The sequence below is a fragment of the Methylobacterium sp. J-026 genome, from assembly GCF_022829585.1.
Classification (GTDB): Bacteria; Pseudomonadota; Alphaproteobacteria; order Rhizobiales; family Beijerinckiaceae; genus Methylobacterium.
This window is the reverse complement of record NZ_JAKSYC010000343.1, coordinates 1-56950: the sequence shown is the minus strand read 5'-3', so window position 1 is coordinate 56950 and position 56950 is coordinate 1. Positions and strand designations below refer to the sequence as shown.

General features: G+C 68.9%; 53 protein-coding genes (1 of these 53 cut by a window edge). 30 read left to right on the top strand and 23 right to left on the bottom strand.

Translation table 11 applies throughout. The features are described from left to right. Positions 1-1479, top strand: partial view of a UxaA family hydrolase gene (locus tag MKK69_RS29790; RefSeq protein WP_243973773.1) — the 3' portion only. 45 nt of this gene lie to the left of the window's left edge; only the last 1479 of its 1524 coding nucleotides appear in the window; the start codon falls outside the window, past its left edge; its stop codon occupies positions 1477-1479. A gap of 78 nt (positions 1480-1557) precedes the next feature. Here the strand turns inward: MKK69_RS29790 and MKK69_RS31295 are convergent, their stop codons facing one another. The 3 genes from MKK69_RS31295 to epmA are packed head-to-tail and all read right to left on the bottom strand — an operon-like array spanning position 1558 to position 4280. After that, positions 1558-2175, bottom strand: coding sequence for a glutathione S-transferase family protein (locus MKK69_RS31295; RefSeq protein WP_243973772.1), 618 nt, complete (start codon positions 2173-2175; stop codon positions 1558-1560). Between the two features lie 9 nt (positions 2176-2184). Continuing rightward, positions 2185-3228, bottom strand: coding sequence for a lysine-2,3-aminomutase-like protein (locus MKK69_RS29780; RefSeq protein ID WP_243973771.1), 1044 nt, complete (start codon positions 3226-3228; stop codon positions 2185-2187). After that, a complete protein-coding gene (gene epmA / locus MKK69_RS29775) occupies positions 3225-4280 on the bottom strand; it encodes an EF-P lysine aminoacylase EpmA (RefSeq protein ID WP_243973823.1) in 1056 nt (351 codons plus the stop codon). The genes MKK69_RS29780 and epmA overlap by 4 nt, the downstream gene beginning before the upstream one ends. Before the next feature lie 215 nt (positions 4281-4495). Here epmA and efp point away from each other — a divergent pair, with 215 nt between their 5' ends. Further along, on the top strand, positions 4496-5062 hold the full coding sequence (efp, locus tag MKK69_RS29770) for an elongation factor P (RefSeq protein ID WP_243973770.1): 567 nt from the start codon (positions 4496-4498) through the stop codon (positions 5060-5062). Between the two features lie 23 nt (positions 5063-5085). On the opposite strand, the gene MKK69_RS29765 is transcribed toward efp, so the two are convergent. Beyond that, positions 5086-6096 (bottom strand): DUF1624 domain-containing protein, encoded by a 1011-nt coding sequence (locus MKK69_RS29765; protein WP_243973769.1) that lies wholly within the window; start codon positions 6094-6096, stop codon positions 5086-5088. A gap of 350 nt (positions 6097-6446) precedes the next feature. Here MKK69_RS29765 and MKK69_RS29760 point away from each other — a divergent pair, with 350 nt between their 5' ends. The 8 genes from MKK69_RS29760 to MKK69_RS29725 all read left to right on the top strand — a co-directional run bounded on the left by MKK69_RS29760 (position 6447) and on the right by MKK69_RS29725 (position 12161). Then, positions 6447-7052 (top strand): cold-shock protein, encoded by a 606-nt coding sequence (locus tag MKK69_RS29760; protein WP_409564916.1) that lies wholly within the window; start codon positions 6447-6449, stop codon positions 7050-7052. A gap of 181 nt (positions 7053-7233) precedes the next feature. Next, positions 7234-7728, top strand: a complete 495-nt coding sequence (locus MKK69_RS29755) for a DUF192 domain-containing protein (protein ID WP_409564915.1) — start codon at positions 7234-7236, stop codon at positions 7726-7728. Positions 7729-7847: 119 nt separating this feature from the next. Then, a complete protein-coding gene (locus MKK69_RS29750; RefSeq protein ID WP_243973768.1) occupies positions 7848-8252 on the top strand; it encodes a hypothetical protein in 405 nt (134 codons plus the stop codon). Positions 8253-8421: 169 nt separating this feature from the next. Beyond that, positions 8422-9306 (top strand): dienelactone hydrolase family protein, encoded by an 885-nt coding sequence (locus MKK69_RS29745; RefSeq protein ID WP_243973767.1) that lies wholly within the window; start codon positions 8422-8424, stop codon positions 9304-9306. 310 nt (positions 9307-9616) lie between these two features. After that, complete coding sequence (locus tag MKK69_RS29740; protein ID WP_243973766.1) at positions 9617-10072, top strand: response regulator; 456 nt, start codon at positions 9617-9619, stop codon at positions 10070-10072. Between the two features lie 77 nt (positions 10073-10149). Continuing rightward, a complete protein-coding gene (locus MKK69_RS29735; RefSeq protein ID WP_243973765.1) occupies positions 10150-10356 on the top strand; it encodes a hypothetical protein in 207 nt (68 codons plus the stop codon). Positions 10357-10675: 319 nt separating this feature from the next. After that, positions 10676-11887 (top strand): chlorophyllase/cutinase-like alpha/beta fold protein, encoded by a 1212-nt coding sequence (locus tag MKK69_RS29730; protein WP_243973764.1) that lies wholly within the window; start codon positions 10676-10678, stop codon positions 11885-11887. Between the two features lie 73 nt (positions 11888-11960). Next, positions 11961-12161, top strand: coding sequence for a hypothetical protein (locus tag MKK69_RS29725; protein WP_243973763.1), 201 nt, complete (start codon positions 11961-11963; stop codon positions 12159-12161). 184 nt (positions 12162-12345) lie between these two features. Here the strand turns inward: MKK69_RS29725 and MKK69_RS29720 are convergent, their stop codons facing one another. From MKK69_RS29720 to MKK69_RS29690, 7 genes are read right to left on the bottom strand one after another with little or no spacing between them, the layout of a single operon-like run. Beyond that, positions 12346-13302, bottom strand: a complete 957-nt coding sequence (locus MKK69_RS29720) for a YncE family protein (protein WP_243973762.1) — start codon at positions 13300-13302, stop codon at positions 12346-12348. Continuing rightward, positions 13299-13832, bottom strand: a complete 534-nt coding sequence (locus MKK69_RS29715) for an SRPBCC family protein (protein WP_243973761.1) — start codon at positions 13830-13832, stop codon at positions 13299-13301. Before MKK69_RS29715 ends, MKK69_RS29720 begins: the two co-directional genes overlap by 4 nt. A gap of 21 nt (positions 13833-13853) precedes the next feature. Then, positions 13854-14444, bottom strand: coding sequence for a DUF447 domain-containing protein (locus MKK69_RS29710; protein ID WP_243973760.1), 591 nt, complete (start codon positions 14442-14444; stop codon positions 13854-13856). Positions 14445-14448: 4 nt separating this feature from the next. Next, positions 14449-16011 (bottom strand): DUF6513 domain-containing protein, encoded by a 1563-nt coding sequence (locus MKK69_RS29705; protein WP_243973759.1) that lies wholly within the window; start codon positions 16009-16011, stop codon positions 14449-14451. Beyond that, positions 16008-16583, bottom strand: coding sequence for a uridylate kinase (locus MKK69_RS29700; protein WP_243973758.1), 576 nt, complete (start codon positions 16581-16583; stop codon positions 16008-16010). Before MKK69_RS29700 ends, MKK69_RS29705 begins: the two co-directional genes overlap by 4 nt. Continuing rightward, positions 16580-17281 (bottom strand): (5-formylfuran-3-yl)methyl phosphate synthase, encoded by a 702-nt coding sequence (locus tag MKK69_RS29695; RefSeq protein WP_243973757.1) that lies wholly within the window; start codon positions 17279-17281, stop codon positions 16580-16582. Before MKK69_RS29695 ends, MKK69_RS29700 begins: the two co-directional genes overlap by 4 nt. A 27-nt stretch (positions 17282-17308) precedes the next feature. Further along, positions 17309-17836 carry a DUF3280 domain-containing protein gene (locus MKK69_RS29690; RefSeq protein WP_243973756.1) on the bottom strand — a complete coding sequence of 176 codons (528 nt, stop codon included), beginning with the start codon at positions 17834-17836 and terminating at the stop codon, positions 17309-17311. Positions 17837-18167: 331 nt separating this feature from the next. On the opposite strand from MKK69_RS29690, the gene MKK69_RS29685 reads away from it, so the two are divergent. From MKK69_RS29685 to MKK69_RS29635, 11 genes are all read left to right on the top strand, one after another. Next, positions 18168-19403, top strand: coding sequence for an ABC transporter substrate-binding protein (locus MKK69_RS29685; RefSeq protein WP_243973755.1), 1236 nt, complete (start codon positions 18168-18170; stop codon positions 19401-19403). Between the two features lie 131 nt (positions 19404-19534). Beyond that, positions 19535-19861, top strand: coding sequence for a hypothetical protein (locus MKK69_RS29680; RefSeq protein ID WP_243973754.1), 327 nt, complete (start codon positions 19535-19537; stop codon positions 19859-19861). Then, the gene (locus MKK69_RS29675) at positions 19861-20319 is read left to right on the top strand and encodes a hypothetical protein (protein ID WP_243973753.1); all 459 of its coding nucleotides are present in this window, start codon (positions 19861-19863) and stop codon (positions 20317-20319) included. Before MKK69_RS29680 ends, MKK69_RS29675 begins: the two co-directional genes overlap by 1 nt. Before the next feature lie 130 nt (positions 20320-20449). Continuing rightward, positions 20450-21433 (top strand): YVTN family beta-propeller repeat protein, encoded by a 984-nt coding sequence (locus MKK69_RS29670; RefSeq protein ID WP_243973752.1) that lies wholly within the window; start codon positions 20450-20452, stop codon positions 21431-21433. A gap of 73 nt (positions 21434-21506) precedes the next feature. Then, positions 21507-21932 carry a hypothetical protein gene (locus tag MKK69_RS29665; protein ID WP_409564918.1) on the top strand — a complete coding sequence of 142 codons (426 nt, stop codon included), beginning with the start codon at positions 21507-21509 and terminating at the stop codon, positions 21930-21932. Further along, complete coding sequence (locus tag MKK69_RS29660; protein ID WP_243973750.1) at positions 21932-22174, top strand: hypothetical protein; 243 nt, start codon at positions 21932-21934, stop codon at positions 22172-22174. The genes MKK69_RS29665 and MKK69_RS29660 overlap by 1 nt, the downstream gene beginning before the upstream one ends. Next, positions 22171-22914, top strand: a complete 744-nt coding sequence (locus MKK69_RS29655; RefSeq protein ID WP_243973749.1) for an ABC transporter ATP-binding protein — start codon at positions 22171-22173, stop codon at positions 22912-22914. Before MKK69_RS29660 ends, MKK69_RS29655 begins: the two co-directional genes overlap by 4 nt. A gap of 61 nt (positions 22915-22975) precedes the next feature. Further along, on the top strand, positions 22976-23851 hold the full coding sequence (locus MKK69_RS29650; protein WP_243973820.1) for an ABC transporter permease: 876 nt from the start codon (positions 22976-22978) through the stop codon (positions 23849-23851). A 13-nt stretch (positions 23852-23864) separates the two neighbouring features. Beyond that, complete coding sequence (locus MKK69_RS29645; protein ID WP_243973748.1) at positions 23865-24494, top strand: hypothetical protein; 630 nt, start codon at positions 23865-23867, stop codon at positions 24492-24494. A gap of 256 nt (positions 24495-24750) precedes the next feature. Further along, positions 24751-27321, top strand: coding sequence for a TonB-dependent receptor (locus tag MKK69_RS29640; protein ID WP_243973747.1), 2571 nt, complete (start codon positions 24751-24753; stop codon positions 27319-27321). Between the two features lie 296 nt (positions 27322-27617). Further along, a complete protein-coding gene (locus MKK69_RS29635; RefSeq protein WP_243973746.1) occupies positions 27618-27971 on the top strand; it encodes a hypothetical protein in 354 nt (117 codons plus the stop codon). 44 nt (positions 27972-28015) lie between these two features. On the opposite strand, the gene MKK69_RS29630 is transcribed toward MKK69_RS29635, so the two are convergent. The 4 genes from MKK69_RS29630 to MKK69_RS29615 all read right to left on the bottom strand — a co-directional run bounded on the left by MKK69_RS29630 (position 28016) and on the right by MKK69_RS29615 (position 33006). After that, positions 28016-29536 carry an undecaprenyl-phosphate glucose phosphotransferase gene (locus MKK69_RS29630; RefSeq protein WP_243973745.1) on the bottom strand — a complete coding sequence of 507 codons (1521 nt, stop codon included), beginning with the start codon at positions 29534-29536 and terminating at the stop codon, positions 28016-28018. A 180-nt stretch (positions 29537-29716) separates the two neighbouring features. Further along, entirely contained in the window at positions 29717-30916 is a 1200-nt protein-coding gene (locus MKK69_RS29625) for a glycosyltransferase family 4 protein (protein ID WP_243973744.1), read from the bottom strand. A 131-nt stretch (positions 30917-31047) separates the two neighbouring features. Next, complete coding sequence (trhA, locus tag MKK69_RS29620) at positions 31048-31731, bottom strand: PAQR family membrane homeostasis protein TrhA (protein WP_243973743.1); 684 nt, start codon at positions 31729-31731, stop codon at positions 31048-31050. Positions 31732-31881: 150 nt separating this feature from the next. Further along, complete coding sequence (locus tag MKK69_RS29615; protein WP_243973742.1) at positions 31882-33006, bottom strand: COX15/CtaA family protein; 1125 nt, start codon at positions 33004-33006, stop codon at positions 31882-31884. Positions 33007-33174: 168 nt separating this feature from the next. On the opposite strand from MKK69_RS29615, the gene MKK69_RS29610 reads away from it, so the two are divergent. Then, the gene (locus MKK69_RS29610) at positions 33175-33381 is read left to right on the top strand and encodes a DUF2842 domain-containing protein (RefSeq protein ID WP_243973741.1); all 207 of its coding nucleotides are present in this window, start codon (positions 33175-33177) and stop codon (positions 33379-33381) included. Between the two features lie 84 nt (positions 33382-33465). Next, positions 33466-33804, top strand: a complete 339-nt coding sequence (locus tag MKK69_RS29605; RefSeq protein WP_279598700.1) for a hypothetical protein — start codon at positions 33466-33468, stop codon at positions 33802-33804. A 79-nt stretch (positions 33805-33883) separates the two neighbouring features. Here MKK69_RS29605 and MKK69_RS29600 read toward each other — a convergent pair whose 3' ends face one another. Continuing rightward, on the bottom strand, positions 33884-34945 hold the full coding sequence (locus tag MKK69_RS29600) for a polysaccharide deacetylase family protein (protein ID WP_243973739.1): 1062 nt from the start codon (positions 34943-34945) through the stop codon (positions 33884-33886). A 248-nt stretch (positions 34946-35193) separates the two neighbouring features. On the opposite strand from MKK69_RS29600, the gene MKK69_RS29595 reads away from it, so the two are divergent. After that, on the top strand, positions 35194-36378 hold the full coding sequence (locus MKK69_RS29595; RefSeq protein ID WP_409564913.1) for a GNAT family N-acetyltransferase: 1185 nt from the start codon (positions 35194-35196) through the stop codon (positions 36376-36378). 91 nt (positions 36379-36469) lie between these two features. On the opposite strand, the gene MKK69_RS29590 is transcribed toward MKK69_RS29595, so the two are convergent. Continuing rightward, a complete protein-coding gene (locus MKK69_RS29590) occupies positions 36470-38677 on the bottom strand; it encodes a GumC family protein (RefSeq protein ID WP_243973737.1) in 2208 nt (735 codons plus the stop codon). 187 nt (positions 38678-38864) lie between these two features. Here MKK69_RS29590 and MKK69_RS29585 point away from each other — a divergent pair, with 187 nt between their 5' ends. Beyond that, positions 38865-39443, top strand: coding sequence for a polysaccharide biosynthesis/export family protein (locus MKK69_RS29585; RefSeq protein WP_243973819.1), 579 nt, complete (start codon positions 38865-38867; stop codon positions 39441-39443). Between the two features lie 12 nt (positions 39444-39455). Here MKK69_RS29585 and MKK69_RS29580 read toward each other — a convergent pair whose 3' ends face one another. Both MKK69_RS29580 and MKK69_RS29575 read right to left on the bottom strand, forming a co-directional pair. Then, entirely contained in the window at positions 39456-40190 is a 735-nt protein-coding gene (locus MKK69_RS29580) for a hypothetical protein (RefSeq protein WP_243973736.1), read from the bottom strand. 274 nt (positions 40191-40464) lie between these two features. Further along, entirely contained in the window at positions 40465-40713 is a 249-nt protein-coding gene (locus tag MKK69_RS29575; protein ID WP_243973735.1) for a hypothetical protein, read from the bottom strand. A gap of 269 nt (positions 40714-40982) precedes the next feature. On the opposite strand from MKK69_RS29575, the gene MKK69_RS29570 reads away from it, so the two are divergent. After that, on the top strand, positions 40983-41198 hold the full coding sequence (locus MKK69_RS29570; protein ID WP_243973734.1) for a hypothetical protein: 216 nt from the start codon (positions 40983-40985) through the stop codon (positions 41196-41198). Positions 41199-41208: 10 nt separating this feature from the next. On the opposite strand, the gene MKK69_RS29565 is transcribed toward MKK69_RS29570, so the two are convergent. Both MKK69_RS29565 and MKK69_RS29560 read right to left on the bottom strand, forming a co-directional pair. Then, entirely contained in the window at positions 41209-42261 is a 1053-nt protein-coding gene (locus MKK69_RS29565; protein ID WP_243973733.1) for a hypothetical protein, read from the bottom strand. Positions 42262-42289: 28 nt separating this feature from the next. Then, positions 42290-45304 carry a penicillin-binding protein 1A gene (locus tag MKK69_RS29560; protein WP_243973732.1) on the bottom strand — a complete coding sequence of 1005 codons (3015 nt, stop codon included), beginning with the start codon at positions 45302-45304 and terminating at the stop codon, positions 42290-42292. 341 nt (positions 45305-45645) lie between these two features. Here MKK69_RS29560 and MKK69_RS29555 point away from each other — a divergent pair, with 341 nt between their 5' ends. The 3 genes from MKK69_RS29555 (at position 45646) to gyrB (ending at position 49881) form a co-directional block, all read left to right on the top strand. Beyond that, entirely contained in the window at positions 45646-46290 is a 645-nt protein-coding gene (locus MKK69_RS29555; protein WP_243973731.1) for an MBL fold metallo-hydrolase, read from the top strand. Between the two features lie 4 nt (positions 46291-46294). Further along, positions 46295-47257: an aldo/keto reductase gene (locus MKK69_RS29550; RefSeq protein ID WP_243973730.1), complete on the top strand. Its 963-nt coding sequence runs from the start codon at positions 46295-46297 to the stop codon at positions 47255-47257. A gap of 179 nt (positions 47258-47436) precedes the next feature. Then, positions 47437-49881 carry a DNA topoisomerase (ATP-hydrolyzing) subunit B gene (gene gyrB / locus MKK69_RS29545; RefSeq protein WP_243973729.1) on the top strand — a complete coding sequence of 815 codons (2445 nt, stop codon included), beginning with the start codon at positions 47437-47439 and terminating at the stop codon, positions 49879-49881. 97 nt (positions 49882-49978) lie between these two features. Here the strand turns inward: gyrB and MKK69_RS29540 are convergent, their stop codons facing one another. Further along, positions 49979-52855, bottom strand: coding sequence for a hybrid sensor histidine kinase/response regulator (locus MKK69_RS29540; protein ID WP_243973728.1), 2877 nt, complete (start codon positions 52853-52855; stop codon positions 49979-49981). Between the two features lie 405 nt (positions 52856-53260). Continuing rightward, positions 53261-54805: an alpha/beta hydrolase gene (locus MKK69_RS29535; RefSeq protein ID WP_243973727.1), complete on the bottom strand. Its 1545-nt coding sequence runs from the start codon at positions 54803-54805 to the stop codon at positions 53261-53263. A gap of 417 nt (positions 54806-55222) precedes the next feature. Between MKK69_RS29535 and MKK69_RS29530 the strand changes: the two genes are divergently transcribed. After that, positions 55223-56113, top strand: coding sequence for a B12-binding domain-containing protein (locus MKK69_RS29530; protein WP_243973726.1), 891 nt, complete (start codon positions 55223-55225; stop codon positions 56111-56113). Positions 56114-56950: the final 837 nt, after the last annotated feature.

Sequence of the window (56950 nt, the reverse complement as noted above, 5' to 3'; positions counted from 1 at the left end):
GTCGTCGCCCGGGCCGCGATCGAGCCCGGCACGCCGGTCGCGGACGGCGTGACCGCGGCCGAGCGGATCCCGGCGGGCCACAAGGTGGCGGTGCGCCCGCATCGCAGCGGCGCGCCGGTGCTCAAGTACGGCCAGATCATCGGCTTCGCGAAGGCCGACATCGCCGCCGGACAGCATGTCCACGTCCACAATCTCGGCATGGGCGCATTCGCCCGCGACTACGCGTTCGGGGTCGATGTCCGACCGACGCAGAGCATCACGCCGCAAGCGACTTTCCAGGGCATCCGCCGGCCCGACGGGCGCGTGGCGACCCGCAATTACGTCGGCATCCTGACCTCGGTGAATTGCAGCGCCCACGTGGCGGATCTCATCGCCGACGCGTTCCGGCGGCACCCGATCCTCGGCCTCGACCCGCTCGCCGCCTATCCGAACGTCGACGGCGTCGTGGCGCTGACCCACAAGACCGGTTGCGGCATGGCGATGGGCGAGCCGCTGCGACTCCTGCGCCGGACGCTCGCGGGCTATGCCCGGCACGTCAACTTCTCGCACATCGTGATGATCGGGCTCGGCTGCGAGGTGAACCAGATCGGCGCCTTCCTGGACGAGCAGGGGCTCGGCGATCGGATCCGCAGCATGAACATCCAGGCGCTGGGCGGCACCCGCAGGACCGTCGAGGCCGGAATCGACTTCGTGAAGGGCATCCTGGCCGAGGCCGACGTGGTCCGCCGCGAACCGGTGCCGGCGGGCGAGCTGATCGTCGCCCTGCAATGCGGCGGTTCGGACGGCTATTCGGGGGTCTCGGCCAATCCCGCGCTCGGGATCGCCAGCGACCTCGTGGTCCGGAACGGCGGCACGGTGATCCTCTCGGAGACCACCGAGACCTATGGGGCGGAGCACCTGTTCACCCGCCGTGCCGTGAGCCCAGAGATCGGCCAGAAGCTCGTCGACCTGATGCGCTGGTGGGAGGACTATACCCGCAAAGAGGGATCGGAGATCGACGCCAACCCGTCGCCCGGCAACAAGGCCGGGGGCCTCACGACGATCCTGGAGAAATCCCTGGGCGCCATGGCCAAGGCCGGGAGCACCAACCTCGTCGACGTCCTGCGCTACGCCGACCCCGTGACCGCCAAGGGCTTCGTGTTCATGGACACACCCGGCTACGACCCGGTCTCGGCGACCGGGCAGGTGGCGGGCGGCGCGAATCTCGTCTGCTTCACAACCGGCCGCGGCAGCGTGTTCGGCTGCAAGCCGGCCCCCTCCATCAAGATCGCCACGAACTCGGCCATGTATCGCCGGCTGGAGGAGGACATGGACGTGAATTGCGGCACGATCCTCGACGGGGCGGAGAGCGTCGAGCAGGCCGGGCGCCGGATCTTCGAACAGATCCTGCGCGTCGCGGGGGGCGAGCGGACCAAGAGCGAGCAGTTCGATTTCGGGTCCTCGGAATTCGCGCCCTGGCAGATCGGCGCCACGGTGTGATCCTGTTCAGGGGCCGCACAGGCGCCTGTCCGAGCACCAGCGCCACCTGTCAGGGCCGAGACCTGGGCCGCCAAGCCCTCAGGCGATGGGCTCGCCGAGTGCCCGGGCCGCCGCCGGCCGCGCGGCGAGGCGCGCGTACCATCGCCGCAGCGCCGGGCGCTCGACGCGGTCGGTGGGGAGGTTCAGCCAGCGATGCGCCGCGCAGCCGAGGGCAATATCGGTGATGCCGAACCGGTCCCCGACCACGTAGTCGCGTTCCGCGAGATGCGCGTCGAGGATCGCCGCCATGGCCTCGGTCTTGGCGACCGAAGCCGCGATGACGCTGCGGTCGGGCGCCGACGACCGATAGAGTTGCCAGAAGGCGTCGCGCATGGCGGGCGTGAAGCTGGTGGCCTGCCAATCGAGCCACTGCTCGACGTGGGCGCGGGCGCGGGGATCATCCGGCAGCGCGAGGCCCGGGTTGATCGCCGCGAGATAGCGGAGGATCGCGTTCGACTCCCAGAGGACGAAGCCGTCCTCCTCCAGCGTCGGGACCAGGCCGTTCGGGTTCAGGGCGCGGTACGCGGGATCGGCGACGATTCCGTAGGCGCCGCCGGCCGCGATTTGCTCGTAGGCCAGTCCGGCCTCGTCGAGCCCCCAGACCGCCTTCTGGACGTTCACCGAGGTGAGCCGTCCCCAGAGCCTGCGCTGCGTCACGCGTCTTCCTCATGCCTCGGGCGGATAGGGATGCTCGCGCCCGTCCGGATCGGTCACCCGCTGCCCGTCGGCGGTGTCGCGCAGATAGCTGGGCCCGACCGGCACCTTGCCGTAGCCGCCGGGAATGTCGAGCACGTAGGTGGGCTGTGCGAGCCCCGAGAGCCGCCCGCGCAGGGTCCGCATCAGGGTCTGTCCCTCCGCGAGACCGGTGCGGAGGTGGGCTGTGCCCGGGGCGAGATCGCCGTGGTGCAGGTAGTAGGGCTTGATCCGGTTCTCGACGAAGGTCCGCATCAGGGCCTCCAGCGTCGCCGCATCGTCGTTGATGCCGCGCAGGAGCACGGACTGGCTCACCATCGGGATGCCGGCATCGATCAGACGGGCGCAGGCGGCACGGGCGCCCGGCGTGAACTCACGCGGGTGGTTGGCGTGCAGGGCGACGAAGACCGCGCCTCCGAACGTCCGCAGGGCGCGCACGAGCGGATCCGTCACGCTGTCGGGCCGGACCACGGGGACGCGGGTGTGGATCCGCAGCACGCGCACGTGGTCGATGGCCGACAGCCGCCCCGCGATGATTCCGAGGCGTCTTGCCGAGAGCGCGAACGGGTCGCCGCCGGTGAGCACCACCTCCCAGATCCGCGGATCGCCGGCGATGTAGGCCATGGCGGCCTCCAGCTCGTCCTCGCCCAGCGTCCCGAGGCCATTCGGCCCGACCATTTCCCGGCGGAAGCAGAAGCGGCAATAGACGGGGCAGACGTGCAGCGGCTTGAGCAGCACGCGGTCGGGGTAGCGGTGGACGATCCCGGTCACCGGCGCGTGGGCGGCGTCGCCGATCGGGTCGGCACGCTCCTCCGGCGCGATCCGGACTTCCTCCGCGGTGGGCACGAATTGGCGGGCGATGGGATCGTCCGGGTCGGTCGGATCGATCAGCTCGGCCATGTCGGGTGTCAGCGACACGGCGTAGCGGGCCAGCACCGTGCGCAGCACCTCGGCCTCGACGCCGGAGATCAGGCCGGCGGCGGCCAAGTCGTCGGCGCTGCGCAGGGTATCGGTCACGCCAGGGTCTCCGCCACGGGGGTCCAGATGACATCCTCGATACGGCCGGCGCCGCAGGCGAGCATCGCCAGCCGGTCGAAGCCCAGGGCGATCCCTGACGCGTCCGGCATCGTCGCGAGGGCAGCGAGGAACTCCTCGTCGATCGGATAGCGTTCGCCGTAGACGCGGACCTTCTCCGCCATCTCGATCTCGAAGCGGCGGCGCTGTTCCTCCGGGTCGGTCAGTTCGCCGAACGCGTTGGCGAGTTCGACCCCGCAGACATAGAGTTCGAAACGCTCGGCCACCCGGCGATCGTGCGGCGCCGGTCTGGCAAGCGCCGCCTCGCTCACCGGATACTCGCACAGGATCGTCGGCCGTCCGATGCCGAGATGCGGCTCGATGCGCGCCACGAGGACCCGGGAGAACAGGTCGGCCCAGGTATCGTCCGGCGCGACACGCAGGTCCGCACCGGCGACCATGCGGGCGAGGGCGTCCCGATCGGTCTCGCCGGTGCGCGTGACGGTGGCGAGCAGGTCGATCCCCGCGAACCGGTCGAAGGCCTCGGCCAGGGTCAGCCGCTCGGGCTCCGCGTAGGGATCGGCCTCCCGGCCGCGAAAGACGAAGCGGCGCAGTTCCGCGGTGGCGGCAGACTGCCGAATCAATGCGATGCAATCCGCCATCAGCGCCGTATAGGGCGCGCCGGCCCGATACCATTCCAGCATCGTGAATTCCGGATGGTGCAGCGGCCCGCGCTCGCGGTTGCGGAACACGCGGGCGACGCTGAACAGCCGCGTCTCGCCGGCGGCCAGCAGCTTCTTGCAGGCGAATTCCGGCGAGGTGTGGAGATAGAGCGGCGTGCGCGCGCCGCTCGCGCCGACGGCCTCGGTGGCGAAGGCCGAGAGATGCGCCTCGTTGCCCGGCGAGACCTGGAGGCAGGCCGCCTCCACCTCGACGAAGTCGCCCGCAGCGAACCACGCCCGGATCGCCGCCAGGAGCCTGTTGCGCAGGATCAGCGCCGGACGGCGGTCGGCATGGCGGTCCGGAGTCCACCATCGGGGCGGCGAGGCGGTCAGGGCCGGGCGAGGGTCGGCTGGGTTCGGCACAGGCTCATCCTCGGCCCCGTCCGGCCGCAGGGCCGACGCGTTCGCGACGGACCCGGTGTCGGCTCGCGTCGACGGTTCGGCGCCCGCTGGCAACCGGGACGCAGATGCGATAGTGGCGAGGGTCCGAAACGCAGAGCCCGCGCTTGGCGCGTGCCGCTCCCCATGTCAATGCAGGACGCCATTCCGTGAAGGTGATCGCCTCAACGCTCCGTAAGGGCAACGTCGTCGACAAAGACGGCAAGCTCTACGTGATCCTGTTCGCCGAGAACATCCATCCCGGCAAGGGCACGCCGGTGACCCAGCTCGACATGCGCCGCATCACGGACGGCGTGAAGGTGTCCGAGCGGTACCGGACCACGGAGCAGGTCGAGCGCGCCTTCGTGGAGGATCGCGAGCACACCTTCCTGTACAGCGACGCCGAGGGGTTCCACTTCATGAATCCCGAGAGCTACGAGCAGGTCGCGGTGCCGGCGGACGTGGTCGGTGACGCCGCCCCGTATCTCCAGGAGGGCATGGCGGTCATGCTGTCCGTCCATAACGACGTGCCGCTGACGATCGAGCTGCCGCAGCGCGTGACCCTGGAGGTCACCGAGACCGAGCCGGTGTTGAAGGGGCAGACTGCCTCCTCGTCCTACAAGCCCGCCACCCTGTCGAACGGCGTGCGCACCACCGTACCGCCGCATATCGCGGCCGGGACGCGCGTCGTCGTCATGACCGCCGACGGGGCTTACGTGGAACGCGCCAAGGATTGAGCCGGCGACCGTCGCAGCGCGCGTCAGTGCGGCGCGTGCGCGGCATTCTCGATGGTGCTGTAGCACCCCTGCGACAGCGCCTGAGCCCGCAGCCGCTCCGGCACGCTGAACGGCCTGCCGTCCTCCCGGAAGAGATCCTCCTTGAGGAGCGCGTCCGACGTGCAGCGGGCGGCGATCCGGCAGAGCGGCGGCTCGCCGCCGGTGCGGGTGCAGATCGTCACGTAATCGGCGCGGAACGAGCGGAGACCGGCACGCGGGTTCGAACCGGTGACCGCCACCACGCCGGTGAGCAGGGCGAGCAGAACCGGCTGGTGGATCAGGTAAACCGCGAGACTGTGGCGCCCCGCGAAGGTCGCGCCGCGACCGAGGGCCGAGCGCGGTGACCAGGCGCCGAGGCGCGAGCCCGCGAGCCTGGGCAGGCCGACCCGGCCGAGGACGATCCCGGCGAGCACCAAGCCGAACCAGGGGAACAGCGGGACGTAATCGTTGGTCCGCGGCGTCACCGATCCGAGGCCCAGGAAGAACAGCGCGGGCGCATCCAGCACCGCCGCATGCATGAGATGCGGTGCGGAAAGCACCAGGGCTGCCGCCAGGGCGGTGATCGGTACGGGCACGAACAGGAAGGGCAGCGCCAGCACGCTCGACAACGCGATGCAGTGCAGAATGCCGAAGAACACGTAGGCGTCGGGGAACGCGATCCAGGTCCCGAGGGTCACCAGGGCGGCCGCACCGCCGATGCGCGCGAGCCGCATCAGGGTCGGCCGGAGGCGGAGGCCCCGGCCGTTCATCAGGACGAGCCCGATTCCGACGAGGATCAGGAAGCTGCCGGCGATGGTTTCGGCGGCGCGGTGGCCGGCTGGCGTCAGGGCGTAGTTCTCGGTGGTCAGCCGGAGATATCCGAGGTCCCAGAGCCCGTGGTAGCTCGCCATGGCGACGAGGGCCGTGGCGCGCGCCGCATCGATGATCGGCAATCGCCGCCGCGCCCCGGGGGTCGGAGCAGCCGGGGGCAGATCGATGGCGGGGTCGACGGACATGATGTCGAACCCAAACCACGCGGGTACGGTGGGTGCCAAGGCCCCGCCGCGCCGACCCGGAACGGCGTGCCGCGATCGACGGACCCTCTCAAAAACGTGACCGGTGCCGGGGTTCGATCTTCCGGCCGACTTCGGGGACCGCCAAACGGAAGATTCGCCTTACGACGCTGTGCGGTTAGACCTATCGGTCCACGACCTGCGACCGATCGACTGTTGCCGCCGCGCATACAAGCATCGAGATTGCAACTCGGCCAAGCTCGCCTGCCGACGAAACGGGCTTCCCGGGAGTCAGGACTTCGTTAATCTTGCCGGGAGAGCGCGCGGCGTGATTCAGGGTAGGTTGCTCGGCCATGTCTGACGAACGCGGATCCGGGCCGGAGAACCTCGATCGGGCAGCCGACCTCCGAGGCGGCGAGACGATGCAGCGCGAGGACGAGGTTCTGGACCTCGTCGAGGTGGCCGGCCACATCAAGTGGTTCGACGTCTCCAAGGGCTTCGGCTTCATCGTGCCGGATGACGGGGCCCCCGACATCCTCCTCCACGTCACCTGTCTTCGTCGGGACGGCTATCAGGCGGCGAGCGAGGGGGCGCGCATCGTCGTGGAGGCCGTGGAGCGGCCGCGCGGCTGGCAGGCCTTCCGGGTAGTCTCCCTGGATCAGGCGACGGCGGTGCATCCCTCGGAGATGCCGCTGCCGCGGACCCACGTGACCGTGACGCCGACGAGCGGCCTCGAGACCGCCGTCGTGAAATGGTTCAACCGCCTGCGGGGGTTCGGCTTCCTGACCCGGGGCGACGGCACCCCCGACATCTTCGTGCACATGGAAACGCTGCGCCGGTACGGGATCGCCGAACTCAAGCCCGGCGAGGCGGTGCTGGTCCGCTACGGGGACGGCTCGAAGGGCGTCATGGCCGCCGAGGTCCGACTGATCGACGGGGCTCTCCCGGCCTCGCATTAGCGCGCCGCCGCGATCCCGACCCCCGGGAGGATACGGCGAGGCGGCGGTTTCCGGCCCCGCGCCGCATATCCCGTTCCGACGCCGGCGATCCCTGACGCGGATTCCCCCCGCGGGTGTCTTGGACTATCTCAGCGCGGAGCGGCGCTGAAACGGCGCACCATTTTCCGAGAGGCACCAGCCCGTGAACGTTCTGTCCCGCCTCGCGACGGCCCTGGCCATCGCCGGCCTTGGCCTGACGACCCTCATTCCGGTCCAAGCGGTCCGCGCCCAGGCGCCGGCCCAGACCGCGACGCCCAAGGCAGAGGCGCTAACGATCGTCACGAAGGCGGGGCCGAAGCGCTTCGACGTCGAGGTGATGCGCGACGATGCCGGCCGGTCCCGCGGTCTCATGTTCCGCCGGCATATGGCGGCCGATCACGGAATGCTGTTCGATTTCGAGCGTGACGAGCCCGTCACCATGTGGATGAAGAACACCTATCTGCCGCTGGACATGGTCTTCATCCGGCCGGACGGAACCATCAGCCGGATCGCGGCCGACACCGAGCCGCTTTCGACCGCGATCATCCCGTCAGGGAGCCCGGTCGTGGCCGTTCTGGAACTCAATGCCGGCACGGCCGCCAAGCTCGGTATCCAGCCCGGCGACCGGGTCAAGCACGCGCTGTTCCGAAGCCGCTGAGGTGGGTCCCGTCTGTGCGAACGCATCGGGAACAATCACCTTGACCAACGCGCCGAACCGCGCCAGTGTTCCGGCAATGTTCCGGTGCTTCGGAACGCCGAGCCAGCGCGGAGGACCCGATGAACGACGTGGCCGAGGCCGAGCTGTACGGCAATGATGAGTGGTCCGTGCAGGCGGACGGGATCGAGCACCGGGACACCGGCTATTTCATCGCGCGTGACGCGCTCGCGAGGCGCCGGGCCGAGGGCCTCTGGGACTGGCCGCTGCAGATGGCCGAGAAGCGCTGGTGCCGGCCGAGCCTGTTCCGGGAGGCGTTTCTCGCCGCCCTCGAGTGTTTCGGCATCGCCCGGGACGCCGAGCTGATCCGGTCCTTCGCTCTGGGCTACGGGATCCGGGCCGTGGTCGCGCCGGCCGCGGAGACCTTCGTCACGCTGTCCGACATGCTGCAGCCGCGGGAGATGCCGGCCAGGGTCTGGACGACGGCACGGCCCGCCATCCGCGCGCTCACCGCCGCGGGGGCGTAACGCCTCATACGAGGGGCGACGATGTCGGTGGCTTGGCGGGCGCTCGACCGTTTATCGTCTTAAGGAGTTTTGGTCGAGCCGAGGGCGATCCGCGCCGGAGTTCGGGCCCCTGGGAGACGCCGGTCGCCAAACGCGCTACCCCTTCCCGGGCAGCAACGGAGACCCCACCATGGCGGATCAGGACACGGCAGGGCGCGCGGCGGGTCTCGATGGCCTGATCGTGCCGCCGCTGTCACGGCGCGGCTTCGTGATGACCAGCCTGATGAGCGGCCTGACTCTCGCCACGACGCGGGTCGAAGCGCAGGTGATCCACACCGACGCCACCGGCATCGAGGCCGGCGAGGTGAAGATCCCGGCCGCGGACGGACCGATGCCCGCCTACCGGGCCGTCCCCGAGGGGGAGGGGCCGTTCCCGATCGTTCTGGTGATCGAGGAGATCTTCGGCGTCCACGAGTACATCAAGGACATCTGCCGTCGACTGGCCAAGGTCGGATATTGTGCCGTCGCGCCCGAACTCTATGCCCGGCAGGGCGATCTCTCGACTATGACCGATCCCAAGATCATCATCCGGGACGTCATCGCGAAGACGCCGGATGCCCAGTGGATCAACGACCTCGATGCCACGGCGGCCTGGGCCGGCTCGGCCGCGAAGGGCGACCTGCACCGGCTGGCGGTCATGGGATGGTGCCGCGGCGGGCGCGACGTATGGCTCTACGCCGCGCATCGCCGCGACCTGAAGGCGGCGGTCGCCTGGTACGGGCCCATCGGCGGCGAGCGGACCGACATCCAGCCACGCACCGCCGGCGATGTCGCTGCGGAGATCAACGCGCCGCTGCTCGCCCTCTACGGCGGGGCCGATACGGGCATTCCCGTCGCCTCGGCGGAGGAGGCGCGCGACCGGGCCAAGGCTGCGGGCAAGAGCGTCGAATTGGTGGTCTATCCGGATGCGCCGCACGGCTTCCATGCGGATTACCGCCCGAGCTACCGGCGCGAGGCCGCGGAGGACGGATGGCAGCGCGCGCTGGCCTTTCTCAAGGCGCACGATGTCGGCTGAGCGGTAGTCCGTGCGGGACTGCGGCGCTCGATCGGGATGTGGTGACGCCTTCGCCGTCCCGGATGAACCGCCTCTTCCGATCGCTTCCTGGAACTGACCTATCGCGCTCGGCGGCAGGTCTTTGGACCATGTCGGCACAGGTATCCCGGCGTTGGTCGAAGGCTGTGTTACTCAAGACACAACCAGAACTTCTCGATTATGCCAGGATCACAGGAGGCTCCGTGTCCGCGCGGATCCGGTTCGATACCGCGATGCGGTGTTGAACCGATCGAGGCGGCCGCCGTTCAGCCCTTGTAGAGTGTCCTGGCCCATGAGCGATTCGGTACAGACCGGCCAGAAACCCGTGATTCTCGTCGTGGAGGACCAACCCGACGAGCGCTTCCTCGCGGCCACGCTCCTGGAGGATACGGGCTTTACCGTGATCGAAGCCGAGACCGCGGATCGGGCGCTTGCCATCCTCAACGACCGGGGCGACGAGGTCAGCGTCGTCTTCTCGGACGTGCGAACGCCCGGACCGATCGGCGGCTTCGAACTGGCGCGGATCATCGGCGTGACTTGGCCGCGGGTCAGGGTGCTCCTGACGTCAGGCGACGCGGGCGATCAGCCGAGCGACCTGCGGGTTTCCGCGACCTTCATTCCGAAGCCCTGGCGCGCCGAGGATATCCTGGCCTGGGTCGAGCAGGCCGCGGGCCGCGCGCCCAGCACCGGCGGCCCATCCATCATCGGTCCCGGCGGCAAAATTATCAGTCCCGGCTTGGAAACTTGAAGCAGGGGCGTCGTTGTACGCCACTCCTGACGTGCGGCGCCGCCCCCCCCGCCAAAGACCGCAGATCGAGCGTCGCCATGAAGATCGTCGCTGCCAATCACGCCGATTCCCTCCGCCGCTCCGGGGACTGGGATACGGCCGAGACCACAGTTCTCGAATCCCTCAGCGAGGAACTGCGCAGTTTCTACGGCGCGGCCGATCAGGTGCTGCCTCTGGAATTGGCGGACCTCGCCCGGCGCCTTGAGGGCTCCGGTATGGGGCCGGGCGATCATCACGTGGCCTGACGCCGCCCTAGCGTGCCTTAGAATCGGCTCGTCGCTCGGGAAGCGACCTTTCCCCGTTCCGCGCCGCGCGGAAGTGTAGGTCGGCCATCTTTCTCACTGTGCTTGCGTCATCCCGCGCACCGTCGAGAGGATCTATCAAAAATCATCGCGCCTCACAGGCGCTCCCGCCTACCCCTGCGAGCGCAGTCGCGTAGACAAGTCCGGTTGGTTAAAGCCTTACCGCCTCGACAAGAGCCGTACCGAGTCGCCAACAGGAGAGAATCTGCTATTCAGCGCTGACAGTCCTGCCGGCGCAGCGCGTTTCTCAATCGAGCCTTTCATGCGTTTCACCGCTCTTCGCGAATCGCTCGTCGCGGTCGCGATCATGACCCTGGCCGGTTCGATATCGGCCCGGGCGGCAACGCCGCCGCCTCAGCCCGCAGACGGGCCCGGGAGCTTCGGAGACCGGAAGGCCGCGGTGACCAAGCGCCTCCTCGGGCGCGGCGCAGCCGGCAGCTTCGCGTTCTATACGGCGGGCGCCGCGCCGGACGTGGGCCGCCCGGTCGCGGTGTTCCTGCACGGCTGGGGGGTCGTGAACCCGCAGAGCTACGGGGCCTGGATCGACCACCTCGCCCGGCAGGGATGGCTCGTCATCCTGCCGCGGTTCCAGGACGTGAACCGCACCCGCCCGGCCGACGCGCCCGCTCTCGCCGGTTCACTCGTGAAGGCCGCCCTCGCCGACCTCGCCGGTGACAGCGAGGCCAAGCCCGACCTCGGGCGCGTCGCGATGATCGGCCATCTGGCGGGCGCGCCCCTGGCCCTGGATCTCGCCGCCGAGGCCAAGGCGCGCGGTCTGCCCGTCCCGAAGCTGATCTTCGCCGTGACGCCCGGTGGGATCGCCAGCGGACCGAAATCGCGGGGCATCGCCCTCGGCGACCTGTCGGCCATCGATCCGTCCACGCTCATCGTCACCATGGTCGGCGACAAGGACACGCGAGCCGCCGACATGGCCGCCCGACGCCTGCTGCGCGAGGCGAGTGCGGTGCCGTTCGAGCGGAAGCTGTTCGTTCGGATCCTCTCGGACGATCACGGCTTCCCGGCCCTCACGGCGACGCTGGCGGCCCCGGCCGGTCTGGATACGGCCTACGACGGCGGCGCGATCAAGGCCGCCCCGGAGCCGAAGGATGCGACCAAGGACGATCCGAAGCCGCCGCCCTTCCGCTGGTCCGCCGATATGGCGCTGACGGGCGAACAGCAGACGCTGGTGGCGCAGGTGAATCTCGCGCGGGTGGACGCGCTCGACTACCTGGGATTCTGGAAGACCTTCGACCTCGCCGCCGCCGCGGCCTTCGCCGGCTCCGACGCGACGACCCTCAAGGCCAATCCGCGCCTGGCCGACATGGAGCGCTGGAGCGATGGCTGGCCGGTCAAGCGGCTCGCCGTCGAGACGCCCCGTCAGGCGCCGGCCGCGCAGGCCAAAATGCCCGCTGCACCGGCGAAGGACCCGTCGGCGCAGGCCAAGGCGCCCGCGACGCCCGCCCGAAGGCGCTGACGATCCCGGACGCGCAGCTTGGCCCTGGCTCACGGTTTGCTAGGCTGATCCCGTTCGGAACGGGAGCGATCGTATGCCCGAGTTCGTCGCCAGCCTGCTGGCCGCAGCGGCCTTCTGCCTGACCCTGCTCGCCCTGAACGCACTCACGCGGATGCTGATCCAGGCCCATCTCGGCCCCCCCGACCTGGGCGAAACGGGATTTCTGCAGTTGGGCGGCGCGCTGGTGGTGGCCCGCATCGCGTACCGGCGATCCCCGCACCGCGGGACCTTCTGACGGCGATCTGACAGGCGCGGACCGGTCGAGGCGTCTTACCCCCCTCTGGCGGGCGCTCCATCTTTGGGGAAACCACGACGTGGCATCCGCGATCGTGCCGAAGCACACGGGATGCGCTGCGCCGAGGGCGGCGTGCGCATCTCGGGGCATCCCGGATTTGAGACGTCCCGAAGCGTGCCGACTTTCAACGCAGGAAGGTGCCGAACGCGCGTGGGCCGTTGCCTGTCGGTACGGTTTTGATCACCTTGAGTGTGCCTGCATCGATGAGGCTCAGGGTGTTGTCGCCCCAGTTGGCCACGCAGAGGCGGCCGTCGGCGTCGGCTGCAATCCCCTCGGGGTGGTCGCCCACATCGATGTCGGTGATCGGCTTGAGCGTATTGAGGTCGAACACTGTGACGCTGCCGGCATATTGATCGGTGACGAAGCCGCGGCCCTGCGTCAGGGCGATCACGTAGGGGCGGCGGCCGGTGGGGATCCGTCCGATCTCACGACCCGCTGCCAGGTCGATCACCGACACGTCGTCGCTGGTCACGTTGGCCGTGTAGGCCCGGCCCGCCGCGGCATCAAGGGTGATGCCGAACGGGTGCTGGCCCACCGGGATGACCTTGGTCTCACGCCGTCCGGCGGCATCCACCACCGAGACCGTATCGGCCTCGCGATTGGCCACGTAGAGTGTCGCCCCGTCCGGGCTGACGGCGATGCCGGAGGGCGAGGCCCCGACGGCGATCTCGCCGTCCGGCTGCAGCGTGCCGTCGCGCTCGGCCAAGACGAACAGGCGGTGGCCGTACCAGTCGGCCACGTAGACTGTGCCGCCCCGCGGGTCCGCCGCGATGCCGAGTGGTCCGCCGGGCAGGGACACCTCGGACAGGATGCGGCCGGCATCGAGGTCGATCACCGCAATCCCGTGACCCTCCGGGCGGGTCACGTAGGCAAGCGTGCGATCCGCCGACAGGGCGATACCGGCCGGCGCCCCGTCCACGGGGATGCGGCGGACCAGCGTGCCCGCGTTCAAGTCGATGATCTCGACGGCACCGCCGAGCTGCGCCGTGACGATCGCCTCCCGCGCCGGCTCGGCGCGGGCGACGGTCGCCACGAGGGCGAGGCCGGCGGCGAAAGCCAATCGGCCCCGGGCCGGGCTCACGAGCCCGTCTCGACCTTGGCCTTCAGGTTCGCGAGGCTCGCCTTGATCCAGTCGCCGACGCCCTTCTCCGAGGCCTCGTCGCTCAGCTCGGGCGGCGGATCGTTGTTCATGTAGCCGCGGTAGAAGGCCGCCTTCCATTCGACCTTCGACTTGGCGTCGCCCTCGGGCTCGACCGTGATCGTCGCCGAATAGTCGTTCGCCGGAAGGTCCTTCACGTCGACCTTGTCGATGTAGTACGAGAACAGCTTGTCCTCGGGCTTGTACTTGTTGCTGGTCTCCTGGATCTGATCGCCGTTCTTCAGCGTCAGAACGCGCTTGAATTTGCCCGCCGGGTCGCCGGTGAGTTCGGTCTTGGTGACGTTCTGCACCCAGTCGGCGTTCTTCACGTCGCCGAGCACCGCCCAGACCTTGTCGGCCGGGGCGTTGATCTCGATCGACTCGGAAATCTTGCGCCGGGTCGGGCCATGGGCCTGAGCCGTCACGGCGACGAGCGCCGCGGTGGCCGCCAAGGCCAGGGTGATTGCCTTCATCGTGTCCTTCTCCTCCCGCCCTCAGCGGTCGTCCCGACCGAGGATCCGCGCCGCGGGGCCGAGCGCCTCCGCGACCTTGTCCTCGATCCAGTCCCAGGCCTCGCGTTCGCGCGGGCCCGCGGTCTTGCCGATGGCGATGGCGAGGTAGGCCATCTCCGTCAACACCTTGTCGGGCTCCAGCATGTGGAGCCGGGTCGAGAGTATCGCGCCCTCCAGAACCGCCGCCTGGGCGCGGTTATAGCCGATGAACGGCGCGTGCGCGGCGCTGTGGACCATCTGTCCGCGAAAGCGTGGGCGGGTCGCGTGATCCTCGACCGAAGCCACCGCGAACTCGGCGTGGCCGAAGCTGTCGGCGAGACGGCGACCGGGAATGGCGTCGCAGGCCACGGTCGGCCAGTCGCGCCGGCCGGTCACCGCGCCCGCGATCACCCGGATGTCCCGGGGGCTCGAGGCCGCGAAATAGGGGCTCGCCTCCAGATTGGCGATGGTCGGCGACGGCCGGAACGGCGCCAGCACGTAGCCGTCCGCCTCGCCGATCAACCCGAACGGGACGAGGTGGACCTCGCCCGCCGGCGAGAGCGTCGTCACGATGGTCTCCAGGATCAGCGGCATCGGCTCAGGTCCGGTCCGATGGGACGAGCCGACCGCAGACCAGCTGCGCGGGCGGATCCTGCCGGTGCTCCGGCTCCGTCCCGGAACGGGCGGCGGCGGCGGACACGGTCTCAGGGGGACGCGCGTCGGCCTCGGGCCTCACCAGGCGGGCGTCGCGCGTACCGGGCGGGGGGGCGTCCGGGCCGGAATGCCGGGTGTGGCCGGCCTTCTTGAAGGCGGTCGCGTCTTCGATCTCGGCATCGGCCGCGCAACCCCAGTCGAGGGGCTCGTCCTGCACGTAGCGCTTTCCCAGCCGCCAGGCAGTCTCGGCCTTCGCGAGTTCCGCCCCGAGATAGAAGGCGTGGGCGCCGTCGCTCGCCACGGCGAAATCGGGAAAGAAGGCCATCGCGTCGGTGCCGACCCTGTGGATGTCGCGGTTGTAGACGTGGATCCCGTCCTCCGCGACCGCGATCCGGTAGTTCGGATCGCGCACTTCGGCGGCGGCCTGGGCGATCTCTTCGGAACTCTGCACGAAGGGGCGCTTGTCGTGGAGGGCGAGCAGCGCCCGGCCGTAGCCCTTGGGCAGGGCGGAATCGGCCTTGGCGGCGTACATCACCCGCCGTGCGGCGTCGTGCTCCTCGACGGTGCGGCGGGTGTGGTTCGAGACCTGGACGATCAGCACGTTGCCGATCGCCAGTTCCGAGCACATGCCCACGAGGAGGGCGGTGATGCCCAGCGAATCCGCCTCGGTCAACTCGGTGAGGTTGCCGGTCCCCATCATCATGGCGATGTCGGGCCAGCGGGCGCGGGTCTCGCGGTAGCGGGCGATGGAATCCACGAAGCCGTGGTGGATCGGCTCGAGGATCGGATCCGCAAGGAACGGCCGCCCGGCCTTCTGCATGCGTTCGATCGCCCGGTCGAGGGATGGCAGGTCGTCGGGCCGCGTCGGGACCAGGATCGGCACCGCGTCCGTCTCGAAGGCGAGGTCGAGGGTATCCTCGTTCAGGCTCAGCAGGTAATCGGCGCCGGCGGCCGCGCCCCGGGCCAGTTCCTCGCGGGAGAAGGAATCGACGCTGACCGTCAGGCCAGCCCCCTTCAGGGCCCGCACGGCATCCTCCAGATGCGGGAACGTCGTGTCGGGCAGGCCGCCCAGGTCGATGACGTCCGCGCCCCGGCGGGCGAGGTCGAGACCCTTGGCAAGAATCTCCGCGACGCTCATCTTAGAGGCATCGACGATCTCCGAGAAGATCCGCAGGTCGTGCCGGGAGAGATCGACCTTGCGGGCGGCCAGGCCGAGCCAGGCCGGCAGATCGACGACCTCGTCGGGACCCCGCTCCACCGGCAGGCCGAAATGCCCGGCGAGGCGTTCGGGATCAGCCCGGCAGCGGCCCGGCAGGACGATACGGGTGGCGCCCGGGGGCAATTCGACCCGGCGGCGGATGATCTCCTCGGTCATGAGCGCCGCGACCTTCACGCCGGCATCCACGATGCTCCAGCGAAATGTTTCGGGCAGGCCGGCGGCGACCTTCTCCAGCCGTGCCCGGGCGAGGCGCCCGGTGACGAACACGATGTGCTCGGAAGCGCTCACGCCATGACCCTCGGCGCGACCGCGACGCGCTGAGCCGGTCCCCAGATCTCGATCCGACCCGCGAAGCGTTCGGCGAAGGCCGGGAAGGCGGCGTCGACCAGCCCGTCCTGCGCCAGGGCGGCGGCATCCTGCCCCGGGGCGGGGTCGCGGGACTTCACCAGCACGCAGCGTTCCGCCCCGACCTCGCGCGCCAGCCAGAGGGCGAGGCTGTCGGAGGTGACGTCCCAGGTCTCGGGAATGTCCGGATGGCCAGCGCGCAACCGCCGCGGATTCCATACCCGCGCCCGGGCCGGCGCGGTCTCGGACCAGGGGTCCAGGCTCTGCACGAGGCGCGGCTCGATCCCGCGGAAGATACCGGCCGCATCACTCATGGCGTCGAGGGCCCGGCGATGGGCCTCGGCATCGCTGAACCGGTCCCGGACCTGCGCGGCCCGCACCGCGCCGGCGAAGGTGCCCCCGCCCGGGACGACGATGCAGCGGCCGAGCGCGCCGTCCGCGAGCGACGCCAGCAGGGCACGCCGCCGATGCGGATCCGTCTCCAGGCTGCCGCCGACCTTCACGACGGCGATCACGCGGCGTCCCGGTGGTGCGGACGCAGGGCGCGCAGCACCTCGGCGATGCGCAGGGGATCGATGCCGTTGCGCCGGTCGAAGTCGCGGCAGAGGCCGCCGCGGAAACCGAGATAATCGGGCTCGTGCGCCCCCAAGGCCATGATATCGATCACGCGGAGCGAGCCGGCGAGCCCGCTCATCAGGCCGTGGGCGCGGCAGGCCGCCGTAAAAGCCGCCAGGTCATCCGACGCAGCGAGATCGGGCAGGCGGGCGCCGGTTTTGCCCGCCGTATCGATCATCGCACCGGCGAATCCCGCCTTCGCCAATGCGGGCACAAGTTCGGCCGCAGGCCCGTCCTCGGCGAACAGCACGGCGATCACCCGCCCGGGGGCCGCCGCGGCGAGCGCCGCGCAGCCTGCGATGTCGCCCCGGCGCCCGGCATCGAGCCCGGTCTTCACCCAGGCCACGCCGGTTGTGGCCATCGCGGCCAGAGCCGCCGGATTCGGGTCTGCGACAGCACTGGTCTCGGCCCCGCCGGAGACGCGGGCGACGATCTCGCACACCATGCCCGGTTCGAGGGCGCCGAGGGCCCCGCGCTCCGGGTCCTTGGCGTCGATCAGGTCGGCACCCGCGAGCCGCGCCGCTTCGGCCTCGGCGGGATCACGGACGCTGACGAGGAGACGGGGCGGGGCTCGGCGCGGAACGGAGGAGGAGGACACGGAACACTCGGGACTGGATGGAACGCCTCAGGACTTCCCGGGCAGCGGCTCGGCGAGCAGGCGGTTCTTCACCACCCAGCGCATGGCGTGGGCCCAGGTCTCGTCGGTGTCGGCCCGGATCGTCACCTGCCCGCCGCGCACGACCTTGCCGGACTCGGCATCGGCAATAGCGACATTCAGGTTGAAGATCTGACCGGACCCTTTCTCCACATAGCCTGTCACGACAAGGTCCGCACCCAGGCTCTTGCCGATGCCCGCCGCGCAGCCGTCGCACTTGTAGAGGGGGCCTTCCTTGGCCACGGTGTCGGCCTTCGGCGCCGTGTCGACGATCTCCAGCCCGGCTTGGTCGTGGAGAGCCTTCCGCAATTCGTCGGTGACGAGCGTCAGCTTCCGGGTATCGGCGGGGCGCGCCCTGGCCCCGTAGGACGCGCCGGGCTCGAACAGCTCCACGGGGAACACCGCCGCCTTCTCGGCGGCCAAAGCCGCGCCGGGCAGGACGATTCCAAGGGCGACGAGACCGCGCGCGGTCGCCGCTTGCAGGGACAGGTGGCGCATGGGCGGAACGTTCCTCTCCACGGTCCGGCCGCCTCGACGGGCGACTCCTCTCCGGCCATAGGTCGGGCGACGGGACACTTTGGCAATGTACTTCGCGCCCCGGCTGTCGCACGACGGATCTAGGCCCGTCGAAGTCTTAGTCATCCCGCTCGACAGACCGTCCTCCGAACCGCGTCCTCGTCCCAAGGTGCCGCGCCTTCAGACGGTTGGAACCTGCCGTGAGGGCCGGCAGCCATCTTCGAAGCCCGGCTGTGCATCGTCGGGAACGTGAACACCGGATCAACGCGCCGCGATTGAGCGGCGGGGGTGGAAACTGGTAGAGGCCGCGCACATGCACGATCCCGCACCCGAGACCCTCCTTCCGCGGCCGGCGCGTCCGAAGTGGCTGCGCGCGGCCCTCGCCCTGACGGCGCTCATGCCGATGGCGGCCCGGGCGCAGCAGCCCGCACCGCAGGCCATCGACACCCATATCGGCCTGATCTACCGGCCACAGCCCGCCCCGTCCTCCTACGACGCCGAGGCGGCCCCCGAGGATGAGGGGCTGGCCGGGGCCCGGATGGGCATCGCCGACAACAACACCACCGGCCGCTTCACCAAGCAGACCTACGCCCTCGACGACGTGGCCCTGACCGACGACAAGCCCGACCCGGTGACAGCCGCGAAGGACCTGATCGCCAAGGGCGTGCGCTATCTCATCCTGGCGCTGCCCGCCGACGCCGTCCTGGCGGTGGCGGATGCGGTGAAGGACACGGGCGCCGTGGTGCTGAACGCCGGCGCCTCCGACGACCGGCTGCGCGGTGCCGATTGCCGGGCCAACGTGTTTCACATCCTGCCGTCCCGGGCGATGCTCACCGACGCCCTGGCGCAGTACCTCACGGTCATGCGCTGGCGGAAGATCTTTCTGATCGTCGGCCCGACCGACGCCGACAAGGCCTACGCGGACGCGATGCGCAACTCGGCGCGGAAATTCGCGCTGAAGGTCACCGCTGAGAAGCCCTGGACCTTCGGCCCCCTAGCCAAGGCGCGGGGCGACACGCCGACCCGCGCGGAGGCGATGGTCTTCACCCGGGGGCTCGACTACGACATGGCGGTTGTCGCCGACGAGGAGGGCGATTGGGGCGACTACGTTCCCTACCGCACGGTGGATCCCCGACCGGTCGGCGGGACGCAGGCGCTGACACCGACCACGTGGTCCCCGGTGCTGGAGACCTGGGGCGCCGCGCAGGCCCAGAACCGGTTCCGGCGATTGGCCTCCCGGCTGATGCGCCCCCTGGACTATCAGGTCTGGGCTGCGGTGCGGACGGTGGGCGAGGCCGTGACCGCCAAGAAGACCAACGATCCGGCGGTGATCGGCGCCTATCTGGTCGAGCCGGGCTTCACCCTCCCGGCCTACAAGGGGGTGCCCCTGAGCTTCCGCCCCTGGGATCACCAGCTGCGCCAGGCGATCATCGTGGTGCAGCCGAAGGCGCTGGTCTCGGTGGCGCCGGAACAAGGTTTCCTGCACCAGCGCACGCCCCTGGACACGCTGGGGGTGGATCTCCCGGAGACCACCTGCAAGTTCCCGTGAGACGTCATGGGGATGGCTAACGTCGCGCTCGGCATCGACGCCGAACCCATTGACGCTGACTGCGTCGGGGGCCCACATCCAGACGGACGGGTTCGCCTGCGACAGGTCACGCGCAAGGATCGGGACTTCCGATGGGTCAAACCGTACAAGATGCGCCGTCACATCAAGAGGCCAGCACATCGGCCATCAGTCTCAACGATGCAGTTGCGCGCGCGAGGACATGGCTGCTCGCGACAATGTCTGATGAAAATATAACAAATCTGGGTCTTGAGGAGGTCGAGCATTGTCCGGGCTACTGGAACATCACGCTCGGGTTTTCGCGGCCCTGGGACGAGGCACGTAATGCGGTCACCGTTCTGAGCGGGGCGGTCATCATGCGCAGGACGTACAAAGTCATCACGGTCGACGAGGTCACCGGTGAAATCATTGCAATGAGAAATCGCACCGGCGATTCCTGATGGCTAAATATGCTCTCCTCGATACCAATCTGCTTGTTCTATTCATCGTTGGGGGTACCGACCCGGATTATATCCGCGTTCACAAAAACTGTTCACAATTCTCGTTAAGTGATTATAATGCTTTGCTGCGACACCTCACGGTGTCGGCCGGTCTCGTCACGACAGCTCAAATTCTATCCGAAACAGCGAATTTGCTGCGCCAGGTTCGAGATCCGATCAGAACGGAGATTGCTGCGTTCTTCAAGCTTTTCATTCTCCACGCGAACGAAATGCAACCTACTGCCGTCAGCGCAGCGTCGGACAAGACTTACCTCTGGTTGGGTCTCAACGACGCCTCGATATTGACGTGTCTTGGCCCGGACAAGGTGCTGATAACCGAGGACGGCAATCTCCACGCCGCTGCGATCGAGCGGTCGAATGGCGCGTTGCACTTTACGGAGTTGCGCGTTTACGAGTAGGCCTACCTGTGGAAATAGCCGTGCGAGGGCCTCCGGACCGGATCCGAATGCCGCATCCCCTCGCTCCGCGCAAGAATCGCACTATTCTGCGTCGACAGAGTGCCGAATAGCGCACCAGGGAGGAGTTTTGATGAGCCGCCGCGTCGAGGCAGGTCTGAGTGTGGTCGCCCTCGGCGCCTGGTTCGCCCTCATCGGGCCGGCCGCCGCCTTCACCGCCTACGTCACCAACGAGAAGGGCAATTCGGTCAGCGTCATCGACACGAACACGATGGCGGTGACCGGTACCTGGAAGGTCGGCCGGCGCCCGCGCGGCGTGACCGTGTCCAAGGACGGCAAGGAACTGTTCGTCTGCGCCAGCGACGACGACCGGATCGACGTGCTCGACACGGCCTCCGGCAAGGTCGTCCGCTCCCTGCGCTCGGGTCCGGATCCGGAGCAGTTCATCCTCGACGCGTCGGGCAACCCGCTCTACGTCGCCAATGAGGACGACAGCCAGGTCACGATCATCGACATCGAGAAGAACAAGGTCCTCGCCGAGGTGCCGGTGGGCGTCGAGCCGGAGGGCATGGGCCTGTCGCCGGACGGGAAGGTCCTGGTCAACACCTCCGAGACGACCAACATGGCCCATTTCATCGACACGAAGACCTTCCAGGTCATCGACAACGTGCTGGTGGATGCAAGGCCGCGCTTCGCCGAATTCACCGCCGACGGCAAGTTCCTGTGGGTGTCCGCGGAGGTCGGCGGCACGGTCAGCGTCATCGACGTGGCCCAGCGCCGGGTGATCAAGAAGATCACCTTCAAGATCCCGAGCGTGAACGACGAGGCGATCCAGCCCGTGGGTATCCGGATCACGAAGGACGGAAGCAAGGCCTTCGTGGCGCTGGGCCCGGCCAACCGCGTCGCGGTGATCGATGCCAAGACGTTCGCGGTGGAGAAATACCTCCCCGTCGGCCAGCGCGTCTGGCAGCTGGCCTTCACGCCCGACCAGAAGCAGCTGTTCACCACGAACGGCACGTCCAACGACATCTCGGTGATCGATGTGGCCGCCGAGAAGGTGGTCAAGAGCATCCCGGTCGGCCTCCTGCCCTGGGGCGTGGCGATCTCGCCGAACTGAGCCAGGCGGCGGGGCCGCTCGAATGAACCAGGACCGCGGATCACGCGGCACAGGGGGAAACGACAGGATGCGGATGTTTCGATGGGCCGCTCTCGCCGGCGCGGGGCTGTTTGCGGCCGGCCCGGCACTGGCACTGGACCTCACCAAGAAGCGGGAGAACCTGCCCGACCTCGTCCTGGGCGACGATCAGGGCAACGACTTCACGGTGGAGAACAGAGACATCACGCTCGAATCCGGCAAGGCCTATCGGCTGCGCATCGTCGCCAAGGGTCACCAGGAATACAAGTTCTACGCGCCGGAGTTCTTCCGCTACATCTGGTTCAACCAGATCGTGATCGAGCACAAGGAGATCCACGGCGGCGGCCCGCCCGACCACCTGGAATTCGACGATCCCGGCGAGATCGCCATCGAGTTCGTTGCGATCAAGCCAGGCAGCTACAAGTGGGAGGCGCGCGGCCTCGAGGCCAAGGGCATGACCGGTACTTTGACGGTGAAGTGATGCGCGCGTTCTTCCTGGCCTCGTGCCTCGTCCTCTCCGGCCCGGCCCTCGCGGCCGACGATGCCTCCGCCTGCGCCGCGGGCATCGCCATGATCCGCGACGCCCTCGCGGCGAACCCGTCCGAGGCCGCGCTGCCCAAGCTCAAGAAGGCCCTTCGGGTCGCGGAGCGGGAGCAGAAAGAGGGCGAGTTCGACGAGTGTCTCGATGCCGTCGCCGACGCCCGGAAAGCGCTCGGCCGATGACCGGCGAGGCGGCGCTCCGGGTCGAGCATGTCGGCCACCGCTTCGGCACGCGCGCGGCGCTCGACGACGTCTCGCTCGATGTCGGCCGCGGCCGCTTCGCGGCGCTGCTCGGACCCAACGGTGCCGGCAAGACCACCCTGTTCTCGGTGATCACCCGGCTCTACACCAACCAGACCGGACGGGTCTCGATCTTCGGCCACGCCCTCGACCGCGAGCCCTCCCGGGCACTTGCCCGGCTCGGCGTGGTGTTCCAGGCCCGGACGCTGGATACCGATCTCACCGTCGAGCAGAACCTCCTGTATCACGCGAGCTTGCACGGGATCACCCGTCGCGCCGGAAAGGACCGCGTTGGGCTGCTCCTCGATCGGGTCGGGCTCGCGGACCGGCGCCACGACAAGGTCCGAACGCTCTCGGGCGGCCAGTCGCGCCGCATCGAGATCGCCCGGTCGCTGATCCACCGTCCGGACCTGCTGCTGCTGGACGAGCCGACGGTCGGCCTCGACCTCGAATCGCGGACCGACATCGTGGCGATCGTGCGCGCGCTGGTGCGCGAGGAGGGGCTGTCGGTTCTCTGGGCGACCCATATCTTTGAGGAAATCTCCCCGGAGGACGACGCGGTCGTGCTGCATCGCGGCCGGATCGTGGCGCGGGGCCGGGCCGGCGATATCGGTGCCCCGGGGGAGGCCCTGGCGGACGCGTTCCGCCGCATTGTGGCCGAGCCGGGGCGGGCGGCGGCATGACGGCGTCGAACGGCGCACCATCGTACGATCGAGGGCAGCACCCATGAGCGCTCCGACACGCATGTCGACGCCGGTCGCTGCTGCATCCGCCCACAGCGCGTCGGCGCGCATCGGTCGGCTCGACACCGTCGGCTACCTGATTTGCCTCGGCGGCATCGTCCGGCGGGAATTGCTGCGCTTCTTCAATCAGAAAGAGCGGTTCTTCTCGGCCCTGGTCCGGCCGCTGGTCTGGCTGTTCATCTTCGCGGCGGGTTTCCGCAACACGCTCGGCGTCTCCATCGAGCCGCCCTACCAGACCTACGTGCTCTACGAGGTCTACGTGGTGCCGGGGCTGGCCGTGATGATCCAGCTGTTCAACGGCATGCAATCCTCGCTCTCGATGGTCTACGACCGCGAGGTCGGGTCCATGAAGGTACTGCTGACCTCGCCCTATCCGCGCTGGCTGCTGCTGCTCGCCAAGCTGATCGCGGGAGTCTCGGTCTCGATCGTGCAGGCCTATGCGTTCCTGGCGGTGGCCTATTTCTGGGAGACGGACATCCCGCCGCTCGGCTATCTCACGGCGCTCCCTGCCTTCTTGGCCTCGGGGCTGATGCTCGGGGCGATCGGTCTGTTCCTGTCCTCGCTGGTCCGCCAGCTTGAGAACTTCGCCAGTGTGATGAACTTCGTGATCTTCCCGATGTTCTTCGCCTCCTCGGCCCTCTACCCCCTGTGGCGGATCCGGGAATCCTCGGAGACGCTGTACTGGATCTGCGAGCTGAACCCGTTCAGCCACGCGGTCCAGCTCGTCCGCTTCGCCCTCTACGTCCAGTTCGAGCCGCTCGCCTGCGCGGTGGTGGTGGGCGTGACCCTCGCGTTCTTCGGCATGGCGGTGATCGCCTACGATCCCGGCCGGGGTATCATGGCCCGGCGCGGTGGCCCGGCCGGCGACAACACCTGACGGAGCCCGCCCGATGAACCGACTCGCCCGCAATGCCGTCCTCGGCCTGGTGCTTCTGGCCGCACCGGCATCCGCGCAGCCCCGGCAGGATCCGGACTGGCCCTGCGTCCAGCGCAAGGTCGCCACGCTCAGCCCCGGCCAGTTCTGGACCGGACCGGACATCGCGGCGGCCGGAGACTGGGGCAGCGACAACGACGCCGCGGTGCTGGCCCAGAAGATCGCCTCCCGCCGCACCGAGTTGCCGCAGGTCGGCCCGCTCCTCGACGAATTCGCCGGCAAGTTCGGCACCGACAAGGATGGGAAGGACAAGGCCCTGACCCGCGTCTATGCGGGGGTCTTCGAGGTGATCAACGGCGAGCGCGACAAGGTCGTAGGCGGCATCGGCCGATACGCCCAGGGCCAGCGGCGCATGGCGGAGCGCATCCGCGATGAGGCCGACAAGATCAGCCAGACCAAGGACGCGCCGAGCGCCACGGACGCCACCGAACTGCCCAAGGACCAGTCCGATCTCGAAACCAAGTTCGCCTGGGACCGGCGCATCTTCCAGGAGCGCAGCCAGTCGCTCACCTATGTCTGCGAGGTGCCGCAACTCCTCGAGCAACGGTTGGGCGAGATCGCGCGGTTGATTCAGGCACGGTTGTGAGCGCTGCGATCCAGTCGCCAACCGCTTGCCGAATCTTCCCGAACGGTGTTGCCTAAAGCTCCGCAAGTCGTTGATTTTGCAAGCATAACTGTTGCGATAACGCCACGCGGGGGAGCGTTTGACCGTTCTTTGCGCGAAACAGCCCCCAAAAGCTCTCGCCCGCCGCTGAGCCCGATTGTGAACTTTAACTCCACCCGCCAAAAGTCTCGCCAAGCCCGGAACAACCGGACGCTGGTCTCAAGGCAGGGGAATTGGAATGTCACGTCGGACGCTGCGGGGCAGCATGCTCGCGTCTGCCTCAGTCTTGGCGCTCTCGATTGCTCCAGGCGCGGCGCGAGCGCAGCAATCGGTCACGCTGGGTGAGATCAGCGTCGTTTCGACCTCGCCGGTCGGTGCCGGCGGCGGCAATTCCAGCCCGGCCCTGAATCTCGATCGGGCAGCGCAGATCGCGCCGACGGTACCGGTGGCACCCGGCAGCGTGCGTCTGCGCGGTTCCGAGCAACCGCTCAACAAGATCCCCAGCACCGTCGAGACCATCACGACGCGCCAGATCGACGTCGACCGCGGCACCGACAATATCCTCGCCACCTTCGCGCGCGAGACGCCCGGCGTGAATCTCAGCGACTCTCAGGGCAACAGCAACCGCGTCGATCTCAATTACCGCGGTTTCACCGCATCGCCCGTGCAGGGCGTGCCGCAGGGCCTAGCCGTCTACCAGAACGGCATCCGCATCAACGAGGCCTTCGGCGACGTCGTCAATTTCGACCTGATCCCGCCGCAGGCGGTCCAGCGGATCGATGTCGTCACCGGCAACCCGGTCTTCGGCCTCAACGCGATCGGCGGCGCGGTCAACATCCAGATGAAGAACGGCTTCACCTGGCAGGGCACCGAGATCAGCGCGTTCGGCGGCTCCGACGGCCGCACCGCCGGGTACCTCGAATACGGCAAGGTCTCCGACAACTGGAGCTTCTACTTCACCGGCGACGGGCTGAACGACCGCGGCTGGCGCTACGAGAACCCGAGCACCATTGGCCGGCTCTACGCCGACCTCGGCTACCGCGCTCAGGATTCGGAGTTCCACCTGATCGGGCTCGCCGCGCGCAGCTTCTACGGCGCGGCGGCCGCGACCCCGGTGGACTTCACCCATGTCGATCCGCGGGCGATCTTCACCTATCCGCAGACGCAGACGACCGAGGTCGGCACGATCCAGCTGACCGGCCGGGTGGACATCTCGCCGACCTGGGACCTTGCCGGCAACGCCTATTTCCGCCGCTTCAGCGAGCGGTACGTGGACGGCAACGACGGCAATTTCGAGCAGTGCAGCTCGCGCTCGAGCTTCCGCGGCTCCCTCTGCTACCAGGATGACGGGTTCAGCCCGTCGGCCGGCCAGTCGCAGAACGCCTTCCGTAACCAGTTCCTGCTCCTCGGCCAGCAGAACCAGCGCATCCCGTTCACGCGGAACGTGCCCTACGGGACGATCGACACGACGCAGACGGAGTCGCAGGGCTACGGTGGCTCGCTGCAGGCGGCCAACCGTGACCGGGTCTTCGGTCTGCCCAACAGCTTCGTCATCGGCGGCAGTGTCGACGCGGCCGATTATTCGTTCAAGTCGTCGAGCACCCTCGGCGTCATCAACCCGAATCTCCTGATCTCCACGGATCCGAGCAATCCGTACTATGGAAACATTCCGGGCCTCGGCACCCCGTACCTCCGCACGCTGGGCGCCCTCGGCATCGCCCCGAGCTCGGTCGCGGGTTCGAACCTGTATCTCGGCCTCTACGCCACCGACACGCTCGACGTCACCGACCGCCTGTCGCTCACCGCAGGCTTCCGGCTCAACTACGCGCATATCCGCTCGGTCGATCAGACGGGGTTCTCGCCGGACGTCACGGGCACCCACGAATACACCAAGGTCAACCCGCTCGCGGGCCTGACCTACCAGTTCGACCCGGCGCTCAACCTTTACGGCAGCTACTCGGAGTCGAACCGTGCGCCGACACCGCTGGAACTCGCCTGCGCCAATCCGAACCAGCCGTGCCTGCTGCCGAACTCGCTGGTCGCCGATCCGCCGCTCAAGCAGGTCACCGGCCAGACCTATGAAGTCGGTTTCCGGGGCGTGATCCCGAACTTCCTCTCGGGCGGCAACCTGACCTACAAGGCCGGCGTCTTCCGCACCGACCTTAAGAACGACATCATCCAGATCGCCGTCGCCGGCAACGCGGCGCGCGCCTACTACACCAACGTGCCGGCGACCCGGCGGCAGGGCATCGAGGTCAGCGCCGAGTACGTCGTCAACCCCGATCTGCTGGTCTACGCCAACTACGCGTTGATCGACGCCACGTACCAGTTCGACCAAACGCTCTCATCGCCCAACAATCCGCTCTCCGACGACGGGGCCATCTTCGTCCACAAGGGCAACAAGATCCCGTTGATCCCGGATCACCAGATCAAGGCTGGGTTCGAGTACAACATCACCCCGAATTGGCGCTTCGGCCTCAACGTTTCGGCCTTCTCGTCCTCTTACTTCCGGGGTGACGATTCGAACCTGAACCGCAAGCTGCCGGCCTATTACGTGATGAACCTGACCACGAAGTACCAGGTGACCAAGAACCTGGAGATCTTCGGGTTGATCACCAACCTCACCAATAACCGTTACGCGACATTCGGCACCTTCGCCGAGCCGGGCGCGATCGCCGGCAACCTGTCGATCAACGATCCGCGGACGACGACGCTGGCGCAGCCCCTGTCGATCTATGCCGGTCTAACCTATCGCTTCGGCCCCGAGCCGGTCGCGATGGCGCCGGAGCCGATCATCCGCAAGTACTGAGGCCACCAACCCCTCGCTGGAGCCGTTCCCGATCGCATCGTGATCGGGAACGGCTCCGCGTTTCCGTCGGGACGCACGCCGTCGAACCCGTCGGCCGGAGCGCTCGGGGTGACGGCGCCGGCAATCAAGAGGTTACCCGCGGCACCTGTCCCTGTTCTGAGGCGCGTGCGGCCTCCTGTCTCGGGAACGGGCCGATGCGCCCGGCGTCTCCTCGGTGAATCGCTCTGACGCGCGGTCCCCGCCCCCTGTCGGGGTTGCGTGTCAGTGGCGTCCGGACACTTTGGAGACCCCCATCGATGATGTTTCGTTTCGCCGTCGCAGCCCTGGCGCTTGCCGTAGCCACACCCGCCCTCGCGACGTCATGTTCTGACGAGGTCGATACCCTTCAGCGGCGCCTCGACAGCGCCGGCGCGGCCTCCGTGACCGGCACGACCCCGCCCGGCGGCACGACGTCGTCGAACTCCCCGAAGGCGCTCGACAAGCCACCGGCCCTGACCCCCTCGGATGCCAGCGTCAAGCCGACCGCGGCGGGCGTCGAGGACGCCAAGAAGCTGGTCGCCCAGGCGCGCCAGCAGGACAAGGCCGGTAACGCTGAGGGCTGTCGCGACACGATTATGAAGGCCAAGGAGAAGGCCGGCGCTCTGCCGTAGGGCGAAAAGATCCGGCGGCCGGCGTCAGACCGGCCGCCGGGATCTCAGTAGGCGTTCTCGGTCTTGAGCAGCGCGAACGGGGTTGTCAGCAGGATCTGCAAGTCGAGCAGGACCGACCAGTTCTCGATATAGTAGAGGTCGTGCTCGACACGGCGCTGGAGCTTCTCCGACGTATCGGTCTCGCCGCGCCAGCCGTTCACCTGCGCCCAGCCGGTGATGCCGGGCTTGACCTTGTGCCGAGCGAAATAGCCGTCGACCACCTGGTCGTACAGGGTATTGGCGGCCTTGGCCTGGAGCGCGTGCGGACGCGGACCGACCAGCGAGAGGTCACCTTTCAGCACATTGAACAATTGCGGCAGCTCGTCCAGTGAGGTCTTGCGGATGAAGCGCCCAACCGGTGTCACGCGCGGATCGCCGCGGGTGACCATCCTGGCCGCGCCGGCGTCGCACTGGTCGACATACATCGACCGGAACTTGTAGACTTCGATCAGCTCGTTGTTGAATCCGTGGCGCTTCTGGCGGAACAGGATCGGCCCTCGCGAGGTCAAGCGCACCGCGAGCGCCACGGCGACCAGGATCGGCGCCAGGGCGAGCAGCATCACCAATCCGACGCAGCGGTCGAACAGCGCCTTCACCACGACGTCCCAGTCGGCGATCGGCTTGTCGAAGACATCGAGCACCGGGACTGAGCCGAGATACGAATAGCTGCGCGGCCGCAGGCGCAGCTTGGCCGCATGCGCCGACAGGCGGATGTCGATCGGCAGCACCCAGAGCTTGGCCAGCATCTGCAGGATGCGGTTCTCGGCTGTGATCGGGATGGTGAAGACGATCAGGTCGAGGCGGGCGTGCCGGGCGTAGGCGACGAGATCGTCGACGTTGCCGAGCTTCGGATGCCCCGCCACCACGTCGGACGAGCGGTCGGTGTTGCGGTCGTCGAACACCCCGACGATCCGGATGCCGCTCTCGCTCTGCGTCTCCAGGGCGGCGATCAGATCTTCCGCCGGCTTGCCGCCGCCGACGATCGCCGTGCGCCGGTCGAAACGTCCGGCCCGGGTCTGCGCTTCGATCACGCGGAACAGGAGGAAGCGCCCGGTCAGGAGAGCGGTCAGGCCGGTGCCGTAGAAGGTCGCGAGCCACAGGCGCGAGTAGTGATCGGCCACCTTGGCGAGGACCAGCCCGGCGGCAACGATCAGGAAGGTCAGCGACCAAGCGGCGATCAGCCGGATCGCGCTCTTGGAGAAGGCGCGGAAGGCGGAGATCCGATAGCCGCCGGCGGCCTGGACCAGCGCAACCGTGAGGATCGCGACGAGCCCGATCGCCCCGGCATAGGTCAGGCCGAACGGGACCCGCCCGCGCAGCATCAGCAGGTGCAGGAGCGCGCCGAGGCCGAAGATCAGGGCGCATTCCGCCGCCCGCACCAGCCCAGCCACCACGACCGGCGACACAGCCGTCGCGCCCGGTATGGAGGTCTCGGCAAGCGGTACCGGTCCATCATCGCGGGGCGATGGCTGCGCCTGGAGAGGGCCAGCGGCTTCGAGGAGATCCCGGATGTCGAAGGCACTCATCGATCGGCTCCTCCCGTAGCGGCCTGCGGCTTCTCAATCGCAGCGTGGCACGGGGCGTTGTCTGAAGACTTAAAGGCGATCGGCCCGCGGCGATTTTACCGTCGGACCCGGTCCGCCGGTCGTTCCGTCGTCGCGCATCGCTCCGGCACACGGCGACGGAGCGATGCGCGCCTCGGCGGATCAGGCCGTCCGCGCGCCGGCGATCTCCCGGGCTTCGACATTGTGCCGATCCGCGCGGGCCTGGAACGCCGCGGCGTAACCGGAGATGACCTCGCTGCCCATCCGCTCCAGGGAGAAGCGCTGCCGGATCGCGGCGCTGAGCGCGTTGACGCGGGCGTCGAGCACCGCGGGCGCGTCGTCGAGCACCCGCCGGATGCCGGCGGCGAGGGAGGCGGGATCCCGTGGCGGGACCAGATCGCCGGCGGCGTCACCGAAGATCTCGGGGATTCCACCGACCCGCGTGGCCACGAGCGGCTGCGCCGCGGCTGCGGCCTCCAGGACCACGTAGGGCAGGGATTCCGCCAGCGAGGGGACGACCAGGATGCGTCCCCGCGCCAGCACGGTGCGGATCGCCTGCGGCGGTTCGAAGGACACCGCGCTGCCCAGGCCGAGGCGCTCGACGTTCTGACGCAGGATGTCGGCATCCGGCCCGGAGCCGACCATCAGCAGGCGCAGGGACCGCCCCTCGGTCCGGAGATGGACAAGGGCATCGAGCAGGTACGGAAGACCCTTGGCCTCGCGCAGCTCGCCGACATAGAGGAGATCGAAGGGTTCATCGACGCGGTCGATCGGAGCGAATTCCGCCTCCGCGATGCCGTTGTGGACGATGCGGGTCACGCGCTCGGGACCGCCGACGAAGGTCCGGTGCCGTCCGGCGACGTATTCGCTCTCGAACAGGAAGGCGTCGGTCCGGCGGGCGAGAACCGCCTCGGCCCCCATGTAGAGACGATGGATCGGCGTGCCCGGCCGGTAATTGTAGCTGCCGCCATGCGGCGTGTAGGTACGGATCGCCGTGCTGCCCGGGGCGAGCCTGGCAAAGGCGCCGCCCTTCGCCCCGTGTCCATGGAGCACCTCGGCGCCCACCGCGGCGGCCCGCCGCCCCACCGCTTTCAGGCAGGTCCAATCGGACCGGTGCGGGTTCCGCCGCATCGGGATCCGCACGAGGCCGAGTTCCAGGCTGGGCATCAGGTCCGCCAGGGCCCGCTCACCACGCTCGCCGCCGGTCGTGGAGTCGCAAACGATGCCCACGGCGTGTCCGGCCGCGGCTTGGAGGCGGGCGAGGTCCACCACATGGCGGAACAGACCGCCGACCGGGGCCCGGAAGACGTGCAGGATCCGATAACGCTGGACGATACGATCGTCATTCGACTTGCCGACCACGGCAATGCTCCCGGTGAAAACAGTCTCGGGATTAGTGAAGCACCGGTGGTCGCGGGGCTCTTAAAGGCGGCTCGTCGGCCGCATGCTTTTCATCGAGAAGGTAAGCAGAGTTTTACATGGCCGAAAACAAGTCATGTCATCGGCGGGCCGTTGAGGCTGGCCCAGATCGTCCCGTAATGGCAGGCCGTGGCGGCGAGAACGAAGCCGTGCCAGATCGCATTCTGAAACGGCAGCGTCCGCCAGATGTGGAATAGGACGCCGATCGAGTAGAGCGCCCCGCCGATGGCAAGCAGCCACAATGCGGTCGGCTGGAGGCTCGCGATCACGGACTCATAGGCAAAGAGACCGCTCCATCCGAGCATCAGGTAGAGCGCGATGGAGAGCCGGTCGAAGCGCCCGGGCAGGAGCAGCTTGACGGCGATTCCGACCGAGGCCACGGCCCAGATCAACGCCAGCAGCGCATAGGCGCGCGGCCCGGACCCAACGAGGGCGACGAGCGGCGTGTAGGTGCCGGCGATCATCAGGTAGATCAGGGCGTGGTCGGCCCGGCGCAGCAGCCATTTCCGGGGGCTCACCGGATACAGGTTGTAGAGGGCCGAGACCCCGAGCATCAGCACCAGGGCTGTCGCGTAGACGACGACGGCGACCCGCTCGCCCATGCCGAGATGCGCCGTCAGCGCCGTCGCCACCAGGGCCACGGCACCGGCCAGACCAAGCACGACGCCGAGCCCGTGGATCACGCCATCCGCCACGATCTCCCGGGGCGTGTAATGCCACGTCAGGGACAACGGGCGGCCATCTTCCGCGAGAGACATCCGAAGGCCTCCTGCAACGCTTGCAGTCTAAAGCGTGAGACGTCTTGATCGTTCCCCGTGCAGAGTACCGACGTGGAGTTGTCCCAAGGAAAATGACGGGTGGTTGTAGATATCGTGCAATGCGGCGCCGCTGCCGCACTGCACGAATGCCTAGATTCCGCGTCCGACAAGGCCCTCGAACCCGACAGGCGCCTCAGCGGCCCCGCCCTGAACCCGGTCGACCCCCCGGCGCCATCCGCGGCTGAGCCGGGCGTGAACGGTCGCCATGGTCAGGACCGCCATGGCCATGACCTGATGGGCGAGCGCTGCCCAGAGCGGGACCGCGAGGACCAGCGTGGCGATCCCCAGCATCGCCTGTGCCAGAGCCAGGGCGGAGATACCGGCGGCGCGTCCGAACACGCCCGACGGACCCGCGAGGCGCGCATCCACCGCGTGCAGGATCGCCACCAGGATCACGAGGTAGGCGGTCACCCGGTGGTCGAACTGCACCAGGGCGTGATTGTCCACGAAGTTCTCAATCCAGGGGCGAATGGCGAACAGGGCGTCCGCGGGCGGCACGAGGGCCCCGTCCATGGTGGGCCAGGTGTTGTAGACGAGGCCCGCATGCGAGCCGGCGACGAGACCGCCCAGGAAGATCTGCACGAGGATCAGGGCCGGCAGGAACATCGCGGTCGCGCGCAGGCGCGCGGCGGGTGCCGGCTCCGGCATCGCCCCGCGCTCGCCCGCCGCCAGCCAGACCAGGCCGGCGAGGATCAGGCTGGCCGTGGTGAGGTGCAGGGCGAGCTTGAGCGGCGCCACCGCGGTCATTCCGGGCTGGAGACCGGAGGCGACCATGATCCAGCCGATACCGCCCTGCAGGCCGCCGAGCACGCCGAGGCCGAGGAGACCCACTCCGAGGCGGCGGCTGATCCGACCCTGCCACCAGAACACGATCAAGGGCAGGAAGAACACGAGGCCGATCAGCCGGCCGAGGAGGCGGTGCCCCCATTCCCAGCCATAGAGGACCTTGAAGGCGGACAATCCCATCCCCTGGTTGAGGATGCTGTATTGCGGCGTGTCCTTGTACTTGGCGAACTCGGTGGCCCAATCCGCCTCGGACAGGGGCGGGATCGCCCCCGTGACCGGCCGCCACTCGGTGATCGACAGGCCCGAGCCCGTCAGCCGGGTCGCGCCGCCAACCGCCACCATGGCCACCACCAGCGCGGCGATCACGTAAAGCCATGTGCGCACCGCGCCCGATCGCCGTCCGCCCCCGACTCGCATGACCATCCGCATCCCTTCGCCCGGGCCGGCATACCCCGAACCCCATGCCGGGGTTAGGATATGCGTCTCACCGCAGCAACGTCGGCGGCGCCGCAGGCCGCGGCAGCCTGGACGTTGCCAAGCGCAGGCCGGGTCGATAGCCCGTGGATGGGGCCCGCCCTATCACCATCTCGGGACGCCATGCGCCGTCGCACACGAACCCTGATCGGCACGATCGCGATCCTGGCCTTCGTCTGCCTCTACGGCCCCTTGGCGATGGCCCTGGCCGACAGCCGCATCGCGGAAACGCCGGCAGCGGTGCAGGCCGCGCTCTACTCGATCCTGGGCATCGCCTGGATCATCCCGCTGATGCCGCTGATCCGGTGGATGGAGCGGCCCGACCGCTGAGGCGACCTCTCGATTTCGCCGCACTCGGGGTTCACAAGCCCGGCGTCCGCTTCCGAGACACCCCGCGTCGTGCTCCTCTCCTCCATGCGCCTCACGCCCCTGGCCGTCCTCATCGTGCTGCTCGCACCCCTGCCGGCCCTGGCCCAGGGAACCCCGCGGTCGATCGGCGAGTGCGAGCGGTTGAAGAACGATCTCGCCTACAACCAATGCTTGGCCATGTTCGGGCCCGCGGCGAAGAACGTGGCCGGCGGCTACGCGTCCGCCGATACGTCGCCCTCACCGGCGGCCGCGATGGCCGAGGCGATCCCGCAGGTTGAGGATGCGGCCGATACCGCCTCCAGCGGCCGGCGGCGCTACCGGTCGCATCGCGGCCGGCAATACGCGTCGTTCTCGACGGGCTACCGGCACCGGCGGCGGCGGTAAAGGCCAGAAGGCTGCTCGCGGCCGGGTCTCCGACGCGCCACGGACCCGACGCGGCGTCCCATCCCCGGCGTGAAACCGGTCAGGCGACGTTGAGGCGCCGGCCCCGGTTCCAGGCTAGGAACGGCACACCGGAGAGCAGCCCGGCCAAAGCCGCCCGCGATTGATGGCAGCCGTTCACCGACACCCGGGGGAGGGCGTGCAGGTGGCCGGCATGAACGGCGAACAGGTGGCCGGGCCGGGTCGTCACCGCGGTCGCGAAGCCCAATTCCTGCGCCAGCGCGAATTCCCGAGGCCCCGCCGAGCCCGGATCGCCCACCGGATAGGAGACGTGCCGCACGGGCTGGCCCAGTTCCGCCTCGATCCGCGCACGCCCCTCCGCCATCTCGAAGGCCGCGATCGCCGCCGGGTGCTTGGCGAGCATCGGATGGCTCACCGTGTGCGCGCCGATGGTCACCGCGCGATCATCCGCCAGGGCGCGCAGCTCCGCCCAGGACAGGCACAATTCGGACGCGACCTGGCCCGGCGCCAGCCCGGCCTGGCGGCAGAGATCGGCGATCCGGGCGAGCATCTCCGCCTCACCGCCGCCGCGCAGGTCGCGATAGAGCGCGTCGAAGGCGAGCGCCTTCTCCTGCGGGCTGCGGGCCGGCAGATCGACGCTTCGGGATCCGATGCCGACCCGAACACGGTCCAGCTGCGCGATGGCGCGTTCCAGCTCGATCCACCACAGGCGCCCGGTCTGGTCCGCGAAGGCGCTGGTGACGAACAGCGTCCACGGCGCGTTGTGGCGCGCCAGCACCGGCCGCGCGTGCGCGACGTTGTCCCGGTAGCCGTCGTCGAAGGTGAGCACCGCGAAGGGCGGCCCGTAATCCGGCTCCGCTAGGCGTTCCGGCACGGCATCGAGGCCGATCACCTCGAAGCCGCGGGCATCGAGCTCACGCAAGGTGAGGTCGAGGAAGTCCGGGGTGATGGACAGGAGCCGGTTCGGGGCGAAGGCGGGTAGCGGCTCCGGGCTGACATGGTGGAAGGTGAGGATGACGCCGAGCCCGCGTGAGGCCGGGGTCAACCACCGATCCGCCCCGACGGCCTGGATCGCGCGGAACCCGGTCGCGAAGACCCGATGTTTGGTGCGCGACGACAGCATGGCCTCGGACCGACCGGGCCGATCGGCCCAAGACCGCCACCCTGTGTCCAGCGCGGTAAACAAACTTGAAAGCGTCGATGGCGGGACGAAAGTTCAGGAAGGTTGTATTAGCCACGGCACCGGTTTGATCGTATCGGACGGACCGCATTTGCCTGGCGGCGCTCGGAAGTCACTGCCTGTTCAGTGGATAGCGTCGAACATCGCTGCTCGATAGGCGACCGCACGTGGTCCAGCAGGGGTTTCGGACGATGGCGCTCGGCGTCCAGGCGACGGGTACGGACATGATCGATGCTCCGTCGGGGGTGATGCTCACCGCGGAGATCATCGACGATCCGGCGGCGGCCGAAGCCGTCTGGCGCCGGATCGAGGGTGATCCTGCGAGCCTTCAGACCCCCTATCAGCGCTTCGACTGGACGATGGCCTATCTGCGGGCACGCGGACAGATGGACAGGACCCGGATCGTGGTCCTGCGCGACCGGGACGGCCGCGCCCGGATCCTCCTGCCGCTGACGCTGGAGCGGGAATTCGGACTGCGCGTCGCCCGCACCGTGGGCGAGACATACGCGAATTATCACATGCCGCTGTTCGCGAGCCGCGATGCGGCGGCGATATCGGTCGGCGACATCACGGCGGCTCTGGTCGGTGCCGGCCGTTCGGCCGGCATCGATGTCTATGCCCTGCAGCATCAGCCCCGGACCTGGGAGGGTTCGGTCAATCCGTTCGCGGCGGGCGGCGAGCCCGAGGCGAGCGACGGCTACGGGTTGATGCTCGGCCCCGATCCGGAGGCCACCCTCCGCCGGGTCTTCAGTGCCGATGCACGGAAGAAGCTCCGCTCCAAGGAGAAGCGTCTCGTGGAGGCAAAGGGCCCGGTCGCCTATCGCCGGGCCGAGACGCAAGCCGAGTCCGAGCAGTTCCTGGCGGCGTTCTACGCGCAGAAGGCGGCGCGGTTCGCCGGAATGGGCGTGGCCGATCCCTATGCCGATCCCGCGATCCGCGCGTTCCTGGCCAGCGCCGCCGCCGGCCCGGATCCGGCGCTGGAGATCCACGCCCTGTGCCTCGCCGAGAGCGGGCGGGTCCTGGCGACCTTCGGCGGCGCGGTGAGCGCGCGGCGGTACAGCGGCATGATGACCGCGTTCGACCCGGATCCCGAGATCGCCCGCTTCAGCCCCGGCGATCTCCTGCTGCAGCATCTCGTGCGCGATCAGGCGGCACGGGGACGGCTCGGCTTCGACCTCGGGGTCGGCGAGGCCCGCTACAAGGCCAGCATCTGCGACGAGACGATCGGGCTCGTGGAGGCGATCGTACCGGTCACCCTGGCGGGACGAACCTACGGGGCTGTCCGGCAAGGACTCACTCGGGCCAAGCGCCGGATCAAGCGGGATCCGCGCCTGTACGCCGCCCTTCAACGGCTGCGGCGGATGCGCGGGGCCTGACGCCCCGTCCCGGACGATCGGTTCCCACGCGCGGGACGCCAGCGGTCGCCACTCGGCGCGTCGTCCCATCTCCGGGACGACGCGCCGAGCGTCACGCAGCGTCGCGGTGAAGCATGGCGCCGCCCAAGCCGCGCGCGGCCGAGGCCGGCCGGTCCTGCGCCACCACGATCTGTCCGGCGCCCGCGCCCTGGGCAATGGCGTAGAGGTCGGCCAGGGCCGGGTCCTCCGCCGAGGCGTTCGAGGCGATCACAACCGTGTCCATGTAGCCGGCGGTCAGTTCGAGGAGATCGACGGCGCCCGGGGCGGCGCGGAGGCAGCAGACCACCCAATCGTAGGCCTCCGCCATCGCCTCGAAGGTCAGCGTCAGCGCATCAGCCTCGTCGAACAGCACCGCAGTCGCGCGCCGTCCGGCTTCGATCCGGTGCAGGCCGCTGTCGCGCTCGGCCTGGATCACGTCGAGGAAGGCGGCCTCGCCGGCGACCAGATCGGTGAAGCCGAGCGTGTCACCGGGACGCCCGGCGTTCAGAGCGACGGAGACGAGGGTCCCGGCCTGGCCGAGGGCGCGGATCAGGGCGGCGGACAGGCCCGGCACGCCGTTGGTCGCGTCGGTCTCCATGATCAGGACCCGACGGCCGGCGGGCGCATCCTCGGCCCGGGGGCCGGAGCTGATCCGCGCGATCAGCGGTGCCAGATCGAAGTCTTCCGGGGCAGCCACGGGGGCCTCCGCCGGTCGCGGCTGCACGGCGGCTTCGGCATCGGACGCCTGCGTCCAGCCGGCGGGCGGCATGGCCTCCGGGAAGGCGAACAGCGGCCGCTCCAGAACCGGTTCGCGGCGCTGACGGTCCTGCGCCGGATCGAAGGCGCCGTCCCGGTCCGCCGCGTTCCGGGCGGAGTCCGCCAGCAGGGCGCGGGCGATGGCGGCGCCGGCCGTGAGCATCAGCGTCAGCAGCGTGGCGAAGGCCACGATCGGCAGTTTCTTCGGGAAGGACGGCACCTCCGGGGTCACTGCCCGGGACACGATGCGGGCATCGGCCGGGGTCGCGGCCTCGCCGTCGCGGGCCGCGGCCTCGCGGTAGCGCGAGAGATAGGATTCGAGCTGCTCGCGCTGCGCCTTGGCCTCGCGTTCGAGGGCGCGCAGCTGGATCTCGCTGGAATTGCCGCGGACGACCACGTCCTGCTGGCCGTCGACCGCCGCCTGGAGGCTCTCGACCCGGGCGCCGGCGATCTTGGCGTCGTTCTCCATCGTGCGGACCACGCGCTCGGCGGAGACCTTGATCTGGGCGTCCAGATCCTCGAGCTGGGCGTTGAGCTCCTTGATGCGGGGATGAGCCGGCAGGAGCGTCCGCGATTCGAGGGCGAGCTGGGCTCGCACGGAAATGCGGTTCTCGACGATGCGCCGGATCACCTCGTTGTTGGCCACATCCGGGATCTCGAAGGCCCGCCCGTCCTTGATCAGGTCGCGGATGGCCTTCACCTTGCCGGTCAGGTCGGCCTTCAGGATGCGGGCGGAGGAGAGCTGGCTGGACAGCTCGCCCAGCTGCTGGGCGTTGAGCGGGCGCCCGGTGGCCCCGGCGCTGCCGACCAGGCCGTTCTTGGCGCGGAAAACTTCGACCTTCGCCTCGGCCTCGGCGACGCGCTTGCGCAGCCCGTCGATGTTGCCGCCGAGCCAGGTCGAGGCGTAGCGCGCCGTGTCGACCTTGTCGGCTTCCAGGGACGAGATGTAGAGCCGCGCGATCGTGTTGGCGGCCTCGGCGGCCAGCACCGCATCCTTCGCGCGGAACTCGATCGCCAGGATGCGCGATTTGCCGGCCGGGTAGACCAGCAGATGGTCGAAATAGGCGTCGAGGACGCGATCCTCGGCCGGGCGGTCGAGGGGATTGGCCCCGATCCCGAGCATCATCAGCACGCGCTGGACGGGGCCGATGCTGCCCGCGCCGGGATCGAATTCGGGATTGCCCACGAGCTTGAGGCGGCGGATCGCCTCCCGGGCGAGATCGCGCGACATGACGACCTGCACCTGGCTCGCCACCGCCTGCTCGTCGATCGGCGCGAGCTGGTCGCCCCGTTCCTGCGCAGTCCGGGCGAACGCCGGATCCCGGCTCTCGAGGAGGAGCTTCGACTCCCCGGTGTAGCGAGGGCTGACCACGTTGACGAAGACGCTCGCACCCAGGGCGACGACCAGGGTCGGCCCGACGATCCAGCCCAGCGAGCGCCGCAGGATGCGCGGCACCTGGGCGAGGCCGAGGCCGTCCTGGGCACCCGGCAGGGCTTCGTTCGAGCGTTGACGAATACGGGACATGCGGACGCTCTGAGCGCGGGGGCAGACCGGCAGCACGTAAAGCCGCCCGGCTGCTATTAGCGGATATTAAGGTTGCTCAAGAGTTAAGACGCTCGCGTCTCAGCAAACGCGTCGGACGCCGCGATGGTGATCAGATTTCGTTAACCTTAACAGCCTAGACCAGCCGTCAACCGCATCCATGACGGCGATGGTGATGAACCGGCGCGCTCTTCTCCTCTCCCTCGGCACGACTCTGGCGCTCGGCGGATGCCTGCGTCCGACCTTCCGAACCGACCAGCTCGATGCCACCGGCACCGGCTCGATCGCCGCGCGCTACACCCTCGCGGCGGGTGACAAGCTGCGGGTGATAGTCTTCGGCCAGGACAACCTGTCGAACATTTACGCGGTCGATGGGGCCGGGCGGATCGCGATGCCGCTGATCGGCGTCGTCCAGGTCGGCGGCCAGACGACCGGGCAAGCGGCCCGCTCGATCGAGGCCAAGCTCGCCTCCGGCTTCGTGCGGGAACCGCACGTCACGGTGGAGGTGGACGCCTACCGGCCGTTCTACATCCTCGGCGAGGTGACGACCTCCGGCCAATACCCGTTCGTGAACGGGATGACGGTGGAGACCGCCGTCGCCATCGCGGCCGGCTTCGGCCCGCGCGCCGCCCGTGACTACGCCGTCCTCACCCGCGACACAGGCGGGAACCTGATCTCCGGCATCGTGCCGATGACCTACTCGGTCCGGCCCGGCGACACGATCGTGATCAAGGAGCGGTTCTTCTAAGTTTCGGGCGCGTCACTGCCCGCTCAGCCAGGGGTTGATGATCCGCATTGCGGTCTTCTGAGCGGGGATGGGCGTCGCGATCGGCGCCACGGGAACGCTCGCGCGTGCCATCATGCGGCGCGCCTCCTGCCCCGGCCGCGGGCCGATCGGCGTGAACAGGCCGGACAGTACTTTGCGGGTGCCGTTGCTGACGTAGCGCGAGCCCTGCACCGGCGCGAAATCGCGCAGCGCATGCCGCGTATCGGGATTCCCGGTGAAGACCCGCGCGCCGGAATTGAGCACGACAATGTCGCCCGGCTTCAGCGTCTCGTCCTTCAGGAGCGCCGAAGCGGCGCCATCCTTCATGTCGAGACGGGTCTGGCGCGGGCTGACCTCCGATTCCTTCACATGAATCTTGAGCGGGAGAGCCGCGTAGCGGGTCTGGAGACGCCGCCGGGCCGCCCCGAGGCGCGGCCTGTCACGGCGTACGGATTGGCTCTCGAGGGCGGGGGCTGGCGTCGGCTGGACCTGCTGCGGCGCCGGCCGGGCGCCGAAGAGCATCTCGAGGAAGCCCAGTTCAGCCGCTTCGGCGCGGGCACCGATCCCGATGACCAAACCGGCGGCGACGACAGTCGCGATGCCGCCCGTGCGAAGCCTCATAATGCCCTCCGGAACCGACGCCCAGAGCGAGCATCCGACCCTCAACCGCAAGCTGTGGGATTGGGTTCCGAAATAGTGCGGCTGTGCAGTGCCGATTCGGATCTCCACCGAGATGTGCCTTATTCGCCGCGGAGCAGGAAGATTAGATTGCGCAAAATTGGTTTCCCCGAGGCCATACCCGAGGCACGGCAAGGCGGGGCATCGGACCCGCGCGCGCATCCCGAGGCGCGGGTGCGGACCGGCGCCGTCAAAGGAGGGCATCACGGATTGCGGTCTTTGCTGAAGGTCTCGTCGGGGACGCGCTGACACGGGCGCCGCGGGATGGAGGGGTCGGGTTGGAAACCCCGGTGCCGGAACGTCGCGCCGCGATCGCGGACCCTCGTCAGGCCGGCGCGGACTGCTCACCCTCGCCGATGCAGTCGAGGGCGCGCTCGACCGCGCTCACCGCGTCGAGGAGGTGCTGCACCGTCTGCTCGACTTCGCGGGCGGGACGGCCCATCGCGGCGGCGCGCGCGCTCACATCCTCGAGCTGCTCCAGCAGGGTCAGGATGTCGCCGGCCACGGTCACGACTTCGCAGCGGGCGAGGCGTGGAACCGTCGGGCGCGGACGGAAGGGCAAGACGTTGCTCATCGCCGATCGTTGTCGCCCGAAAACTCCCGCATGCGCCAGGGGGTATCGGCCGCGCTCAACACCATTGCCCGGCCCTATCCGCGGCAAACCGGGGGTGTGGTGGATTTTCCGTGGCGGCCGTGCATCGGAGGCGGCGGAACGGGTTTACGCGGCTCGCGCGCCCTTGACGGGACCTTCGCGGCTCTGACCATGTCTTGCCCATCGTTCGTTCGATCACCGACGGCCAAGACCCAGTCACCGGCCGGATTCGATCGCCGCCAGGACATGTCATGCGTTTAACCCTTCTCGTCCTCTCCGCGCTGACGGTCGGCGGCCTGGGCGCCTGCGCCACCGACGGTCCGGACTCCCGCAGCGGCCTCGCCGAGAGCTTCAACCTCGACAATTACCGGGCCTCCGCCAACACCAACGGGACGCAGTCGCGGCGGGACGTGAACCGCGCCTACACGCAGCCGACCCTGCCGACGATCGGCAATCGCGGGATGTGAGCCAGCGCGCTCAGCGCTTCGTCAGGGCATCCGCGAAGGTCGTGATCCGGTTCCGGGCGTAGACGGGCAGGCCGGCGCTGATCGACGTGCCGGTGTTGAAGCTCGAATTGCCCATCAGCACCTGCGCGGGCAGGAGGTTCTTCAGGACCGGGACCCGGGCGTACTCGGCCTTGCGGTCGAGGACGTCGCCCTTGATCGCCAGGGCCATGTAGGCGGTCACCACCGTCTTGCCCGGATCGTTCGGCATCGGCTGGAATACGGCCAGGAATTTGCCGAAGCGCAAAATCTGGTTGACCCAGAAGATCGTCTGCTCCAGCCCGCCGACCACCGGCGTGTCGATCTTCGTCAGCGCACCGAGCGGCGGCCCCTGATCGGGCCCGAGCACGCGCAGCTCGCTCTGGAACGACACGTATTCGGCGATCTTCTTCGACGAGCCCTCCTCCAGCTTGTTGGCGAGCTTGACGCCCAGCGGCAGCTTGCCTTCAAGGTCGTAGCGGGACTCGATGCAGGCGCCCGCCCCCTGGCACCAGGGTCGGTCCGGCCGCTTGGCGAAGGCGGCCGCCGGATCCTTGTTGGGGGTCACGTCGGCGACCGAGACCGCGCGGTGCTTGATCGCCGGATCCATCGTCTGGACGAAGGCGAGGTTGGCGAAGGACGCGACGTCAATCGTCTCGGCAGGACGCGGCACCACGAAGCGCCCTTCGGCCACGTAGATCTTCAGGGTCTCGTGCCGGGGCTTGGACACGCCGTTCACCGTGACGGTGTAGTCCGGCTCCTTGTACCCGGGATAGGGCGCGAGCACGGCGGCCTCGGCCGGCCGCGCCTTCTGCCAGTCGAGATACGGGATCAGTCCGTTCTCCGGGGTCGCGGGCTTGTCGCGGTGATCGGTGAACAGGATCTGGCCCGGCTTGATCGTGGCCGGATCGACGGCCGCGACCGACGGCACCTCACGGATCCGCTCGGTCGCCGGGGCCGGGGCGGTGTTGGCGGCGGGCGTCTGGGCGCCGACCGGGATCGCGGCCGTCAGCACGAGGGCGAGGGCGGCGGGAAGCTGCGTTCGCAACGGGTGTCTCTTCTCTCGGGGCGGGCGGTCAGAAGCCGGATTCTTCGCCGAACAGATAGTCCGGGTCGCGGCGGCGGGGCCGGCGCGCGCCGTCGTCCCCGAACGGCGAGCGCGCGGATTGGCCCGGCCAGGGCCTGTAGGGGTCCTGGCCCGTCGGATCCAAGTCCCCCTGTGCACGGCGGCTGCGCGGTGGCGGTCGGTCGCCGAACGGATCGAGCGGATCGGCGGGCGGCCGCGCGCCGGTCATGTTGCCGTCGTAGTCCCCCGCGACGCTCGCGCCATCGTCGGGCGCGGTCAGGTCGCCGTCCTGGGCGTCCGGCCGCATGGCGTAGAGCGTCTCGCGGGGTACCAAGCGATACTGGGTGTCGGCCATGCGGCCGTCGCCGCTGGTGCGGAAATGCTCGAGGAAGCCGCTGCCCGCGACACGCACGCCGCTGTGCGGGTCGACCGGCAAATCGGCGATGAACGGCCGCGCCTCGGGGGAGGGGCCGCGCAGCGGCGTCTTCGGCACGCCGTTGGCCCAGGCCGCCTGCAGGATCGCAGAGGCGATCGGGACCGAGACGTGGCCGCCGGTCTGGCCGCGGCCGAGGGTTTTCCGGCTGCCATCGGCATTGTCGTAGCCGACCCACACCACCACGGTGATCTCGTTGGTCAGGCCCGCGAACCAGGCGTCGTTCTCGTTCTCCGATGTGCCGGTCTTGCCGGCCACGTAGGCCGAGACCTTCGCCAGGGCCGCCGCGGTGCCGTGCTGGGTCACACCCTGGAGCATGGTCTTGAGCTGGTAGAACGCGACCCGGTCGGCCGAGCCGATCCGGACGGGCTCCCGGGGGGCGTGCGTGTAGAGCGGCTTGCCGTCCCGCTCCACCGATTCGAGCGCGTAGGGCGCCGGCCGCGCGCCCTCGTTGGCCACCGCCGCGTAGAACCCCGCCAGGTCGAGCATTCGCACCGGCTGGGCGCCGAGCACGAACGGATAATAGGGCTCGCATTCGGCGTAGATCTGCACTTCGAGGGCGATGTCGCAGACCCGCTTCAGGCTCGCGGGGGCCTTCGGTGCGATGCCCCCTTGGAGCAGGCGGGCGGTGACGAGGTTCTTCGAGAATTCGAGGCCGCGCCGCAGCGTCGTCGGCCCCGAGCCGCCGCCCTCGTAGTTCTTCGGCGACCAGGAATCGCCGGTCCCGTCGATCGGCGGCAGCGTGACGGGCGAATCGAGCACGAGGGTGTTCGGCTGCAGGCCGGCGTTCAGGGCCGCGAGATAGGTCAGCGGCTTCAGGGTCGAGCCCGGCTGGCGCACCGTCTGGGTGACCCGGTTGAGCTGGCTCAACGGGTAGGAGAAGCCGCCGGTCATGGCGAGGATCCGGCCGGTCTGGTTCTCCACGACGAGGGCCGCGCCCTGAACGGTCGGGCGGACGCGAATCTGGGCGCGCGGGCCGCCCTTTCCGGGACTCAGCTTCACGCGCACCACGTCGTAGGGCTGCAGCCGCCCGCGGGCGATGCCGGGATCGAGGAAGGCCGTGCGGCCGTCCGCCAGCCCGACCTTGACGCCGCCCCGCCCTGTCTCCAGGACGACCGCCATCGGCCAGCGCACGTCGTAGAGGACCGGCCGCACGCTCTCCAGGGCCAAAAGCCAAGCCGGCTTGCGCTGCGGTGTCGCCGCGTTACCCGGAAGCGCCCGGGCCGGCGGCTTCACGGCATCCGCCCGGGCCCCCGTGACGGAAGGGGCCGCCTGCGGGGATGCCTCCGGCGCCGGCGTCGCGGCTTGGATGCGGCGGACGCTGTCGGCGAGGTTGAGCTCGGCCCCCGAAAAGGTCTGGCGCCCGGTCGAGCGCTCGTAGGCAGCGAGCCCGTCCTGCAGCGCCTCCTCGACGCCTCGCTGCAGGCCGGCATTGATCGTCGAGCGGACCGTGAGCGAGCCGGCGGTGAGCGAATCCACCCCCGCGAAGGTGCGCGCCTCCCGGTTGAGGAAATCGACGACATAGAAGCCGGAATCGCGGCGTGCCGCCTCGATCGGCTTCAGGCCGAGATCCGACTTGATCGCAGCGGCCATCTCGGCCTCGGTGATCGTGCCCTCTTCCTTCAGGCGGGACAGCACGTAGGCCCGCCGCTCCCGCGCCCGGTCGGGATACTTGTCGGGGCTGTAGAAGTTCGGCCCCTTGGGCATGCCGGCGAGGAGCGCCGCCTCGGGAAGGGTCAGCTGAGCTACCGGCTTCCCGAAATAGCTCTCCGCCGCCATCTCGATGCCGTAGGCCCCGCGGCCGAGATAGATGCCGTTGAGATAGAGGCCGAGGATCTGCGGCTTGGTGAGGATGCGCTCCAGTCGCGACGCGACGATCATCTCGCGGATCTTGCGCTCGTAGGTGACGTCGTCACCCACCGAGAGATTCTTGACGACCTGCTGGGTGATGGTCGAGCCGCCGGCGGGACGGCCCGGCGAGGCGAGGTTGCCGATGAAGGCGCGGATGACCCCGCGCTCGTCGATGCCGTGGTGGCTCTCGAAGCGCTTGTCCTCGGCGGCGATGAAGGCCTTCTGGACGAGCGTCGGGACGGAGGTGATCGGGACAACGACGCGGCGCCCGTTCGGCTCGGAGGCCTCGGCGAAGGGCTTGCCGGCGCCATCGAGGATGCGGGTCATGCCGGGCAGCGCCTTGTCGCGCAGGGCCTCGGCGCTGGGCAGGTCCTTGGTGGCGTTGTCGTAGAACTCGATCACCGCCCGGGCGTCGAAGGGCGAGTTCGCCGGGTCCTCGCCCTTGCAGAACTGCTTGTAGCTGACGTTGAGCTCGTTGATGTCGAGCCCGTGCAGGATCTTCGGCGCGGCCGGACCGGCGACGGTCGACGGATCCTCCATGGCGGTGGAGATCAGGTCGTCGAGGTTGATGTCCTCGATGTCGAACGACTTGCGCATGTGGGCGCAGCCGTCGCGCAGCAGCCGCACCACCTCGGGACCGTCCGTGGCCGGATCGAATCGGGTCCGCACCGCCTCGGGCTTTGTCGTGACCTGGCTGAGCGTCAGGGCGGTCGCGAACAGCTTGATCAGGATGGCGTTCATGCGGGCCGGGTTCGGGAGACGCGACTGGACGGGCCGGACCGTCCCGGCGCGCGCCCGAACAGGGCGTGCACAACGCGGCTGATTTAAGGACGGATCTGGACGGCGCCGCTTTCCACGACGCTTCCGTCCGTCCTGCGCGAGACCAGCCGGCGAGCGCCGCGCAGGGGGCCGGGACGGCACAGATCGGAGGGTTTCGGCTCCCCTTTCGTCCGGATCGGCGGGCTCGACGTGCTGCTGACGCGGCGCCCGGCCTGACGCTCACCCGAGGGTGTGCGCGGGCGCCGATCGCGCTACTAGGAGCGCGAACGCGCCCGCCGGGCGCCGTCAGGACAGGTCACGCGATGCCAGGAACGCCCCGCGCCGGGATCATCCCCGTCACGCCCTTCCAGCAGAATTGCACCCTGATCTGGGACGACGCGACCAAGGTCGGCGCCGTGGTCGATCCCGGCGGCGACCTCGACCGAATCGAGGCGGCGATCCGTGAGCACGGCGTGCAGGTGGAGAAGATCCTGCTGACCCACGGCCATGTCGACCACGCCGCCGGCGCCGACGAGATGCGCGAACGCCTCGGCGTGCCGATCGAGGGGCCGCACCGCGCCGACAAGTTCCTCCTCGACTCGCTCCCCGAGACGGCGGCCAATTACGGGCTCGGCGAGGCCCGGGCCGTGACGCCGGACCGCTGGCTCGACGACGGCGATGCGGTGACGGTCGGCGGCCTCGAATTCGATATCCTCCATTGCCCGGGCCATTCCCCCGGCAGCGTGGTCTTCGTGAGCCGGGATGCGCGCTTCGCCCTGGTCGGCGACGTCGTGTTCAAGGGCTCGGTCGGCCGCACCGACCTGCCCGGGGGCAACCACGACCAGCTGATCCGGGCGATCATGGAGAAGGTACTACCGCTCGGCGACGACGTGGCCTTCATCCCCGGTCACGGGCCCACCGGCACGCTCGGCGAAGAGCGCGTCTCCAATCCGTTCCTGCAGGGCTGACATCATGGACAAGCGCCGCATCGGCCGCTCCGACCTCACGGTCGCGCCCTTCTGCCTCGGCGGCAACGTCTTCGGCTGGACCGCCGACGAGACCGCCTCCTTCGCGATCCTCGACCGCTTCGTGGAGTGCGGCTTCGACTTCATCGACACCGCCGATGTCTACTCGCGCTGGGCACCCGGCCATGTCGGCGGTGAATCCGAGGCGGTGATCGGGCGCTGGCTCGCCGCCCGCCCGGGCGTCCGCGACCGGATCGTGCTCGCCACCAAGGTCGGGATGGATCTGGGCGAGGCCGGAAAGGGCCTCTCGGCGCGCCACATCGAGCGCGCCTGCGAGGCATCGCTGCAGCGTCTCCGAACCGACCGCATCGACCTCTACCAGTCGCATCTCGACGACGGCGACGTGCCCCTCGACGAGACGCTGCGGGCCTACGAGCGCTTGATCGCGGCCGGGAAGGTCCGCGCCATCGGCGCCTCGAATTACGGCGCGCCGCGGCTCGCCGAGGCGCTGGCCCTCTCGGCCACCGCGGGGCTGCCGCGCTACGACTGCCTGCAGCCGGATTACAGCCTCGCCGCCCGCGGCTTCGAGGCCGAACTGGAGCCGCTGTGCCGGGCCGAGCAGGTCGGCGTCATCGGCTACTTCTCCCTCGCGGCGGGGTTCCTGACCGGCAAGTACCGGTCCGCGGAGGACGCCGCCGGACGGGCGCGGGAGAACCGCGTCGCCAAGTACATCAATCCCCGCGGCCTCGCCCTGCTTGACGCCCTCGACGCGGTCGCCGCGGCGCATGGGGCGAGCCCGGCCCAGGTGGCCTTGGCCTGGGTGATCGCCCGCCCCGGGATCACCGCACCGATCGCCAGCGCGACCTCCGTGGCGCAGCTCGACGAATTGCTCGGCGCCGCCCGGCTGACCCTGTCGGCGGAAGCGATCGACCGGCTGGACAGGGCCAGCGCGGACGGTATCGAAGGCTAACGCCGCGTTAAGGCGGGAGCGTCAGAAAGGGGCGGATCGGGTCTGCCGCGACCGCGCAAAAATCGTGCAATCTCAAGGTGGAACCCTTATATCAGGCAGATTGAGTGAGAGTTCAGGCGTGGGCGCCTGACGGCGCGAGCCCCTCCGCCGCGTGAAGGCCCGCCTGCCCGAGGAATTACATGGCCGACACCCCCCAGAGCGAGCACGCCGAATACGGCGCGGAATCGATCCGCGTGCTGAAAGGCCTCGACGCCGTCCGCAAGCGTCCTGGCATGTACATCGGCGATACAGACGACGGCTCGGGCCTCCACCACATGGTCTACGAGGTGGTGGACAACGCCATCGACGAGGCCTTGGCGGGTCACGCCGACCTCGTGACCGTCACCCTCAACGCCGACGGATCCTGCACGGTCTCGGACAACGGCCGCGGCATCCCGGTGGACATCCACAAGGAGGAGGGCGTCTCCGCGGCCGAGGTCATCATGACCCAGCTGCACGCGGGCGGTAAGTTCGACCAGAATTCCTATAAGGTCTCCGGCGGCCTGCACGGCGTCGGCGTCTCGGTGGTCAACGCCCTGTCGGCCTGGCTCAAGCTCCGCGTCTGGCGCAACGACAAGGAGCACGCCATGGAGTTCCGCCACGGCGATGCCGTGGCGCCCCTCGACGTCGTCGGCCCCGGCAATGGCCGGCGCGGCACGGAAGTGACCTTCCTGCCCTCGACGCTGACCTTCACCATGATCGAGTTCGACTACGGCACGCTGGAGAAGCGCCTGCGCGAACTCGCCTTCCTCAATTCCGGCGTGCACATCGTGCTGACCGACGCGCGCCACGCCGAGAAGAAGCGCGAGGAACTCTACTACGAGGGTGGGATCGAGGCCTTCGTCCGCTACCTCGACCGCTCGCGCAAGCCGATCGAGGGCATGGCGAGTCCGGTGGTCGTCCGCGCCGAGCGCGACGGCATCCGGGTCGAGGTCGCGCTCTGGTGGAACGACTCGTTCAACGAGACGGTCCTGCCCTTCACCAACAACATCCCGCAGCGTGACGGCGGCACTCACATGGCGGGCTTCCGCGCCGCCCTGACCCGCCAGATCACCGGCTACGCAGATTCCTCGGGCGTATCGAAGCGCGAGAAGGTCTCGCTCACCGGCGAGGATTGCCGCGAGGGCCTCACCGCGGTGATCTCCGTGCAGGTGCCGGACCCGAAATTCTCGTCGCAGACCAAGGACAAGCTGGTCTCGTCCGAAGTCCGCCCGGCGGTCGAGAACGTGCTCAACGAGGGCCTGTCGACCTGGCTGGAGGAGAATCCCCAGCAGGCACGCTCCGTGATGAGCAAGGTCGTGCTCGCCGCCTCCGCCCGCGAGGCCGCGCGCAAGGCCCGCGAGACCGTCACCCGGAAGGGCGCCCTCGATATCGCCTCGCTCCCCGGCAAGCTCGCTGACTGCCAGGAGCGCGATCCGTCGAAATGCGAGATCCTGCTGGTCGAGGGTGATTCCGCCGGCGGCTCGGCCAAGCAGGGGCGCGACCGGACCTTCCAGGCGGTGCTGCCGCTGCGCGGCAAGATCCTCAACGTCGAGCGTGTGCGCGCCGACCGGATGCTGTCCTCGGCGGAGATCGGCACGCTCATCACGGCGCTCGGCGCCGGGATCGGCCGCTCCTCCACCGACCGCGAGGGTTTCAACCCGGAGAAGCTGCGCTACCACCGCATCATCATCATGACCGATGCCGATGTCGACGGGTCGCACATTAGGACGCTGCTGCTGACGTTCTTCTTCCGGCAGATGCCGGAGCTGATCGACCGCGGCCACCTCTACATCGCGCAGCCGCCGCTTTACAAAGCCGAGCGCGGCCGGCGGGCGCTCTACCTCAAGGACGAGCGCGCACTGGAGGATTACCTCATCGACCAGGGCACCGACGGGGCGATCCTCCGGTTGTCCACGGGTGCGGAATTCGCCGGCGCCCAGCTCAAGAGCCTCGTCGAGGAGGCGCGTACGTTCCGGAACATCCTTCAGGGCCTGCACACCCGCTATGACCGCTCGGTGGTCGAGCAGGCGGTGCTGGCCGGGGCCCTCGAACCCGAGGCTGCCTCCCGGCCGGGCGAGGCCGAGGTGCTGGCCGACACGACCGCGCGCCGCCTCGACGCCATCGCGGACGAGATCGAGCAGGGCTGGGAGGGGGAATCCTTCGAGGGCGGCTACCGCCTCAGCCGGACCCTGCGCGGCGTCCGGCAGGTGGCGACCCTCGATCTGGGGCTGATCACCTCGCAGGAGGCCCGTCGCCTCTCCGAGCGGGCCGACGCCTTCCGGGAGATCTACGGCGAGCCCGCGACCTTGATGCGCAAATCCGACGAGACCGTCCTGCACGGCCCGGTGGCGCTGTTCGAGGCGGTCATGGCCTTCGGCCGCAAGGGGCTCCAGCTCCAGCGCTACAAGGGTCTGGGCGAGATGACCGCCCAGCAGCTCTGGGAGACCACCCTCGACCGCGACGTGCGCTCGCTGCTGCAGGTGAAGGTGAAGGACGTCACCGACGCCGACGACCTCTTCGTCAAGCTGATGGGCGACGTCGTGGAGCCGCGGCGGGAGTTCATCCAGGACAACGCCCTGAGCGTGGCCAACCTCGACGTTTGATCGGCCGGATCTGTCGTGTCACCGAGACCTTGCGACCGGCTAGGCCTCGGTCGCTGCCGATCGATGAACTGACCGCTTCGAGGCGGGCATTCGCATGCTAACGCGCAGGGGTCGCCCGGGGTGATTTCGCCATCGACGGCTGCTGTGCCCCCCGCCGTCGCACAACCTTCCGGAGGGCGCGGGACAGGGCCTCCACCGAATACGGCTTGTGGAGGAGCTCGAACCCGCTCGTGCCTTTCTCGGCGAGCACGTGGCTGTAACCGGACGCCAGGAGCACCGGCAGGTCGCGGTGCCGTCGGCGGATCTCGCTCGCCAGCTCGATTCCGTCCATGCCGGGCATGACCACGTCCGAGAAAACCACGTCGAACCGGTCGGCGTCCTTCCCCAGCTCGGCCAAGGCCTGGTCGGCGTCCGACGCCCAGACGGTGTCGTAGCCCAATTCGGCAAGGGTCTGGGTCGCGAAGGTCCCGACGGCGACATTGTCCTCGACCACGAGCACGCGGGTGCCATGACCGTCAACCAAGGGCTCGGGCTCTCCCGTGTCCGCAAGCCGTGCCTGCCCTTCCACCCGCGGCAGGTACAGGGTGAAGGTCGCACCGCCGCCCACCTCGCTGTCGACCCTGACCTCGCCGCCGGATTGCTTGGCGAAGCCGAACACCTGCGACAGCCCCAAGCCCGTACCCTGGCCCACGCCCTTCGTGGTGAAGAACGGCTCGAAGATCTGTTCCAGGCGCTCGGCCGGGATGCCGGTGCCGGTGTCGGCGACAGACACGGCGACGAACGGACCCGGGATCGCGGGATGCGGGCCGCCGCCCGGCATCCCATCGGCCGCCTCGATGCGGATGGTAAGGCGCCCCTCGCCGTCCATGGCATCGCGCGCGTTGACCGCCATGTTCACCATGGCCGTATCGAACTGGCTCGGATCGGCGTGGGTGAAACACGCCTCCGCGGGAAGGTCCGTCGTGATCGCGATGCGCGCGCCCATGAGCGTCCCGAGCATATCCGCGACGGCTTGGACGCTCAGGCCGACATCGAACACCTCCGGCCTGAGGGCTTGCCGGCGGGCGAAGGCGAGGAGTTGGCCGGTGAGCCGGGATGCCCGGTCGACGGTGTCCGAGATCGCCCCGATGTATCGCGCGCGGCGCTCGTCGGAGAGGTTCGGCCTCTTCAGCAGGTCGGTGGACGACTTGATGACGGTCAGCAGGTTGTTGAAATCGTGCGCGACGCCCCCGGTGAGTTGCCCGACGGCCTCCATCTTCTGGGATTGCCGGAGGTGTTCTTGCGTCTTGGCCAGCATGGCCTGTTCCCGAAATCGCTCGGTCACGTCCGTGACGAACTGGTAGCAGCCGATGCGTTGGCCGTTCCCATCCCGCAACGTGCGGAAGCTGATCTCGTAGTAGGGACGCTCCCGACGCGGGTCGCCGAACTCCTCGACGAAGGTGCCCTCTTCGCCGGCGAGCCCGCGTGCCCAGCCGAGCCTGACCCGGGCGAGGTGTTCGGGCTGGTCGGCCAGCAGAGCCAGCAAGTTATCGCCGATCTTTGGCCGGATGCCGTAGACGCGCTCGAACGTGTCGGCATGGGCCCTGTTGAGGGCGAGGATGCCGTAGTCCAGATCGCAGGCCATCATCATCACGTCGGTGCTCTCGACGATGGTCGCGAGCAGGTTGCGCTCGGCCGTCCTGGCCGCGAGTTCGACCTCCCGCTCCCGCTCGACCGTGATGTCGCGGCCGGTGCAGTAGACGAGCCGGTCCTCGGGCACGCCGATCCAGGAGATCCAACGGTAAGAGCCGTCCTTGCACCGGTAGCGGTTCGCTTCCCTGGCGAGCCTCTGATCTTGGAAGACCTCGCGAAAATTGGTCCTTGTGCGCTCCACGTCGTCCGGGTGCAGGAGATCCCAGATCGGAATGCGCGCGATGTCGGCTTCCGACCATCCGAGCAGCGTCCCCCAGGCGGGGTTCGACGTCTCGAAATAGCCGCGCTCGTTCAGGGCCCCCATCAGGTCGGGCGCGACCGCCCAGGTTCGTCCCCGCGCCTGCGTGCGCTCGATGACCCTGCGCTCCAAGTCCGCGTTCAGGGCACGCAGGTCGGCCTCCACCTGCCTCAGCCCGGTGACATCGTGGAAGACGCCGACCATCCGCAGGTGGCCACCGTTTTCCTGAACCGGCTGATTGGAGCTCCGGATCGTTCGGGTCGTGCCGTCGGGGCGCGTGACACGATAATCCGCCACGACCTCGGCACCATGCGAGCGGGCCTCCTCCGTCAAGGCATAGGCACGCTCGACGTCCACCTTCTCCAGCCGGGCGAACACCGCGTCCTGATGGACGGGTCCGTCAGGGGCCAGACCGAAGATCTCGCGGCTTCTCGCATCCATCTCGACGCCGCCGGTGACGGTGTCCCACTCGAAGATGCCGAGGCGCGCGATATCGACGGCCAGGGATAGGCGCGCCTGGCTTGCTCGGGTGGCCGCTCGGGCGGCTTCGAGACGCTCGGCGCCGCTGGCCGATGCCGGATCGGTACGAAGAGGTGGGACGGGCCCGCCCCCCCGGGCGGGCACGCGGTCCGTGGCATCGGTGGCGAGGCAGAGGACGCCCGATACGACAGCCCCGTCATGAACCGGCGCGAAGGAATAAGACCGGGGGGTCGCTCCCTCCTCGTGCCGCTGCGTCGCGACCGGTTCGTCGACGAGACGGGTGGCCTCGCCAGTGAGGGCCCGTTCCACGGAGCCTCGGACGACGGCCCACATATCCGGCTGAACCGCCGGAAGCGGGTGGCCGAGCGCGTCGCCGCGGGATGCTCCGAGGATCGGCCGGTAGGCGTCGTTGAAGAGGAACGTCAGGTCCGGACCCCAGACGAGGTACATGCTCTGCGCAGAGTTCAGCATGATCTCCAGCGCGACGCTCAGCGCCGCTGGCCATCCCTCGACCGGCCCGAGCGGGGTCGCCGACCAGTCGTGCGAGCGGATGGCATCACCCATGGCTCCACCGCCGATCGGGAAACGTGATGCCTGTCGCATGGGGTCAGCGGCCCTCGCATGCGGCGGCGGCGCGTCGGATCCATTCCGTCCTCAGGATGTCCGACGCGTTCTGTTCGCGCATCCGGCTGGTCGATCTGGCCGCGTCGCTGCCGCTTCGGCCGGACTGTGCCCATTCCCCCGGGCATGCCTGCGGCGCGGGGGATATCGCGGCGGTGAGGGTTTCACGGACGGCCATCTTCAGCCGATACCACGCGGAAACCCTCGCTTACAGCTTGGCCTTCGAGGCACGGGATACCGTCCCTGACGTTCCGGGGCGGCGGAGGGACGGGGGCGGTCCGGATCGTCCGGAAGCGGATCCGATACACAGGCCGGGTCGGCGGCTGGCCCGAGAACGCCTCCCCTCGATCATCCGGCCAGCAACGGGAAGGTGACGCCGATCGCCCAGGCGAAGGCGATCGCGTTGGCGATCCCGGCGACCCAGGGATGGCCGGTGCGCCGGTAAGCCCAAGTGCCGATCGCACCATAGACCAGGAAGAACAGCAGGATCACCGGCACGATGATGACGAGGAAGAAAAGGCGGCCGAAGTCGAGCCCGACGGCGAGCCCCAGCGAGAGCAGGAAGGCGAGCTTCGAGGCGGCGTAGGCGCCGCGCCCGGCGCCCGGCCCGCGCGTCAGCCATTCGTCGGCGAGAAAGAACGGGATGGTGCCGATGAGCATCGCCAGGATGAGAATGACCCGGTTCGACCCCGGCACGAAGGACGTCACGTAGGCATCGATCGGAAGCACCAGTCCGACGAAGCCGTAGAGGGTGACGGCCATCGCTCCAGCCGTCAGCGCCCCGATCGCCACGGGTCGCGCGGTGGCCGGCATCGGGGCGGATCGCTGTCGCCGCCACCGGAGGCAGCCGGCCGTCAGCAGGCCGTACACCGCGAAATGCGCTGCGAGGTAATCCGCGACGAGGACCGGCAGGACATGGGTCGGCAGGATGCGCAGGATCAGCGGTGTGGCGACGGCGGGGACGACGAGCGCCGGCCACAGGCGCCCCCAGCCGAGGCCAGCGCCGCGGGGCGTCGGGCTGACCACGGGCAGATATTGCGCGATCGGCCATGCCAGCGCCACGACGCCCGCGAGCAGGACCAGAATCCAGGGACCACGCCGATCGGGCGGTTTCGGCGCGGGCGACGACCTGTCGAAGGCCCCATCGAGCCAGGCGACAGCCGCTTCGAGGCTCGCGCGGGCATACAGCACGCCGATATGCTCGACGCCCTCCGAGACCGCCGCGCGCCGCGCCGTGCCGAGTCGGGGGTCACCGTAGGTGACGTTCTCACGCGGTGGCTCCGGGTCCGAGACCAGTCCGACCGCCCGCAGGGCCTCCCGGCGCAGGGCCTCTTCCCAGCCGCCGACGATGATCAGCAGATCGCGCGGGCTCTCCCGCGTTACGGCCGGCGAGAACATCGAGACCGCGACGGTCGCGACCACGCCGGGCAACACCTGCGCGACGCGCACGACGATATCCGAGGCCATCGAGTGGCCGAGCAGGGCGAGGCGCCCGTCCCCGCGCGCCCGGACCCGTTCGGTGACGCGCTCTGTCACCTCCACCAGATTGCGGGTGGCCCCGTCCTCCCGGGTGATGCTGCCCGTCAGCGGTGCCGGGTTGCGGCCGTGGCCGGGAAAGTCGAAGGTCACCGCGACGTACCCCGCATGCGCCAGGGTGGTCGCGAAGGGCAGCATCAACTGCTGCGATCCGGCAAAGCCGTGGGCGATCACCACGACGGGGCCGGCGGCCCCGGCCCGTTCACGGAAGACCGTCGCCGGGGTCCCGTCGATCGAGACCGTCTCGATGGCGAGGCCGTCGGTCTCCGCGTGCAGGTGCCAGAGCGCTGCCGTGATCGCGCCGAGCGCCAGGGCCGCCACCACCGCGCGAAAAGTCGTTCGACGAAACCACCTCACGACAGTTTGAGCCGGCACGCCACGGCTATTTGTCGCCGGCCGGACCGGGCGACCGGTGCCACGAAGAACGGTAGGCAGGGTGGGTACCGGTCATATCGAGACCGTGGATCGAGGCGTCCGTGGCCGTCATCGCGAAGTTCGTAGCCCTTGAGCGGCGCTCCCATCGCCGGGGCAGGCAAGCGGCCTCGCCGTGACGCAGCCGGTTGGCATGAACGCGCGGGGCGACCGGAATCCGCGGCCGCCTGCGGGTGAACGGGGCGGCTGACACCCCGTGCATCCGCGCGGCGCGCGCGTTTCGCAGGCCCAATCCGACCCTCTTCGGTCGGCCTTTACATTCCGCCGCATGGCGGTTCTGATGCAACCCCGCGATCGATTGGCCACCAAGGCCACCGACGCATTGGCACCGGGAGGGGGACGATGCAGAACCTTGCTTCGTCCGAAGGTCACTGGGGCGAGAGCTCTCCCCCGGAAACCGAGCGGGAGGCGGAAGCCCGTCAAGTCTATGCGCGCAAACGCGCCGCCGACGCCGCCAGAGCGCGGTGCTTGGCCCTGGGGCAGGTCGTCCAGGCCGAGATCCTCCCGCAATTGATGCTGCTGCATCGCGGTTTCGTGACGGCTGAGTCGAAGCCGGTCTTCAAGCCTGACGTTGAGCAGATCGCCGCCTTCACCGACCTGGCGCTCGCACGGGAGGATGCGCCGGTCATCGAGGCTTTCGCGGTCCTGCTGGCGGAAGGCCATCCGTTGGATCGCCTGTTCCTCGATCTCCTGGCACCTGCGGCGGCGCTGCTGGGCCGGATGTGGGACGACGATCTGTGCGATCTCATCGAGGTGACGACGGGCGTCGCCCGCCTTCAGCATCTCGTGACCCGATTCCGGATCGACGGCGAGGCAATCCCGCTCGATGGGAAACGGCGCCTTCTGCTGATGGGCGCTCCCGGCGAACAGCACACATTCGGCGTGCGGATCGTGGAGCAGTTCCTGCGCAGAGCGGGCTGGATCGTGTCGAGCGGCCTCTCCTCCAGCCCGGAGGAGATCGCCGCTCTGGTGGCGTCCGAATGGTTCGCCGTCGTGGGCCTGACGCTGAGCAACGCGACGCGGCTCGACCAGCTCGCGGAGGCGATCCGCTCCGTGCGCGAAGCCTCTTGCAACAGAACCATCGGGGTCATGGTCGGCGGTCCGGTGTTCCTCGAGCATCCAGAACTCGTCGCCCGGGTTGGAGCGGATGCCTCTGCGGTCGACGCGGCCACGGCCGTCCTCCTCGCCCAGCGCCTGCTCGAATTCGGCGTCGACGTCGCCTTGCGCGCGTAGCCTCGGCGGCTGCGTCGCGATCCGCGTTCGACGCCGACGGGTGCTCGCCCTGCCGTCGTCTGCCCCAGGGTCAAGGCTTCAGCCTCCGTGTGCGGCCCGGAGGCCGTGCATGTCCGATCGAATCTTGGAGAACCAAGCCGAATCCGATCGATCCCTGCGGGATCGCGGATCCGGACCACGCTTGAGCGCCGTGTGGGCTCAATAGGGCCAGCGACCGAACCGGATCCGGTGGTCGATGATAGCGCCAGCCGGCGCCGCGAAGAGAATCAATCCCGCAGCCGCCGCCAAATAGAGACACCGATCGACCATCATGCCCTCTCCCGCGCTGCCGTCGGGCGTATCCCCGCCCGGAGCCGCACGATAGGCAGACTGTGCGGTGCGTGTAAAGCTTGCTTGACGTAAAGCTAGACTTACATTTTTATGGCGTCAGCGGCGATGTTGGCTACCGGCCAGGGGACGGCCCGGCGCTTCGGCGGTGCAGGAATCCCTTCGCGATCTTGTGACGGCGTGCGGATCGGTCGACAAAGCCCAAGATCTGTTCCCGGGAGCATCAACCCGCAAGGTGGCCGCGGGCGGTCGGAAATAGATGATGTCGAATCAAAGACCTGCGTTATCAAGCCGGTTCCGATATCCGGGCTGATGCCGGAGATTCTCTTGCGGCCTCAAATCATGGACGCGCCTTCAGCCTCCGAATCCGGAAGACTCCTTGCGCGAGCGTTCGTAGATGGGGTCGTGCATTCTTGCACCGAGAAAGGGATGCCGATCGCGGATCGGCTCAGGACGCTGCAGGCTGGCCAGCATTTGCTCCTTATTGCCCCTCAGATTTCCAGCAATCAT

Bases quoted from the DNA above. Each gene is read 5' to 3' on its own strand.
- MKK69_RS29765 (WP_243973769.1), bottom strand. From the start codon at position 6,096: ATGTCCGTCGACCCCGCCATCGATCTGCCCCCGGCTGCTCCGACCCCC.
- MKK69_RS29760 (WP_409564916.1), top strand. From the start codon at position 6,447: ATGTCTGACGAACGCGGATCCGGGCCGGAGAACCTCGATCGGGCAGCC.
- MKK69_RS29750 (WP_243973768.1), top strand. From the start codon at position 7,848: ATGAACGACGTGGCCGAGGCCGAGCTGTACGGCAATGATGAGTGGTCC.
- MKK69_RS29745 (WP_243973767.1), top strand. From the start codon at position 8,422: ATGGCGGATCAGGACACGGCAGGGCGCGCGGCGGGTCTCGATGGCCTG.
- MKK69_RS29740 (WP_243973766.1), top strand. From the start codon at position 9,617: ATGAGCGATTCGGTACAGACCGGCCAGAAACCCGTGATTCTCGTCGTG.
- MKK69_RS29735 (WP_243973765.1), top strand. From the start codon at position 10,150: ATGAAGATCGTCGCTGCCAATCACGCCGATTCCCTCCGCCGCTCCGGG.
- MKK69_RS29730 (WP_243973764.1), top strand. From the start codon at position 10,676: ATGCGTTTCACCGCTCTTCGCGAATCGCTCGTCGCGGTCGCGATCATG.
- MKK69_RS29725 (WP_243973763.1), top strand. From the start codon at position 11,961: ATGCCCGAGTTCGTCGCCAGCCTGCTGGCCGCAGCGGCCTTCTGCCTG.
- MKK69_RS29715 (WP_243973761.1), bottom strand. From the start codon at position 13,832: ATGAAGGCAATCACCCTGGCCTTGGCGGCCACCGCGGCGCTCGTCGCC.
- MKK69_RS29710 (WP_243973760.1), bottom strand. From the start codon at position 14,444: ATGCCGCTGATCCTGGAGACCATCGTGACGACGCTCTCGCCGGCGGGC.
- MKK69_RS29690 (WP_243973756.1), bottom strand. From the start codon at position 17,836: ATGCGCCACCTGTCCCTGCAAGCGGCGACCGCGCGCGGTCTCGTCGCC.
- MKK69_RS29685 (WP_243973755.1), top strand. From the start codon at position 18,168: ATGCACGATCCCGCACCCGAGACCCTCCTTCCGCGGCCGGCGCGTCCG.
- MKK69_RS29680 (WP_243973754.1), top strand. From the start codon at position 19,535: ATGGGTCAAACCGTACAAGATGCGCCGTCACATCAAGAGGCCAGCACA.
- MKK69_RS29675 (WP_243973753.1), top strand. From the start codon at position 19,861: ATGGCTAAATATGCTCTCCTCGATACCAATCTGCTTGTTCTATTCATC.
- MKK69_RS29670 (WP_243973752.1), top strand. From the start codon at position 20,450: ATGAGCCGCCGCGTCGAGGCAGGTCTGAGTGTGGTCGCCCTCGGCGCC.
- MKK69_RS29665 (WP_409564918.1), top strand. From the start codon at position 21,507: ATGTTTCGATGGGCCGCTCTCGCCGGCGCGGGGCTGTTTGCGGCCGGC.
- MKK69_RS29660 (WP_243973750.1), top strand. From the start codon at position 21,932: ATGCGCGCGTTCTTCCTGGCCTCGTGCCTCGTCCTCTCCGGCCCGGCC.
- MKK69_RS29655 (WP_243973749.1), top strand. From the start codon at position 22,171: ATGACCGGCGAGGCGGCGCTCCGGGTCGAGCATGTCGGCCACCGCTTC.
- MKK69_RS29650 (WP_243973820.1), top strand. From the start codon at position 22,976: ATGTCGACGCCGGTCGCTGCTGCATCCGCCCACAGCGCGTCGGCGCGC.
- MKK69_RS29645 (WP_243973748.1), top strand. From the start codon at position 23,865: ATGAACCGACTCGCCCGCAATGCCGTCCTCGGCCTGGTGCTTCTGGCC.
- MKK69_RS29640 (WP_243973747.1), top strand. From the start codon at position 24,751: ATGTCACGTCGGACGCTGCGGGGCAGCATGCTCGCGTCTGCCTCAGTC.
- MKK69_RS29635 (WP_243973746.1), top strand. From the start codon at position 27,618: ATGATGTTTCGTTTCGCCGTCGCAGCCCTGGCGCTTGCCGTAGCCACA.
- MKK69_RS29630 (WP_243973745.1), bottom strand. From the start codon at position 29,536: ATGAGTGCCTTCGACATCCGGGATCTCCTCGAAGCCGCTGGCCCTCTC.
- trhA (WP_243973743.1), bottom strand. From the start codon at position 31,731: ATGTCTCTCGCGGAAGATGGCCGCCCGTTGTCCCTGACGTGGCATTAC.
- MKK69_RS29615 (WP_243973742.1), bottom strand. From the start codon at position 33,006: ATGCGGATGGTCATGCGAGTCGGGGGCGGACGGCGATCGGGCGCGGTG.
- MKK69_RS29610 (WP_243973741.1), top strand. From the start codon at position 33,175: ATGCGCCGTCGCACACGAACCCTGATCGGCACGATCGCGATCCTGGCC.
- MKK69_RS29605 (WP_279598700.1), top strand. From the start codon at position 33,466: ATGCGCCTCACGCCCCTGGCCGTCCTCATCGTGCTGCTCGCACCCCTG.
- MKK69_RS29600 (WP_243973739.1), bottom strand. From the start codon at position 34,945: ATGCTGTCGTCGCGCACCAAACATCGGGTCTTCGCGACCGGGTTCCGC.
- MKK69_RS29595 (WP_409564913.1), top strand. From the start codon at position 35,194: ATGGCGCTCGGCGTCCAGGCGACGGGTACGGACATGATCGATGCTCCG.
- MKK69_RS29590 (WP_243973737.1), bottom strand. From the start codon at position 38,677: ATGTCCCGTATTCGTCAACGCTCGAACGAAGCCCTGCCGGGTGCCCAG.
- MKK69_RS29585 (WP_243973819.1), top strand. From the start codon at position 38,865: ATGGTGATGAACCGGCGCGCTCTTCTCCTCTCCCTCGGCACGACTCTG.
- MKK69_RS29575 (WP_243973735.1), bottom strand. From the start codon at position 40,713: ATGAGCAACGTCTTGCCCTTCCGTCCGCGCCCGACGGTTCCACGCCTC.
- MKK69_RS29570 (WP_243973734.1), top strand. From the start codon at position 40,983: ATGCGTTTAACCCTTCTCGTCCTCTCCGCGCTGACGGTCGGCGGCCTG.
- MKK69_RS29560 (WP_243973732.1), bottom strand. From the start codon at position 45,304: ATGAACGCCATCCTGATCAAGCTGTTCGCGACCGCCCTGACGCTCAGC.
- MKK69_RS29555 (WP_243973731.1), top strand. From the start codon at position 45,646: ATGCCAGGAACGCCCCGCGCCGGGATCATCCCCGTCACGCCCTTCCAG.
- MKK69_RS29550 (WP_243973730.1), top strand. From the start codon at position 46,295: ATGGACAAGCGCCGCATCGGCCGCTCCGACCTCACGGTCGCGCCCTTC.
- gyrB (WP_243973729.1), top strand. From the start codon at position 47,437: ATGGCCGACACCCCCCAGAGCGAGCACGCCGAATACGGCGCGGAATCG.
- MKK69_RS29540 (WP_243973728.1), bottom strand. From the start codon at position 52,855: ATGGGTGATGCCATCCGCTCGCACGACTGGTCGGCGACCCCGCTCGGG.
- MKK69_RS29530 (WP_243973726.1), top strand. From the start codon at position 55,223: ATGCAGAACCTTGCTTCGTCCGAAGGTCACTGGGGCGAGAGCTCTCCC.